General features: G+C 71.2%; 54 protein-coding genes and 1 tRNA gene (1 of these 55 cut by a window edge). 35 read left to right on the top strand and 20 right to left on the bottom strand.

What is annotated here, in order from left to right; translation table 11 throughout:
* The 3 genes in view from P3T41_RS18175 to P3T41_RS18165 are tightly spaced (each overlapping or abutting the next) and all read left to right on the top strand, a layout consistent with a single transcriptional unit that may run on beyond the window.
* Positions 1–261: the final stretch of a GntR family transcriptional regulator gene (locus P3T41_RS18175; RefSeq protein ID WP_280690929.1), read on the top strand. It extends 471 nt beyond the left edge of the window; only the last 261 of its 732 coding nucleotides appear in the window; the start codon falls outside the window, past its left edge; it ends in the stop codon at positions 259–261.
* Positions 258–677 (top strand): ATP-binding protein, encoded by a 420-nt coding sequence (locus tag P3T41_RS18170; RefSeq protein WP_280690928.1) that lies wholly within the window; start codon positions 258–260, stop codon positions 675–677. Before P3T41_RS18175 ends, P3T41_RS18170 begins: the two co-directional genes overlap by 4 nt.
* Positions 674–982: a hypothetical protein gene (locus P3T41_RS18165; RefSeq protein ID WP_280690927.1), complete on the top strand. Its 309-nt coding sequence runs from the start codon at positions 674–676 to the stop codon at positions 980–982. The genes P3T41_RS18170 and P3T41_RS18165 overlap by 4 nt, the downstream gene beginning before the upstream one ends.
* A 212-nt stretch (positions 983–1,194) precedes the next feature.
* Here the strand turns inward: P3T41_RS18165 and P3T41_RS18160 are convergent, their stop codons facing one another.
* On the bottom strand, positions 1,195–1,953 hold the full coding sequence (locus tag P3T41_RS18160; protein WP_280691120.1) for a glycosyltransferase family 2 protein: 759 nt from the start codon (positions 1,951–1,953) through the stop codon (positions 1,195–1,197).
* A gap of 5 nt (positions 1,954–1,958) precedes the next feature.
* Positions 1,959–2,747, bottom strand: a complete 789-nt coding sequence (locus tag P3T41_RS18155) for a GntR family transcriptional regulator (RefSeq protein WP_280690926.1) — start codon at positions 2,745–2,747, stop codon at positions 1,959–1,961.
* 187 nt (positions 2,748–2,934) lie between these two features.
* Here P3T41_RS18155 and P3T41_RS18150 point away from each other — a divergent pair, with 187 nt between their 5' ends.
* The 10 genes from P3T41_RS18150 to P3T41_RS18105 all read left to right on the top strand — a co-directional run bounded on the left by P3T41_RS18150 (position 2,935) and on the right by P3T41_RS18105 (position 12,736).
* Entirely contained in the window at positions 2,935–3,309 is a 375-nt protein-coding gene (locus tag P3T41_RS18150) for a hypothetical protein (protein ID WP_280690925.1), read from the top strand.
* A gap of 90 nt (positions 3,310–3,399) precedes the next feature.
* Positions 3,400–3,696 (top strand): hypothetical protein, encoded by a 297-nt coding sequence (locus tag P3T41_RS18145; RefSeq protein ID WP_280690924.1) that lies wholly within the window; start codon positions 3,400–3,402, stop codon positions 3,694–3,696.
* Entirely contained in the window at positions 3,693–4,988 is a 1,296-nt protein-coding gene (locus P3T41_RS18140) for a hypothetical protein (protein ID WP_280690923.1), read from the top strand. The genes P3T41_RS18145 and P3T41_RS18140 overlap by 4 nt, the downstream gene beginning before the upstream one ends.
* Before the next feature lie 33 nt (positions 4,989–5,021).
* Positions 5,022–5,324 carry a hypothetical protein gene (locus P3T41_RS18135; RefSeq protein WP_280690922.1) on the top strand — a complete coding sequence of 101 codons (303 nt, stop codon included), beginning with the start codon at positions 5,022–5,024 and terminating at the stop codon, positions 5,322–5,324.
* A gap of 90 nt (positions 5,325–5,414) precedes the next feature.
* Positions 5,415–7,625 (top strand): cell division protein FtsK, encoded by a 2,211-nt coding sequence (locus P3T41_RS18130; protein ID WP_280690921.1) that lies wholly within the window; start codon positions 5,415–5,417, stop codon positions 7,623–7,625.
* Between the two features lie 139 nt (positions 7,626–7,764).
* On the top strand, positions 7,765–8,013 hold the full coding sequence (locus P3T41_RS18125; protein ID WP_280690920.1) for a hypothetical protein: 249 nt from the start codon (positions 7,765–7,767) through the stop codon (positions 8,011–8,013).
* A gap of 27 nt (positions 8,014–8,040) precedes the next feature.
* Entirely contained in the window at positions 8,041–8,223 is a 183-nt protein-coding gene (locus P3T41_RS18120; RefSeq protein ID WP_280690919.1) for a hypothetical protein, read from the top strand.
* A gap of 349 nt (positions 8,224–8,572) precedes the next feature.
* A complete protein-coding gene (locus P3T41_RS18115) occupies positions 8,573–10,561 on the top strand; it encodes a DUF3987 domain-containing protein (RefSeq protein ID WP_280690918.1) in 1,989 nt (662 codons plus the stop codon).
* 238 nt (positions 10,562–10,799) lie between these two features.
* Complete coding sequence (locus tag P3T41_RS18110) at positions 10,800–11,171, top strand: helix-turn-helix domain-containing protein (RefSeq protein ID WP_280690917.1); 372 nt, start codon at positions 10,800–10,802, stop codon at positions 11,169–11,171.
* Between the two features lie 56 nt (positions 11,172–11,227).
* Positions 11,228–12,736 (top strand): LacI family DNA-binding transcriptional regulator, encoded by a 1,509-nt coding sequence (locus tag P3T41_RS18105; protein ID WP_280691119.1) that lies wholly within the window; start codon positions 11,228–11,230, stop codon positions 12,734–12,736.
* 117 nt (positions 12,737–12,853) lie between these two features.
* On the opposite strand, the gene P3T41_RS18100 is transcribed toward P3T41_RS18105, so the two are convergent.
* Both P3T41_RS18100 and P3T41_RS18095 read right to left on the bottom strand, forming a co-directional pair.
* Positions 12,854–12,927 (bottom strand) — tRNA-Pro (locus P3T41_RS18100).
* Positions 12,928–13,003: 76 nt separating this feature from the next.
* The gene (locus tag P3T41_RS18095) at positions 13,004–13,948 is read right to left on the bottom strand and encodes a metallophosphoesterase (protein WP_280690916.1); all 945 of its coding nucleotides are present in this window, start codon (positions 13,946–13,948) and stop codon (positions 13,004–13,006) included.
* 157 nt (positions 13,949–14,105) lie between these two features.
* On the opposite strand from P3T41_RS18095, the gene P3T41_RS18090 reads away from it, so the two are divergent.
* Positions 14,106–14,564: a GatB/YqeY domain-containing protein gene (locus P3T41_RS18090; RefSeq protein ID WP_280690915.1), complete on the top strand. Its 459-nt coding sequence runs from the start codon at positions 14,106–14,108 to the stop codon at positions 14,562–14,564.
* Positions 14,565–14,673: 109 nt separating this feature from the next.
* Here the strand turns inward: P3T41_RS18090 and P3T41_RS18085 are convergent, their stop codons facing one another.
* Positions 14,674–17,013 (bottom strand): transglycosylase domain-containing protein, encoded by a 2,340-nt coding sequence (locus P3T41_RS18085; RefSeq protein WP_280690914.1) that lies wholly within the window; start codon positions 17,011–17,013, stop codon positions 14,674–14,676.
* Between the two features lie 434 nt (positions 17,014–17,447).
* Here P3T41_RS18085 and P3T41_RS18080 point away from each other — a divergent pair, with 434 nt between their 5' ends.
* Entirely contained in the window at positions 17,448–17,771 is a 324-nt protein-coding gene (locus tag P3T41_RS18080) for a WhiB family transcriptional regulator (protein ID WP_145905440.1), read from the top strand.
* 37 nt (positions 17,772–17,808) lie between these two features.
* On the opposite strand, the gene P3T41_RS18075 is transcribed toward P3T41_RS18080, so the two are convergent.
* Together P3T41_RS18075 and P3T41_RS18070 are read right to left on the bottom strand one after the other, a co-directional pair.
* Positions 17,809–19,065 carry an ArsA family ATPase gene (locus P3T41_RS18075; RefSeq protein WP_280691118.1) on the bottom strand — a complete coding sequence of 419 codons (1,257 nt, stop codon included), beginning with the start codon at positions 19,063–19,065 and terminating at the stop codon, positions 17,809–17,811.
* Positions 19,066–19,136: 71 nt separating this feature from the next.
* Positions 19,137–20,153 carry an ArsA-related P-loop ATPase gene (locus P3T41_RS18070; RefSeq protein WP_280691117.1) on the bottom strand — a complete coding sequence of 339 codons (1,017 nt, stop codon included), beginning with the start codon at positions 20,151–20,153 and terminating at the stop codon, positions 19,137–19,139.
* Between the two features lie 243 nt (positions 20,154–20,396).
* Between P3T41_RS18070 and P3T41_RS18065 the strand changes: the two genes are divergently transcribed.
* From P3T41_RS18065 to P3T41_RS18045, 5 genes are all read left to right on the top strand, one after another.
* The gene (locus P3T41_RS18065) at positions 20,397–20,555 is read left to right on the top strand and encodes a DUF4177 domain-containing protein (RefSeq protein ID WP_100889483.1); all 159 of its coding nucleotides are present in this window, start codon (positions 20,397–20,399) and stop codon (positions 20,553–20,555) included.
* The gene (locus tag P3T41_RS18060) at positions 20,555–21,019 is read left to right on the top strand and encodes a RidA family protein (RefSeq protein WP_280690913.1); all 465 of its coding nucleotides are present in this window, start codon (positions 20,555–20,557) and stop codon (positions 21,017–21,019) included. The genes P3T41_RS18065 and P3T41_RS18060 overlap by 1 nt, the downstream gene beginning before the upstream one ends.
* A gap of 107 nt (positions 21,020–21,126) precedes the next feature.
* Positions 21,127–22,038, top strand: coding sequence for an NUDIX domain-containing protein (locus tag P3T41_RS18055; RefSeq protein ID WP_280690912.1), 912 nt, complete (start codon positions 21,127–21,129; stop codon positions 22,036–22,038).
* Positions 22,025–22,192 carry a hypothetical protein gene (locus P3T41_RS18050; protein ID WP_280690911.1) on the top strand — a complete coding sequence of 56 codons (168 nt, stop codon included), beginning with the start codon at positions 22,025–22,027 and terminating at the stop codon, positions 22,190–22,192. Before P3T41_RS18055 ends, P3T41_RS18050 begins: the two co-directional genes overlap by 14 nt.
* A gap of 10 nt (positions 22,193–22,202) precedes the next feature.
* Entirely contained in the window at positions 22,203–23,024 is an 822-nt protein-coding gene (locus P3T41_RS18045) for an MBL fold metallo-hydrolase (protein WP_280690910.1), read from the top strand.
* 41 nt (positions 23,025–23,065) lie between these two features.
* On the opposite strand, the gene P3T41_RS18040 is transcribed toward P3T41_RS18045, so the two are convergent.
* Positions 23,066–23,740, bottom strand: a complete 675-nt coding sequence (locus P3T41_RS18040) for a Crp/Fnr family transcriptional regulator (RefSeq protein ID WP_030060009.1) — start codon at positions 23,738–23,740, stop codon at positions 23,066–23,068.
* Positions 23,741–24,121: 381 nt separating this feature from the next.
* On the opposite strand from P3T41_RS18040, the gene nth reads away from it, so the two are divergent.
* From nth to P3T41_RS18020, 4 genes are all read left to right on the top strand, one after another.
* Positions 24,122–24,979, top strand: a complete 858-nt coding sequence (gene nth / locus P3T41_RS18035) for an endonuclease III (RefSeq protein ID WP_280690909.1) — start codon at positions 24,122–24,124, stop codon at positions 24,977–24,979.
* Positions 24,976–25,647: a CoA pyrophosphatase gene (locus tag P3T41_RS18030; RefSeq protein WP_280690908.1), complete on the top strand. Its 672-nt coding sequence runs from the start codon at positions 24,976–24,978 to the stop codon at positions 25,645–25,647. Before nth ends, P3T41_RS18030 begins: the two co-directional genes overlap by 4 nt.
* 85 nt (positions 25,648–25,732) lie before the next feature.
* Entirely contained in the window at positions 25,733–26,920 is a 1,188-nt protein-coding gene (locus tag P3T41_RS18025; RefSeq protein WP_280690907.1) for a MarP family serine protease, read from the top strand.
* 215 nt (positions 26,921–27,135) lie between these two features.
* Positions 27,136–27,837, top strand: coding sequence for a metal-dependent hydrolase (locus P3T41_RS18020; protein ID WP_280690906.1), 702 nt, complete (start codon positions 27,136–27,138; stop codon positions 27,835–27,837).
* Positions 27,838–27,948: 111 nt separating this feature from the next.
* Here the strand turns inward: P3T41_RS18020 and P3T41_RS18015 are convergent, their stop codons facing one another.
* The 7 genes from P3T41_RS18015 to acs form a co-directional block, all read right to left on the bottom strand.
* Entirely contained in the window at positions 27,949–28,152 is a 204-nt protein-coding gene (locus tag P3T41_RS18015; protein WP_280690905.1) for a hypothetical protein, read from the bottom strand.
* 183 nt (positions 28,153–28,335) lie between these two features.
* On the bottom strand, positions 28,336–29,253 hold the full coding sequence (locus P3T41_RS18010) for an alpha/beta hydrolase (RefSeq protein WP_280691116.1): 918 nt from the start codon (positions 29,251–29,253) through the stop codon (positions 28,336–28,338).
* A gap of 317 nt (positions 29,254–29,570) precedes the next feature.
* Positions 29,571–30,038 (bottom strand): phage holin family protein, encoded by a 468-nt coding sequence (locus tag P3T41_RS18005; RefSeq protein ID WP_280690904.1) that lies wholly within the window; start codon positions 30,036–30,038, stop codon positions 29,571–29,573.
* A gap of 134 nt (positions 30,039–30,172) precedes the next feature.
* Complete coding sequence (gene nhaA, locus P3T41_RS18000) at positions 30,173–31,462, bottom strand: Na+/H+ antiporter NhaA (RefSeq protein ID WP_280691115.1); 1,290 nt, start codon at positions 31,460–31,462, stop codon at positions 30,173–30,175.
* Between the two features lie 365 nt (positions 31,463–31,827).
* Positions 31,828–32,472 (bottom strand): response regulator transcription factor, encoded by a 645-nt coding sequence (locus tag P3T41_RS17995; protein WP_280690903.1) that lies wholly within the window; start codon positions 32,470–32,472, stop codon positions 31,828–31,830.
* 77 nt (positions 32,473–32,549) lie between these two features.
* Positions 32,550–33,830, bottom strand: a complete 1,281-nt coding sequence (locus P3T41_RS17990; protein ID WP_280690902.1) for a sensor histidine kinase — start codon at positions 33,828–33,830, stop codon at positions 32,550–32,552.
* Between the two features lie 211 nt (positions 33,831–34,041).
* Complete coding sequence (gene acs, locus P3T41_RS17985) at positions 34,042–35,997, bottom strand: acetate--CoA ligase (RefSeq protein WP_280690901.1); 1,956 nt, start codon at positions 35,995–35,997, stop codon at positions 34,042–34,044.
* Positions 35,998–36,535: 538 nt separating this feature from the next.
* On the opposite strand from acs, the gene P3T41_RS17980 reads away from it, so the two are divergent.
* A complete protein-coding gene (locus tag P3T41_RS17980; RefSeq protein WP_280690900.1) occupies positions 36,536–36,997 on the top strand; it encodes a hypothetical protein in 462 nt (153 codons plus the stop codon).
* A gap of 299 nt (positions 36,998–37,296) precedes the next feature.
* Positions 37,297–38,241 (top strand): chitinase, encoded by a 945-nt coding sequence (locus P3T41_RS17975; protein WP_280690899.1) that lies wholly within the window; start codon positions 37,297–37,299, stop codon positions 38,239–38,241.
* Here the strand turns inward: P3T41_RS17975 and P3T41_RS17970 are convergent.
* The 3 genes from P3T41_RS17970 to P3T41_RS17960 form a co-directional block, all read right to left on the bottom strand.
* The gene (locus tag P3T41_RS17970; RefSeq protein ID WP_280690898.1) at positions 38,231–38,356 is read right to left on the bottom strand and encodes a hypothetical protein; all 126 of its coding nucleotides are present in this window, start codon (positions 38,354–38,356) and stop codon (positions 38,231–38,233) included. The two genes, P3T41_RS17975 and P3T41_RS17970, sit on opposite strands and share 11 nt — an antisense overlap.
* Positions 38,357–38,386: 30 nt before the next feature.
* Positions 38,387–40,708 (bottom strand): SulP family inorganic anion transporter, encoded by a 2,322-nt coding sequence (locus P3T41_RS17965; RefSeq protein WP_280690897.1) that lies wholly within the window; start codon positions 40,706–40,708, stop codon positions 38,387–38,389.
* A 404-nt stretch (positions 40,709–41,112) separates the two neighbouring features.
* The gene (locus P3T41_RS17960; RefSeq protein WP_280690896.1) at positions 41,113–42,126 is read right to left on the bottom strand and encodes an ATP-binding protein; all 1,014 of its coding nucleotides are present in this window, start codon (positions 42,124–42,126) and stop codon (positions 41,113–41,115) included.
* A 196-nt stretch (positions 42,127–42,322) separates the two neighbouring features.
* Here P3T41_RS17960 and P3T41_RS17955 point away from each other — a divergent pair, with 196 nt between their 5' ends.
* Positions 42,323–43,240, top strand: a complete 918-nt coding sequence (locus tag P3T41_RS17955; RefSeq protein WP_280690895.1) for a Fic family protein — start codon at positions 42,323–42,325, stop codon at positions 43,238–43,240.
* Positions 43,241–43,746: 506 nt separating this feature from the next.
* On the opposite strand, the gene P3T41_RS17950 is transcribed toward P3T41_RS17955, so the two are convergent.
* Positions 43,747–44,733, bottom strand: a complete 987-nt coding sequence (locus P3T41_RS17950) for an HAD-IB family hydrolase (RefSeq protein WP_280690894.1) — start codon at positions 44,731–44,733, stop codon at positions 43,747–43,749.
* A 687-nt stretch (positions 44,734–45,420) separates the two neighbouring features.
* Between P3T41_RS17950 and ssd the strand changes: the two genes are divergently transcribed.
* The 6 genes from ssd to P3T41_RS17920 all read left to right on the top strand — a co-directional run bounded on the left by ssd (position 45,421) and on the right by P3T41_RS17920 (position 51,074).
* Entirely contained in the window at positions 45,421–46,533 is a 1,113-nt protein-coding gene (gene ssd / locus P3T41_RS17945; RefSeq protein ID WP_280690893.1) for a septum site-determining protein Ssd, read from the top strand.
* Positions 46,530–47,855, top strand: a complete 1,326-nt coding sequence (locus P3T41_RS17940; protein ID WP_280690892.1) for a TadA family conjugal transfer-associated ATPase — start codon at positions 46,530–46,532, stop codon at positions 47,853–47,855. Before ssd ends, P3T41_RS17940 begins: the two co-directional genes overlap by 4 nt.
* A complete protein-coding gene (locus P3T41_RS17935; protein ID WP_280690891.1) occupies positions 47,855–49,117 on the top strand; it encodes a type II secretion system F family protein in 1,263 nt (420 codons plus the stop codon). The genes P3T41_RS17940 and P3T41_RS17935 overlap by 1 nt, the downstream gene beginning before the upstream one ends.
* A complete protein-coding gene (locus P3T41_RS17930) occupies positions 49,117–50,073 on the top strand; it encodes a type II secretion system F family protein (RefSeq protein ID WP_280690890.1) in 957 nt (318 codons plus the stop codon). Before P3T41_RS17935 ends, P3T41_RS17930 begins: the two co-directional genes overlap by 1 nt.
* Positions 50,074–50,440: 367 nt before the next feature.
* On the top strand, positions 50,441–50,635 hold the full coding sequence (locus P3T41_RS17925; RefSeq protein WP_280691114.1) for a DUF4244 domain-containing protein: 195 nt from the start codon (positions 50,441–50,443) through the stop codon (positions 50,633–50,635).
* 100 nt (positions 50,636–50,735) lie between these two features.
* Positions 50,736–51,074: a TadE family type IV pilus minor pilin gene (locus tag P3T41_RS17920; protein WP_280690889.1), complete on the top strand. Its 339-nt coding sequence runs from the start codon at positions 50,736–50,738 to the stop codon at positions 51,072–51,074.
* 695 nt (positions 51,075–51,769) lie between these two features.
* On the opposite strand, the gene P3T41_RS17915 is transcribed toward P3T41_RS17920, so the two are convergent.
* Positions 51,770–54,094: a DEAD/DEAH box helicase gene (locus P3T41_RS17915; protein WP_280690888.1), complete on the bottom strand. Its 2,325-nt coding sequence runs from the start codon at positions 54,092–54,094 to the stop codon at positions 51,770–51,772.
* A gap of 271 nt (positions 54,095–54,365) precedes the next feature.
* Between P3T41_RS17915 and P3T41_RS17910 the strand changes: the two genes are divergently transcribed.
* Complete coding sequence (locus tag P3T41_RS17910) at positions 54,366–54,707, top strand: STAS domain-containing protein (protein ID WP_280690887.1); 342 nt, start codon at positions 54,366–54,368, stop codon at positions 54,705–54,707.
* A 241-nt stretch (positions 54,708–54,948) separates the two neighbouring features.
* Positions 54,949–55,359: an ATP-binding protein gene (locus tag P3T41_RS17905; protein WP_280690886.1), complete on the top strand. Its 411-nt coding sequence runs from the start codon at positions 54,949–54,951 to the stop codon at positions 55,357–55,359.
* Positions 55,360–55,666 lie beyond the last annotated feature (307 nt).

Genomic DNA, 55,666 nt, shown 5'->3' with positions numbered 1-55,666 from the left:
GGCGACGACGTTCTGGCGCAGCTATTCGCGCGCGGCGTTCGGCTTGCGGCCACCCGAGAGCGGACCGTCGCGCGGTTTCCGACCGCGGAGGAGGCAGAAGAGCTTCACGTCGTCACCCGGGCCCCGGTGTTGGTGATCGAGCGCACCTCGACCGATAGCGATGGGCGGGTGTTGGTGGGATCGCTCCTGCTCCTTCCCGGTGGCCGCGCGGAGGCGCTGTTCGCGACCGTTGACTGCAGGAACCTGGAGGAAGCCCGGTGACGACGATTCCGAGTGCGACCTTTGCCTGGCTGCCGCGCCGGCCGACGTCCGGGGGCGCCGCCCGCAGCCTGTTGCGGGAGTTTTTGGCGGGCGTGGATGGTGGCGAGCTGTTCGCGGAGGTCGGAATGACGGTGCTGACCGAGTTGGTCAACAACGCCGTGCAGCACGTTCGCGCGCCACGGGACTGCCGAATCTTCGTCCGGTTCGAGATGTCGGCAGGTCTGCTGCGCATTGAGGTCCACGACCCCAGCCGCAAACTCCCGGCTATGCGCAAGGCGAGTCGGGACGACGAGTCCGGTCGTGGACTGTTGCTGGTCGAGCAGCTTTCGCAGGAGTGGGGCGCGAATTTCCGCGAAGGGCCCGTGGGTAAAGTGGTGTGGGCTGCGCTCGCTTCGGCCGCCGGAGGTGCTGGGTGAGCGTCACGCCGGAGACCTTCGGCCCTGTCACGGCCTCTATCGAGGGCATCATGCCCGCGGTCGAGTTCGACCAGCTCCTGGACGCGCTCACGGCGCTGCTCAAGGAGGTTGGGCAGTTGAGGGTCTGGCCACTGCACCGGGACTTCATCGAGCTGGGCCTCGGCCGGCCGGAGGCGGCGGAGTGCATCGCAGGTCATTTGCAGCGCACCGGCTGGTGGGGGCAGGACCTTTACGTCGGTGACATCGGGGAGGCGGAGCGGCATCGGATTGAAATCGTTCCGACGCGTCCGGCAGCACCAGGGTGATCTGGCCCCGCCTGGACCGGCCCAACGCCCGCGTCTGAGGGATTCCGGTCAGGGTGGGGAAGTGCAGTTGATCCGGGCAGGACCCAGCCAGGAGACCAGCCGAGCCACCCCACGCTGAGAGTGCCGTGCACCGTTCGACTGATCGAGCCTGGACACCTCCTTGACGGAGGTGTCCAGGCTCTCTCGCTTCTTACGGCGGGACGTCAGGCCGCTCAAGCTCCGGCCGGGTAGCGCCACGCCAAGCCGGCAAGCGCCTCAGCTCGGCTCTCGATCACGGCCATCCGGGCCTCGCGCTCGATCGCGTCGGTGTGGGCGGCCTGATTGGTCATCTGACCGGGCCACTTCCGGTAGAGCAGGCCCACGTCCGGAGTGAACCACCCGCGACTGACTGCGCTGAGCGCGAGCAGAAGACCGGTGTCTTCCGAGGCCGGCAGCGCCATCCAGGCACCAAGGGCAAGCAGCAGGTCGCGCCGGATGCAGAGTGTTGCAGGGTGCACCTGGGCTCGGTAGCCGTGGGCCTTCCAATGCTCCAGCACGGCGCCGCGCTCGATCGGCCCGGCCGGCGGGTCCTGGTCGAAGCCGACGGTCGAGCCGTCGGGCAACAGGTCCAGGACCCGGGACGTCGTCCATCCGATGGTGGGGTCAGAGCTGAGCGCGGCCAGGTCGCGGGCGAGCGCGCCGGGGGCAAACATGTCGTCAGCGTCCAGCACCTTGACGTATTCGCCCTCTGCACGCGCGAGCGCGATGGTCCGGGCCATTCCCGCGCCCCCCGGTCGGCCCTGGCTGAAGCTCACCCGGGCGTCGTCAGGGACGTATGGCGCGACCTCGTCGCTCTTGCCGTCTTCCTGGATCAGCCAGAGCCAGTCCCAGCCTTCGGGAAGCACCTGCTCGCGCAGCGACTTGTACGCGTCCGGCAGGAACGGGGCGGCCGCCGGGTGGACCGGGGTGACGATGATGATGCGCCGCTGCACGGCCTTCACCACCTTTCCAGTTGAGTGGTGAAGGTCATTTCCGTGCGGTCGCCGGGCAGCGTGACGTCGGCGATGTCCACGACGCGCCCGGCGATGTCGTAAGACGTCTTTCGCAGGACCAGGACGGAGGTGCCGGGGGGCAGTTCCAGCTCTTCGGTCTCCTCGGCCGTTGGCGGCCGTGCCGTTATGCGCTCTACGACACGGTCGATCTCGATGCCGACGGTGTAGAGCTGATTCTGAGTGCCCCCGGGCCAGGGCTCGCGCGTGGCGTCGAGAAGGTCGGGGTTCCCCGCGATCATGTCGCGGACCAGGTACGAATGGGTGAGGTTGAAGGGGGCGGTCTCCGCGCGGTAGCGCGTCCGGAAGATGCGCTCCAGCAGGACTGTTCCTGCCGCGACTCTGAAGGCTTCGGCCCACTCTCCGAACGCCACGACTTCCCGGTACTCGGCCGTGAAGACCAGGTCATCCAGGACCAGGCCGGTGTCGTGCTCGGTCGCGCCGGTCTTCTGACGATCCTGCAGCGGACTCCGTGCGCGGTCCTTCTCCCACTGGTGCCGCTGGTTGGTGCGCTGGACAAGCTTGCGCGCCTGGCGCACGAAGTTGCCGAGGCCGTGCTTCTTCTCGATCAGCCCTTCCGCCTGCAAGAGCGCCAGCGCCTGGCGGGTGGTCGGAAGGCTCCTGCCGTACTGCTCCGCGAGGGCCGTCTCCGCCGGCAGCCGGTCGCCCGGCGCGAGTTCACCTGCACGGATGCGCTGGCGGAGGTCGTCCGCGATGCGCTCATACAGCTTCGCCATGGTCACCACCGTCCTGGTCGGTTAGCGACACCAGCATACGAGTCCTTAAGAGGACTTGACGAGTTGAGGTGACGCGCGCCATAGTTCTAGCAACTCCTTAAGAGGACCTGAGGACAGGATCTCTTTAGGAGTTGTGGCGGCCGGGCGGAACCGGACCCGCCTCCGAATCCCGAGGAGGGGGAGACTCATGCAGATCGCAATCGGTGACGTCGTTCGCGACCGGAGCGACATGGCGCTGGGAACGGTGACCGGTGTCGCCCGCCAGGCCGGCGGCAGTGTCGTGGTCATCCAGGTCTCCGGCGGGGAGCTGCGCCAGGTCAGGCACTACGACCTCGAAGTCGTCGCCCGTGGCCCCGAGCCCAAGACCGTCGCCCGGGGCGTGGTGGCATGCATCGTGCTGGCCGTGTCCTTCGTGGCGGGTGCCCTGGCTGGCGACGCGGAAATGGCTTCGGGCGGCAGCCTTCTGCTGGCCATCCTGGCGGCTTTCGGCTCCTCGACCGCCGTCATGACGGCGGTTCAGATCATTCAGCGGGTGGCCGACCCGCGCCGCATCAGCGTCTGAGTAGCACTCTCACAGCCGGTGGCGGCGGTCGACGGGTCAAGGAAGCTCGCCGCTCCGGCTCTCCATCCCATCCAGGACCAGGAGAGCAGTATGCGCACCTATGTCGGTGACCAAGAAGCTTTAACCGTGGCGGAGTTCGAGGAGCTGACCTCCGGATTCGCGGAAGACGAGCAACTCCCTGATTTCCTGCGGGAGATGCTGTTCGGCCGGTCCGGCGAATCGGGCCTGGAGCGTGCCGTCCGAGTGGACGCCGCTCGCGGAATTCTGGCCGACCTGAGCGCGGACGACCCCGAACTGGTGCTGTACGCCGCGACGTTGCTGGGTGTCATCCCGCTGACCACGCGCTGCGGTGCCCACCGGCCGCTGCGGACGGAGCCGGCCGCATGACCGATCAGACGGTTTACAGCCTGCGGGCTGCCAGGCAGTTGGACGCGGTCACGGTGGAACTCGCCAGGGCGAAGGCCGGGAGAGATCGGGCTGAGGCCGATGCCGCTGCTCAAGCAGTGCTCAGGCGATCCGAGCGGGAGCATCAGGAAGCACTGGCCGAGTTGCGCGCCGTTGCTGAGGCGGAACGTGAGCGGCGCGCAGCCCGGCGGCAGGCCGCACGAGCGCAGCAGTGGGCCCGCCGCCGGCGGGCTCTGGCCGGCCGTGCAGCGCTACTGGCCACGCTTGCCGTGATCATGCTGTTCGTGGTCGTCGCGCTGCCGGCGCAGGTCAGCTTCCTTGCCGAGCGCTGGCCGTTGCCAATGGCGTTGGCGGGCGGGACCGCGCTGGAGTCGCTCACTTGGGTGTTCGCCCTGCAGGGGCGGGCGCGGGACGCGCGAGGCCTGTCCGCCGCGGTCCACCACGCGGGAATCTGGACAGCCGCGATCGTCGCGGCGGCCGTCAACCTCACCCATGGCGCTCAGCTCTGGGGCCCGGCCTTCGCGGTCGTCGCTGCGTGCGGTTCGCTGGCGGCGCCGATCACCTGGCACATGTACCTGCTCTCGCAGCGGGAGGACGCGGCGGACCCGCGCCAGGCACGCCGAGACCGCCGCCGGCAGCGTCGCCACCGCAAGGTGGCCCGCACCGCCCGGTGGCTGGCCACTGCGCTCCCGTCGGAGCTGACGCCGGACGAGTTGTGGACGCTGGCCTGGCGGGCGGTGCACGGTGCCGAGCCGGGGATCACCGCCGACCTGCTCGACAGCTACGCCAAGGTCTCCACGCTGGTGGCGAAGCACTTGCGACCGGGTGACCGAGCCGGCCTGGAACTGCTCACTCGGCCCACGGCCGCAGCGGCCGTGCCGCAGAGGCTCGATGCGCGGGCCAGGGTGGAGGCCGGCTTCGCCGCCGCCCGCCCGGTTGCCGAACTGCTGCAGGCAGAAGTCCGCACGCGGATGTCGCCGCTGGCGGTCCGTACAGGGGCGTACACCCAGGTCACAGGCCGTACGGCTGCACGCTCGGCGCCACTTCGTTCGGACCGTACAACCCCTGTACAGGCCGCAGCAACGGGCGCCGCTGTGGAGGCCAAGCGTCGGGCCGCGCGCGCCGCGATCCGCCGCACTCTCGCCGCCGGCGGCTCTCCCTCCCCGACCGAGATCGGGCGGGTGCACGGCATGTCCCCGGAGTGGGGCGCCAAGCAGATCCGCGCCGTCCGGACGGAACGTCAGTCCAGCCCAGTCGCGCCAGCCGGCGCCTGACTGAGTCGACCTCAGCACTGGAGGTATAGCGCTATGAGCAGTACGACCTTCCTGCACGTGACCGCGCAGACCACGGTCATCAGCGCGCGGCAGAGCGACGGCGAGCCCTTTCTCCGGTTGGAGAGCAAGGGGCACCTCCTCACCCTCTTCGGCCCGAGCGTGACGTTCCAAGGCCCGGCCACCCTCGTTGCCTTTGCCGAGGCGCTGGCCGATGCGGCCAGCGAGTTCCTGGTGCTGGCCCGCGAGTGCGCTGCCGCGTCCTGCTCTCGTGAGGTGCCCACCGCCGCCACGGACAGCACGTCGTCCGCCGACGCCGGTGCAGTGCAGCTCCGCTGAGCCACCGCCAGACCACCCGGGACGCGACCGGCCTGCCAGCACAGAGCGCGTCCCGGGCTCCTTCACCCATCGATGTGAGGAAGGACCTCAGTGAACCACGACGAGGATGACGACTCGCGCGAGCTGTTCGCGCGCCTGGAAGCCGAGTTGAACGCTGACCGTGACGACAACGTGGTCGACATCGACCAGGCGCGGGCTCAACGAGCCCAGCAGAACGCCAGCTCCGTCGCTGGCGGCCAGTACAGCAACCCGGCCGGGGACTCGGTGTACGAGCCGGCGCCCGCCGCACCGGTCGACAAGCCGGCGCCCGCTGGACTGGGCTGGCTCCAGCGCCTCCAGACGGAGAAGCGTCGCCCGGTGATTCCGGCCTGGCTGCAGAGCAAGGCCGAGTTCCAGGAGGCGGCCCGCTGGACGGCCGGCCACTACGCCCACTCGGTGGCGTTCCACGCGGTCCGCCTGCCGGCGTATGCGGGCAAGCTCGTGGCGCGCTCACCCCGTGGTGCGTCCCGCGCCATGCGGGAGTTCCGCCGCTGGACGCGTGACCTCGAAGCGGAGCCGATCCGCGCGTACGCCGTCGCCACGGAGGATGCCGAGCTCTACCTGAAGCTCTCCCGCCAGCGCGACCGGCGAGTTGCCTCGCGAGGCTGGCTCACTGCCCTGTTCGTTCTGTCCGTCGCCGCGTTCGGCCCGTTGCTGGTGCTGACCGCCCCCGGCTGGGCGCTGCTGGTGCTCGTCGTGGCTGCGATGCTCGGCCTGGGTACGGCCGGCGCACCGGCAGATCAGCCGTTGATCTCCCGCGCAGTTGTCGCGGCGAAGGTGCAGCGGCTCACCTCTGAGATGGTCGAGCGGGCGCTGTCCGTGCTGGCCGTCAGCGGCATCACCCAGTACCTCTCCAAAGGCGGCCGGGTGGAGTTCACCGCCCCTATCACCCGCGACGGGCCTGGATGGCGGGCCGACGTCCAGTTGCCGCCTGGGGTCACGGTCGGCGAGGTGATGGACAAGCGGGACAAGCTCGCGTCGGGCCTGCGCCGCCCGCTGGGCTGCGTCTGGCCGGAGCCGATGGCCGGCGAGCACCCCGGCATGATGGCGCTCTGGGTCGGCGACCAGGACATGAACAAGACGAGGCAGCCAGTCTGGCCGCTGCTCAACGGTGGCAGCGTGGACCTGTTCAAGCCCGCGAGCTTCGCCACCGACCAGCGCGGGCGGTGGGTCGAGCTGACCCTGATGTACATCGCGGGCATCATCGGCGCGATCCCCAGGATGGGCAAGACCTTCCTCCTCCGGCTGCTCCTGCTGATCGCAGCCCTGGACCCGCGGGCCGAGCTGCACACCTACGACCTCAAGGGGACCGGTGACCTCGACCCGGTCGGCGAGACGGTCTCGCACCGCCACCGGGCCGGCGAGGACGACGAGGACATCAAGTACGCACTGGACGACATGCGCGAGATCCGTGCCGAGCTGCGCCGCCGAGCGAAGGTGATCCGCTCACTGCCGCGCGACATCTGCCCGGAGTCCAAGGTCACCAGCGAACTGGCCGATAAGAAGTCGCTGGGGCTGCACCCGATCGTCATCGGCGTGGACGAGTGCCAGAAGTGGTTCGAACACCCGAAGTACGGCGGTGAGTTGGAAGAGATCTGCACCGACCTGGTCAAGCGCGGCCCCGCGACCGGAATTGTCCTGCTGCTCGCCACCCAGCGCCCCGACGCCAAGTCGCTGCCTACCGGCATCAGCGCCAACGCCTCCGTCCGCCTCTGCCTCAAGGTCATGGGCCAGTTGGAGAACGACATGGTGCTGGGTACCAGCTCCTACCGGAACGGGATCCGGGCCACCACCTTCGCCTGGGCCGACAAGGGCATCGCGTACTTCGTCGGCGAGGGCGCGGACGCCCGGATCGTGCGGGCCGTGAACGTCGATGCGCCCACGGCCGAGGCCATTGGGACCCGTGCCCGAGCCGTGCGGGAGCGGGCCGGCCTGCTCACTGGCTACGCCGCGGGTAACGACAGCGCGCCGGTGGACGGACCGTCCTACAACCTGCTCGCCGACATCCTCGCCGTGGTACCGGCCTCCGAAGCGAAGGCGTGGTCGGAGACCGTTGTCGCGCGCCTCGCGGAGCTGCGGCCGGAGGTCTACGGCGGTTGGGCGCCCGACCAGTTGGCCGCCGCGCTGAAGCCGCACGGGATCAGCACGGGCCAGGTCTGGGGGACCGCCGAGGACGGCAAGGGCGCCAACCGGCGCGGCATCACCCGCGCACACATCTCCGCCGCAGCTGCGGAGCGTGATCAGAAGCGGGACGCGAGCTGAACTCCGCCGCTGCTAGGTCTAGCACCCGAGCCCGCTAGACCTAGCACCCCCGCTAGCACGCCAGATAAGCCCTGAACAGGGATCTATCGCCTAGCGCCTCCCGCTGGGGAGCGCCCAGAAGCACTCAGGAGGACCCGTGTTGAGCACCCTGCTTGCCGCTAGCCCCGTCCTGATCCTCATGACCGTGTGTTACGCGGCGCTCTGCGCCGCCAGCCCGTTCGGCGACTGCCGCAGGTGCCGAGGCTTCGGCTTCCAGCTCAAGTACGACCGCCGAGGACGTCCGTGCCGAGGCAAGCACTGCCGGCGCTGCGACGGCATCGGCAAGCGCATCCGCCTTGGCCGCCACCTCTACAACGTCGCCGTCCGTCTCCGGACCGGTGCCCGCTAACTCGTCCGTAAGAAGGGAATTCCAGCCGTGGCCGTCACCGTCTCCACCGCTCTGATCTTCTTCGCCAGCACCGTGGTCCTGGTCTGGGCCAAGCAAGTCAGCCTGTTCGGCGCCGTCGTGGTCTGGCTCTCGGGCTTCACCGCCGCCGCGACCGTGGTGGCCAGCCCCATCCACGCTCTGCTCACCACGCTCACCACGGCCGGCCACTGAGTCGCAGGCCAGCTCGGCGACAGCGAGCGTCTGACTCACCGGCTATGACGGCCGGTTGATGCAGCGCCAGCTCAACCCGGGGCAGCGGACGACGGGTCAGGAAGCCCGCTGCCCCGGCCTCCATCCCATCCAGGAATCAGGAGGTGCTCCAAGCATGCACCAAATCATCCCCTGCCCGCTGCTGCAGGCGGTAGTTGAGGCCATTGCACATCTGAAGAGCTGATCGCTTGAGGCCGGACCCGGCCCGATCTGCTCCCGCAGCCACACCTCATCCCGCCTAACCACCCACGGCGCGACGTCTGGGCGTACCATGGCCCGGCTCCGCGCTCCTCCCGAAGCGAGACGCACGGTGAGCACCAGCGAGCCCCAACAGGCCGACGTCATCCCCTCCGCACCCGAGTCTGTCGAGGTGCTGGCTGCCGAGCAGGCCGTCATCGGCGCGGCCCTGCTCGCGCCGACCACCATTCCCGCGCTGACGGAGGCGCTGGGCGGTGACCCGGCCGTGTTCTACCGTCCGGCACACGAAACCATCTGGCGCGCCATCACCTCGATGGCCGCCTCCGACCGACCCGTTGACCCGATCCTGCTGACGGACGCGCTCCGAGCGAGCGGCGACCTCAACCGCGTCGGCGGCCCCGGCTACCTTCACGCCTGCCTCACCGCCACGCCGACCGCCGCTTCAGGCGGGTACTACGCCGAATTGGTCCAGGCGGCCGCCCGCCGGCGCCGGATCGCAGCGGGCGCCGGACGGATCGCGCACCTCGCCAGCGAGGCAGCCGACATGGACAGCATCCGCACAGCCGCTCTGGATACGCTCCAGGCGCTCGCAGAGGCCGAGGAATGGCCGCCTCCGGTGCCGCTCGGCGCGCACGCCCCCTTGCCCACCTTCCCGGTCCATGCCCTGCCCACCTGGGTACGCAAGCAGGTCTCGGCGGTCGCGGAGTTCACTCAGACACCGCCCGACATGGCCGCGACCATGGCGCTTGCCGCCCTGGCCACGGCCGCAGGCGGGCGGGTGCACGTGCAGATCCGCCCCGGATGGAGCGAGCAGACGAACCTCTACCTTGTGTGCGCAATGCCGCCTGCCAGCCGCAAGTCCGACGTCTTTGCCGCGATGACCGCCCCGATCTACCGGGTCGAGGACGAGTTCCGCACGGAGTCCCGTGCTCGGATCATCGAGGCACAGGCCGCCAAGGACGCTGCCGAGGCCGAGGTTGAGGCGCTGATAGGGAAGGCCCGTAAGGCACCGGACAAGGTCAACCGGACCCAGCTGATCGCCGAAGTAGCCGGCGCCCGGATGCTCGCCGAGCAGATCCAGGTTCCGCCCACTCCGCGGCTGACCGTCTCCGGCGACATCACGCCGGAACCGCTCGCGCACCAACTCGCTATCCACCGCTGCCTGGCGGCCCTGTCACCCGAAGGGGACCTGTTCGACATCATCGCCGGCAGGTACACCGCCAAGCCGAACCTGGGCGTCTTCCTGCAGGCACACAAGGGCGAGCGCCTGCAGACCGACCGCATCAGCCGCGAACAGCCCACCGTCGACAAGCCGGCGCTGACTATCGGCGTCACGCCGCAGCCCGCCGTCCTGCAGGAGCTCGGTGCGACTCCCGGCGCCCGCGATCGGGGTCTGCTCGCCCGCTTCCTCTACTCCTTGCCGCCCTCGAACCTTGGCTACCGCAAGATCCGCACCGACCCCGTCCCCGATCCGGTCACCCGCACCTACGAGACGCGACTGACGAGCCTGATCCGCACGCTGGTCGACCTGCCGCAGCCCGTCACTGTCCCGCTCGACGCGGCTGCCGATCTCGCGGTGGAGAAGCTCCAGGGCCAGCTTGAGATCCAACTTCGCCCGGAGCAGCCTCTCTCCCACCTGCGTGACTGGGCTGGCAAGCTTGTCGGCCACACAGTGCGCATCGCCGGCCTGCTTCACCTCGCCGAGCACCTCACCAACGGCTGGGGAAAGCCCGTGGCTGCCTGTGTGGTCGAGCGCGCTGCCGAGATCGCCGCGTACTACACGGCGCACACTCTCGCGGTCTTCGACCTGATCGACGCGGATCCCGCCAGCGATGCGGCTCAGCTCATCCTTGATTGGCTCGGCCGCCCGAAGCTGGACGGCAGCCACCGGCACCACATCAAGGCGTACGACGCCGTCGCGTCCTCCCGCCGCTTCAAGAAGGTCGCCGACGTCGAAACAGCCCTGAACCTGCTCGAACAGCACGGCTACCTCCGCGCCGTCCGGGCCCCTGCCACCGGCCAGCGCGGCCGCCAAGCTGCCGTCACCTACCGTGTCCACCCGTCCCTCCACCGATCCGCGGACGGGCCCACCGGCCAGTAGTCAGGACTGTCAGGGCAAAACCCCGACCTGTGAGAACGATCCCTGTCCGATCGTCAGGAGACGTCAGGCCTGTCGGGAGAATCCCGCGAAATCCTGACACCCCTGACTGGCCCTGACAGCCCGCCAGGAGCGAATCGAACTGGTCAGTGCTTTCGCCTGACACCCCTGACGCTCTCGGGCACCCAGCGCCGTCAGCCCCCCACCGGCGAGCTGCTCCACCACCTACCGGAGGAACGATTTGAGCCGTCACAGTGTCACCGCCGTCACGGCCAACCCCAAGGTCGGCGACCGGGGCACGTTGCCCACTCTCTTCCTGCCGTCCGACGTTGCCGAGGCGCTCGGCATGTCGGAGTGGTGGGTGAAGGAGCAGGCCAGGAAAGGGCGAATCCCGTACACGAAGCCGGGCCGCGCCTACCGCTTCACCGCCGAGCAGGTCGCCGAGATCTTCCGCCTCTTCCAGAGCCGCCCGACCGGCGTAAGCGAAGAGGCCGCCCCGGCGCCGACGGCGCCGCGTCGCCAGGGGCCGTTGATCGCGGCGCCGGTCACCACCCTCAAGGCGCGGGTGCCGCGTAGGGCACAGCGCAACCAGCTCGGGGCCAGTGCGGCCTGATCTACGTGCCGCCCGGTCGTCCGGCCGGGGGCACGCCTGCTGAAAAGGAGAGCACGTTGGGTTATGCAGAGAATCTCGGCAGCTACTGGCGTGGCCGTTACAAGATCGCGCCCGGCAAGTACGCCACGGTCCGCGACGCTGACGGCGAGGCCATCCGCTTCCGCACCAAGCCCGCTGCGAAGAAGGCAGCGGACGCCGAAGAAGCGAAGCTGCTGGCCGGAAGCAAGAAGCCGCCAGCCGACCGGATCACCTTCGGGGAGTTCGCCAACAAGTGGTACGCGGACCAGGACCTCGCTGCCTCGACCATGCAGAACTACAAGCGCCACATCGAAGAGCACCTGCTCCCCGACTTCGAGTCGCTCCCCGTCGTGGAGATCACCCGGGCTCTGATCGAGGCATGGGCCAAGGCAGAGCGCGAGCGCGGCTATGCGGTGAGCAGCATCAAGACCTGGCGCAGCACCCTGCACCTGATCCTTGGCGACGCGGTCGACGACGGCCTGCGCGATTCGAATCCCGCCGCCCGGCGCAGGGGGCGGGGTCGACGCGCCGGCCGCGCGCGCAACCGCGGCCCCGAGAAGGTGGTGACCACCGCACTGGGACTGCTGCTCATCGCCGAGCGGGCTGCGCTGCTGTCCGGCCGGGATGACGAGTTCGTCGGCGTGACGGCCAAGGGCTACCAAGGGGTGCGGTGGGGCGAACTGGTCGGACTGGAGACGCGGTATGTCCGCCCCACGAACATCAGGGTGGAATGGCAGCTCTACGAGCTGGACACTGGGGAACTGCACCGCTGCCCACCCAAGGACGACTCCTACCGGACCATCGACTCTCCGCCGTTCATCACCAGCCTGGTCACCGGCCACATCGCCCGGACCCAGCCGCAGCCCTGCTCCTGCCACGGGCTGACCTACGTGTTCACCGGGCACGGCGCCGCCAACGGGGCGGCACAGCGGCCCGGGGCCAAGCTGGTCGACGTCGCGCGCCGGGCCGGTGTCTCGACCGGCACGGTGTCGAACGTGCTGAACCGGCCGGGCGCGGTGGCCGAGGACACCCGTGCCCGGGTCGAGAAGGCGATCGCTGACCTCGGGTACGTGCGCAATGCGGCGTCGGGGGAGCGGGCGGCGCACTGGCGGCGCTCCGGATTCGGCACCTGGCTGTTCCAGCCGGCGGTCACTGGGATGTACCCGAAGCGTGGTGCCAACGAGGCACACCCAGTGCCGCTGTTGGCCGAGCCGTTTCCGGGGGTGCCGGCCCGTGGGCGCGGTGCGGCGGCGCGGGCCGAGACGTGCTGGCTGCCGATCGCCAAGGGCATGACGGTGCACGGCGAGCGCCACTTTCAGAAGGTGCTGCTGGACGAGCTGAAGACGCCGAAGGTGCTCGCCGACGAGCGGATGGGCCACCTCGACGGGTCCGTCCAGGCGCGCTACTCCCACGTCACGCAAGAGATGCGCGAGGAGTTGTTGGACGGTCTGACGCGGGTCTGGGAGGCGGCGCTTGAAGCGCGTCGGCGGATGTCTCCCCGCTCGCCCGTGGCCGTCCTGGACGCTCTCTTGAAGGCGAGTCAGTAGGAGTCGCTCTGGAGAGCTTTTCCAAGATCTTCTCCAGGATTTCTCCAGAGCGTCCCTGAAAAGCAGTCAGGGCCGGTGTCCTGTGAAGGACACCGGCCCTGAGCTGGTGTTACTGGGTCGGGGTGGCGGGATTTGAACCCACGGCCTCTTCGTCCCGAACGAAGCGCGCTACCAAGCTGCGCCACACCCCGGTCCTGCTCTTGTTGCTTCCGTCTCCGGCGCAACGAGTAGAACTCTATCCCATGCAGGTCAGGAGACGAAATCCGGTTATCGGGAGCGCGGGGTCAGGGTCAGCAGGGTGGCTTCGGGGGGGCAGGCGAAGCGGACGGGGGTGTAGCGGTTGGTGCCGCAGCCGGCGGAGACGTGGAGGTGGGCCAGCTTGCCGCCGGCGCGGTGGGTGGAGAGGCCCTTGACCCGCTTGGCGTCGAGGTCGCAGTTGGTGACCAGGGCGCCGTAGAAGGGGACGCAGAGTTGGCCGCCGTGGGTGTGGCCGGCCAGGATCAGCGGGTAGCCGTCGGCGGTGAAGGCGTCCAGGCTGCGCAGGTACGGCGCGTGGACCACGCCGATCGAGAGGTCGGCGTCGGCGGACGGGCCGCCGGCCACCGCGGCGTAGCGGTCGCGGCGGATGTGCGGGTCGTCGATGCCGGTGAACTCGATGTCGAGCCCGGCCAGGCTGAGCCGGCCGCGCGCGTTGGTCAGGTCCAGCCAGCCGGCCGCGTCGAAGCCGTCGCGCAGCTTCTCCCAGGGGTTGTGGACCGCCCCGGTGATGCCGGCCCGGCCGGTGCCGTCGGCGTTGTTGAGGCCGTGGTTCCCGTTGGCCAGTGCCTTGAGGTAGCGGGTCGGGCTCTTGCGGGCCGGGCCGTAGTAGTCGTTCGAGCCGAAGACGTACGCCCCGGAGAACTCCATCAGCGGTCCGAGCGCGTCCAGCGTGGCGGGCACGCCGAGCGGGTCGGAGAGGTTGTCGCCGGTGTTCACCACCAGGTCGGGCCGCAGGCCGGCCAGGCTCCGCAGCCAGCGCTGCTTCTTCCGCTGCCCGGTCACCATGTGGATGTCCGACACGTGCAGTACCCGCAGCGGCTTGGCCCCCGCTGGCAGCACGGGGACCTCGACCCGGCGCAGCCGGAACGAGCGGACCTCGTAGCCGGCCGAGTAGGCGAGCCCGGCGGCTCCGGTGGCGAGGGCGGCGAGTGGGACGGAGTACAGCTTTCGCATCGTTCCATCGTCGCAGACCCGGCCTGCCGGGGAGAACCGGGCCTTCCTCGGTTGCTGACATTCCGTCGGCCGCACGGGTACTGCGTTCGCTCCCGCCGGCCGACGGTCCCGCGGTTATTCACGCGCACGGCGGCGGCTCAGGTGTGAGGATTGGCCCATGACAACGCTCAAGGAGCGGCTGCGGGAGGACCTGACGGCCGCGATCAAGGCTCGGGACGAGCTGCGCTCGTCCACGATTCGGCTGACGCTGACGGCCGTGAACCGCGCCGAGGTGGCCGGCAAGGAGAAGCGCGAGCTCTCCGACGCCGAGGTGGTCCAAGTGGTGCAGGGCGAGGCGAAGAAGCGCCGGGACGCGGCGACCGCCTTCGCGGACGCGGGGCGGCCCGAGGCGGCCGAGCGTGAGCGGGCCGAGGGCGCGCTGCTGGCCGAGTACCTTCCCCAGCAGCTCAGCGATGAGCAACTGGCCGCGGTCGTCGCCGAGGCGGTGGCCGAGAGCGGGGCGAGCGGGCCGCAGGCGATGGGCGCGGTGATGAAGATCGTTCGGCCGAAGGTGGCGGGCCTGGCCGAGGGCGGCCGGGTGGTCGAAGCGGTGAAGGCGGCGCTGGCGAACCGGTAGCCGGCCCGCCCGACCCGGAACGCCGCACAGCGGAGGGCCCGGGGCCCCTGGATCAGTCCAGGGGCCCCGGGCCCTTCACTGTGCTCGTGGTGCGGCTCGGGCGTCAGCGTCAGTGGTGCCCCGGCCGGCCCGGCTTTCCGGTGCCGCCACCGCCGATCATCCCCGGCGGCAGCGAGAAGCCGCCGCCGATGGTGCCGCCCTGGGGCGGCCCCGCGGTGATCGGCGGGACCGGGTTGGTGGTGTCCAGGCCGGCGGTGGTCGGCGGGTTGGCGGGCGGGTTGCCCGGGTTCGGCGGCTGGGCCGGGTTCTGCGCCGGGGTGTCGGTGGATGCCGTCGCGGAGGGCGCGTTCGGGATCAGGTTGAACTGGCTTACCGGAGTACCGGCCACCGCCTGGCTCATCGCCTGCTGCCACATCGGGCCGGGGCCGGTGGCGCCGTAGACGCCGTCGGGGAAGCGGTGGCCGCCGATGACGATGTTGCCGTCCATCGGGACGCTGCCCTCCGGGCCGCCGAGCCAGACCACGCCGACCAGGTCCGGGGTGTAGCCGTCGAACCAGGCCGCCTTCCGCTGGTCCGTGGTACCGGTCTTGCCGGCGATCGGGCGGTTGTCGTCCAGGTTCAGCTGGCCACCGGTGCCCGACTTCTCGGTCACGCCCTTGAGCAGGGTGTTGATGCTGTCGGCGGTGTTCTGCTGTATCACCTGCTGGCAGTTGGCCTGCGGGACCGCCAGTTGCTTGCCGTCGATGCCGGTGACCGACTTGATCGCGATCGGGTCGCAGTGGACGCCGCGCGAGGCGAAGGTGGCGTAGACGCCGGCCATGTCGAGCGGGCTCACCAGCTGGGTGCCCAGGGTCATGGACGGGACCTGCTGCAGCGCGGCGCCGCTGGCCTGGGCCTTTATCCCCAGCTTGTTGGCCATCTGGGTGACCGCGCAGAGGCCGATGCTCTGTTCCAGCGAGACGAAGTAGGTGTTGATGGAGCGGGCCATCGCCTCCGGCATCATGAACGGCCCGGCCTCGCTGGGGCTGTCGTTGCTGACGGTCGCGGGCTTGTTGGTGCTGTTCTTCCAGGTCTGGCCGCAGGTGGACATGTCCGGGTAGGGCATCTGCGGCGGTGACGGGAAGGCGGTGTTCAGCTGTGCGGAGCCGCTGTCGAGCGCCGCGGCCGCCACGATCGCCTTGAAGGTCGAGCCGGGCTGGAAGCCGCTGCCACCGCCCATCGCCGCGTCGACGTTGAGGTTGACCACGGTCTGGTGCTGGCTGGCGTCCAGGCCGAAGGGCCGGGTCTGGGCCATCGCGAGGATCTCACCGGTGCCCGGTTTGACCATGGTCATCGCTGCCGCGACCGAGTCGGTCACCTTGACCTGCGAGGTGACGGCGTTGTTCGCCGCGGCCTGCTTGCCCGCGTCGATGGTGGTGGTGATCTTCAGGCCGCCCTGGGTCCAGAGCTTCTGTCGCGCCGCCGAGGAGGCACCGAAGGCGGGATCGTTCTCCACCACGCGCTGGACGTAGTCGCAGAAGAAGGCCATGCCGTTGCTGGCCGTGATGCAGCCGTTCTGCGGCGCCTGGTAGTTCAGTTCGAGCCCGCTGGCCTTCGCGGCCTGGGCCTGCTGCGCCGTGATGTGCTTGTACTGCAGCATCTTGTCGATCACGGTGTCGCGCCGGGTCTGCGCGGCCTTCGGGTGGGCCAGCGGGTCGTACGCCGACGGGTTCTGCACCATCCCGGCCAGCAGCGCGGCCTGGGCGACGTCGAGGTCCTTGTCCGACTTGCCGAAGTAGCGCTGGGCGGCCGCCTCGATGCCGTACGCCTGGTGGTTGAAGAAGGTGATGTTGAGGTAGTTGGTGAGGATCTGGTCCTTGCTCAGGTCCTTCTCCAACTGGATGGCGTACTTCAGTTCCTTGATCTTGCGGCCCAGGCTCTTCTGGGTCGCCGCCTTGAAGGCGGCCTGGTCGTCGCCGGCCTCCTCGACGAAGACGTTCTTCACGTACTGCTGGGTCAGCGTCGAGGCGCCTTCGGCGGAGTCCCCGGAGGAGGCGTTCTTGCCGATGGCGCGCAGCACGCCCTTGGGGTCGATCGCGCCGTGCTGGAAGAACCGCGCGTCCTCGATGTCGACCTGCGCCTCGCGACTCAGCGGTGACATCTGATCCTGGGTCAGTATCGTCCGGTCCCGGGCGTAGACCTTGGCGATCTGGTTGCCCTGGGAGTCGTAGATGTACGAGGCCTGGGACAAGGTCGGCGTCTTGAAGTCGTCCGGGATGTTGTCGAAGCTCTGGACGCCGTCCTTGGCGCCGAGGCCGATCGCGCCTACGGCGGGCAGCGCAAGGCCCGCCAGCAGGACGCCGGAGAGGATGCTGACGCCCAGGAACTTGATCCCGTGTCCGGCCAACTCCAGGGGAGAGGTGCGCCGTCGGCGGGGGCGCTGGGCTGCTGAGGAGCGCTTCGGTGCCATAGGGAGGACTCTACGTTGCCAAAATTAGGGCACGAGGGCAGGTGTTCGCCTAGGCTTGTCACAAGCTTGCGACAGCTTCGCTCCGTAGGCTTCAAACACTCCTGTGAGTGTTGAGAGTTGCCCGATTTGACGGGTTATGAGGCGGATCGTTCGGCCGTTGGTCGGCCCTCGTGGCGCGACCCCCTGGGGGCGCCGTGGCGCTCCGTGACGAAAGTGGCGGCAAAGCGGACGTTCGGGGCGGGGGCAAGCCCCACGACCTGCGATCACTCCAACGAGTGATCTGACCGGCACCCATAGTCCGATCGGGTCATTCGAGATTGGACCCGAAGGGGCTGTTGCGCTCCGCCAATCTTCCGTAACGTCCTCAACTGGCAGCGGTGAATATGCCGTTACCGCCGTGGGGGAGCCTCGATTCGGGAGAGGACGGCGCCGGGATGGGCTGGGTAGATGACTGGAGCGCGCAGGCTGCCTGCCGCACGAGCGATCCGGACGAACTGTTCGTCCAAGGGGCGGCGCAGAATCGGGCCAAAGCGGTGTGCAGCGGGTGTCCGGTGCGCACCGAGTGCCTGGCGGACGCGCTGGACAACCGGGTGGAGTTCGGCGTCTGGGGCGGGATGACCGAGCGGGAGCGCAGGGCACTGCTGCGTCGCCGCCCGACGGTGATCTCCTGGCGCCGGCTGCTGGAGACCGCCCGCACGGAGTACGAGGAGTCGCTCGCCACCGGCGTGATCCTCTCGGACTACGCGCAGGCCGGCTGATCGGGCGACCCCTGTGGTACGGGGTCGCCCGCAGCGCTCACCGGTCCGACCCGCCGGCGAGTTGACGTCCGATCAGGCGTAGACCGTCCAGGTCGTGGACATCCCCGGCCAGCGCCGGTACCTCGACCAGGGGCACATCGGGATAGACCGAGACGAATCGGTCCCTGGTCCGCTGCTCCCGGCCCATCACCTCGACCCGCTCGGCGTGCAGTCGCAGCAGTCCGGCTGCCAGCGCCTCGGCCGCGCCCTGCCGGGCCTCCCGCTCCGCACCGCTACCGGCGCCCTCGGCGGTGCCGTGCTGTTCGCCGTTCCCCGCTCCGTTCCCCGCTCCGTGGTCCCCGCCGTTCTCCGCGCTGCTCTCCTCCAGCGCCTGAGCCGCCGCCTGCGCCCGCTCCGCCGTGAGCTGCGGCGCGCCGGTCCCGTGCACCCGGTTGAGCACCAGCCCGGCCAGCGGCATCTGATCGGCCGCCAGTCGGTCCACGAAGTACGCGGCCTCGCGCAGCGCGTCCCGCTCCGGCGCGGCGACCACCAGGAAGGCCGTGCCCTGGGCCTTGAGCAGCTGGTAGGTCCCCTCGGCGCGCTCCCGGAACCCGCCGAACATCGAGTCCATCGCGGCCACGAAGGTCTGCAGGTCGGTCAGCAGTTGGGCGCCGAAGATCTTCCCGAGAGTGCCGGTGAGCAGCCCCATTCCGACGTTGAGGAACTTCATCGCGCTGCGCCCACCGACCTTGGCAGGGGTCATCAGCACCCGGATGATCTTCCCGTCCAGGAAGGAGCCGAGCCGGCCGGGCGCGTCCAGGAAGTCCAGCGCCGAGCGCGAGGGCGGGGTGTCGACCACGATCAGGTCCCACTCCCCGGTGGCCTGCAGCTGGCCGAGCTTCTCCATCGCCATGTACTCCTGGGTGCCCGCGAACCCGGCCGAGAGCGACTGGTAGAAGGGGTTCTCCAGGATCGCCCGGGCCCGCTCGGGGTCGGCGTGCGCCAGCACGACCTCGTCGAAGGTCCGCTTCATGTCGAGCATCATGGCGTGCAACTCGCCGGGGCCGTCCGGACCGGCCGCGCCCTTCACCGGGCGGGGAGTGTTGTCCAGCTCGGTCAGGCCCATCGACTGGGCCAGCCGGCGTGCCGGGTCGATGGTCAGCACCACGGTCCGTCGGCCGCGTTCGGCGGCCCGCAGGCCGATCGCGGCGGCGGTGGTGGTCTTGCCGACGCCGCCGGAGCCGCAGCAGACGATGATCCGGGTGGCCGGGTCGTCGATCAGCCCGTCGATGTCGAGCCCGTTGCCGCCGTTCACGCCGCCGCTCCCGCCGCCCTCGCCGTTACTGCTGCCACGGTCCCTGTTGCCGCCCGCGCCGCCGCCGTTGCTCACGCCGCCCCCTGCCGCTTCAGCTCGCCGGCCAGCCGGTACAGCCCGCCGAGATCCACGCCCCCGCTGAGCAGCGGCAGCTCGTAGGTCGGCAGCAGCAGGGTGCCCAGGTCGGCCCGCTGCTCGTGCTCCAGTGTCACCCGCTCGGAGTGCTCACGGGCCTGCGCCAGCAGCGGGTCGAGCAGCGGCTCCACCGCCGCCCGCCGGGTGGCCGCGCTGCGCGAGCGTCCGCCGAGCCCGGCCTCCACCAGGGCCAGCGCCACCTCCTCGCGGTGGTCGCCGTGCGCTGCCGCCACGGCCGCCGCGTCCAGCACCGGCGGACGCACCATGTTCACCAGCACCCCGCCGACCGGCAGTCCGGCCTCGCGCAGCTCGGTGAAGCCGTCCACGGTCTCCTGCACCGGCATCTCCTCCAGCAGGGTGACCAGGTGCACGGCCGTCTGCGGTGACTTCAGCACCCGCATCACCGCCTGGGCCTGGCTGTGTATCGGACCGAATCTGGCCAGCCCCGCGACCTCGGAGTTGACGTTCAGGAACCGGATCAGCCGGCCCGTGGGCGGCGCGTCCATCACCACCGCGTCGTACACCAGACGCCCGTCCGGCGCCTTGCGCCGGGCCGCCTCGCAGGCCTTTCCGGTCAGCAGCACGTCGCGCACGCCGGGGGCGATGGTGGTGGCGAAGTCGACGAAGCCGACCTTCTGCAGCGCCTTCCCGGCCCGGCCCAGCTTGTAGAACATGTCCAGGTACTCGAGCAGCGCCTGCTCGGGATCGATCGCCAGCGCGAACACCTCGCCGGTGCCGCGCCCCGGCAGGCCGAGCTTGGTGGGGGAGACGGTGGCGATCTTCCGCTCCTCGTAGGGCAGCGCCGTGCTGCCGAACAGCTCGGCGATCCCCTGCCGGCCCTCGACCTCGATGAGCAGCGTGCGCCGCCCCTCGGCGGCCAGCGCCAGCGCGAGCGCCGCCGCCAGGGTGGTCTTGCCGGTGCCGCCCTTCCCGCTGACCACGTGCAGGCGCACGCCCTCCCAGTCGGAACCGCCGGATGCCGCGCCGGGTTCCGCGGCGCCCGTCGGCGCCGCGGCCGCGCCGGGCTGCTGGGTCCTTGGCACGCTCGGTCTCCCTCCACTGGGCCCTCCTCGCGAGCGTAACCAGCGCTCGCGCCCGATGCCGGGAGCATTCGGCTGCCGGGTGCCCTCACGGCCCGCATTGTGTCCCACCTCACATCGGACTCCGGCGCGCGCGGACGGTCTAGAGTCAGGCCCATGACCAAGTGGGAATACGTAACGGTGCCGCTGCTCGTGCACGCGACCAAGCAGATCCTGGACACCTGGGGCGAGGACGGCTGGGAGCTCGTCCAGGTGGTGCCCGGGCCGAACAACCCCGAGCAGCTGGTGGCCTACCTCAAGCGGGAGAAGAACTGATGGGCAAGGTCGAGAGCCGCCTGGCCGAGCTGGGCCTGACCCTCCCCGAGGTGGCGGCCCCGGTCGCCGCGTACGTCCCGGCGGTCCGTTCCGGTGATCACGTGCTGACCTCCGGCCAACTGCCGATGGTGCAGGGCAAGCTGCGGGACACCGGCAAGGTCGGCGCCGAGGTCACCGCCGAGCAGGCCAAGGAGCTCGCGCAGATCTGCGCGCTCAACGCGCTGGCCGCCGTGAAGTCGGTGATCGGCGACCTGGATCTGATCGAGCAGGTGGTCAAGGTGGTCGGTTTCGTCGCCTCGGCGCCCGACTTCACCGGTCAGCCCGGCGTGGTGAACGGTGCCAGCGAGCTGCTCGGCAAGGTGCTCGGCGAGGCGGGCGTGCACGCGCGCAGCGCGGTGGGCGTCGCGGTGCTTCCGCTGGACGCGCCGGTCGAGGTGGAGATCCAGGTCCGGGTCCGCGCCTGACCCACGGTCCGCTGATCAGCGCTCGACCGACCCACGGGCCGCCGATCGGTGGACCACTGATCAGTAGCCCCTTCTCAGCGCCATGTCCGGGTGCATAGCATCCGGACATGGCAGCGAACCTCCCCGGCCCGCCCCCGGCCGCTCTCCCCATGCCGCCCGGCTGGCCCGCCCGGATCCGGGCGCTGGCGACCGGCCGGCTGACCCCGGTGGCGCCCAAGCGGGCGGCGACCGTGGTGCTGCTGCGCGACGGCGCGGACGCCGCCGCCGGCCCGCAGGCCTACCTGCTGCGCCGCCGCGGCTCGATGTCCTTCGCGGCCGGCATGTACGCCTATCCGGGTGGCGGGGTCGACCCGCGCGACGCCGAGCAGGAGCTCGGCTGGGCCGGTCCCGGCCCCGAGGAGTGGGCCGCCCGGCTCGGGGTGGACCGGGCGACGGCGCAGGCGGTGGTCTGCGCAGCGGTCCGGGAGACCTTCGAGGAGGCCGGGGTTCTGCTGGCCGGCCCGGATGCGCACACGATGGCCCCCGAGCGTGACTGGAGCGCCGAGCGGGCCGAGCTGGAGGCGCATCAGCTCTCCTTCGCCGACTTCTGCCGTGAGCACGGGCTGGTGCTGCGCAGCGACCTGCTGGCCGGCTGGGCCCGGTGGATCACCCCGGCGTTCGAGGAGCGGCGCTACGACACCTGGTTCTTCGTCGCCGCGCTGCCGCCCGGTCAGCGGGCCGCGCGCGAGGTCGGCGAGGCGGACCGGGTGGCCTGGCTGACCCCGGCCGAGGCGGTCCGGGGGCATGCCGAGGGCCGGTACGGGATGCTGCCGCCGACCGTCTCGGTGCTCCGTGAGCTGCTGCCGGCCCGCACCGCGCACGAGGCGCTGGAGCTGGCCCGGCGGCGCACCCTGACGCCGGTGCTCGGTCAGGCCGAGCTGGCGGGCGATCGAATGACCGTTCGCTGGCCTGGGTATGAAGAGCTGACCATCGACGGTCACTATCCCGAGGAAGGACCCCCAGCCGATGACCCACAATGACGTGGCTCGCGTGCTCGCCCCCCGTGCCCTGGCGGCTCGTCCGCTGACCCGCCCGTTGGCCTGCGAGTGCCCGGACCGGTCAGCCGACCTGGCTGTCCGCCCGCTGGTCCGGGCCCCGCAGGCGCGCGAACTGACCCGGCCCTTCCGCTCCTGAGGATTCCCCTGTGACAGGTCTGCTGCCCGGCGACCCCGCCGCCACCGTCGGCGGGGTCGCCACCGAGCGCGCGTTCTGCGTGCTCGCCCCCAACCCGTCCCCGATGACCCTGGACGGCACCAACACCTGGCTGCTCGCCGAACCGGACTCCGAGCTCGCCGTGGTGGTGGACCCCGGGCCGTTGGACGAGGGGCACCTGCGCGCGGTGCTGGCCGCCGCCGAGCAGCGGGGCAAGCGGATCGCCCTCACCCTGCTCACCCACGGCCACCACGACCACGCCGAGGGGGCCGCCCGGTTCGCCGAGCTGACCGGCACTCAGGTCCGGGCCCTGGACCCGGCGCTGCGCCTGGGCGAGGAGGGCCTGCACGGCGGGCAGGTGATCGAGGTGGGCGGTCTGGAGCTGCGGGTGGTGGCCACCCCGGGTCACACGGCGGACTCGCTCACCTTCCACCTCCCGGCGGACGGCGCGATCCTCACCGGCGACACCGTGCTGGGGCGGGGCACCACGATGGTCGCCCACCCGGACGGGGTGCTCGGCGACTACCTGGACTCGCTGCGCCGGCTGCGCGCGCTGGCGGCGCAGCACGGCGTGGGCACCGTGCTGCCGGGGCACGGTCCGGTGCTGACCGATGCGCTCGGCACGGTCGAGTACTACCTGGCACACCGGGCGGCCCGGCTGGCCCAGGTGGAGACGGCGGTCGAGGCCGGCTACCGGACGGCCCAGCAGGTGGTGGCCCGGGTCTACGCCGACGTGGACCGGGCGCTCTGGCCGGCCGCCGAGCTCTCGGTCCTGGCCCAGCTGCGATACCTGGAGGACCACGGGCTCATCTGACGAGCCCGTGGTCCCAGGTCCTGATCTGTGCGATCGCCCGCTCAGCGGGAGCGGCGGGAGAGCCGCTCGACGTCCAGCAGCACCACCGCGCGGGCCTCCAGCTTGAGCCAGCCGCGCCCGGCGAAGTCGGCCAGCGCCTTGTTCACGGTCTCCCGGGAGGCGCCGACCAGCTGGGCCAGCTCCTCCTGGGTCAGGTCGTGGGCGACGTGGATGCCCTCGTCGGACTGCACGCCGAAGCGTCGCGAGAGGTCGAGCAGCGCCTTGGCGACCCGGCCGGGCACGTCCGAGAAGACCAGGTCGCTCATCACGTCGTTGGTCCGCCGCAGCCGGCGGGCGATCGCGCGCAGCAGGGCGATCGAGACCTCGGGGCGGGCGTGCAGCCAGGGCTGCAGGTCGCCGTGGCCCAGGCCGAGCAGCTTGACCTCGGTCAGCGCGCTGGCGGTGGCGGTACGCGGGCCCGGGTCGAAGAGCGAGAGTTCGCCGATCATCTCGCTGGGGCCGAGCACCGCGAGCATGTTCTCGCGGCCGTCCGGCGAGGCGCGGTGCAGCTTGACCTTGCCCTCGGCGACCACGTAGAGCCGGTCGCCCGGGTCGCCCTCGTGGAACAGCGACTCGCCACGGGCGAGGGTCACCTCGGTCATGGAAGCGCGCAGCTCGCCGGCCTGTTCGTCGTCGAGCGCCGCGAAGAGCGCGGCGCGCCGCAGAACGTCGTCCACGTGCTTCCTCCTGTTCGCCGCCCGAGGTGGTGCCCTGGGACGGCTCGCGTGCTGGTGTTTCCGCCATTCTTTCGGTGGTCTTCGGCGATCCTTCGATCGATCTCCGACGATCCCCAGTGATGGAGGAACAGTGCTCTTCATCACCAAGCATGGCGCATGTCGCTCCGATCATATGAGGAGGGGGTGCGCTCTGGAGCCCGGTACACGGCCATCCGTACGCATCGGTTACTGATCGGTCATCTGCTGGTGACACCTCAGCGGGCCGCGGGCCGAGCTCGGTGACGACCCGGCCGAGGGGGCTGCCGGCCGGCAGATGACGGTGTGCGCCGGTGGCCTGCCAAAGCGCCACGGGAGTTCAGCCGACCGGCGTAGCCTGCGTGCATGGCAGAGAGCAAGGTCCGGCAGGCGGCGCCCTCGGTGCGGGCGGTCGCGAAGCCGAAGAAGCCCGAGTCCCAGCTGGCGATGGTGCGCCGAGCCCGGAAGATCAACCGCGCGCTGGCGGAGCTGTACCCGTACGCGCATCCGGAGCTGGACTTCGAGTCGCCGTTCCAGCTGCTGGTGGCGACGGTGCTGTCGGCCCAGACGACCGACCTGCGGGTGAACCAGACGACGCCGGCGCTGTTCGCGAAGTACCCGACCCCGGCCGACCTGGCGGCGGCGGTGCCGGACGAGCTGGAGGAGATCATCCGGCCGACCGGCTTCTTCCGGAACAAGGCGAAGGCGCTGATCGGGCTGTCGATCGCGTTGCGGGACGACTTCGGCGGTGAGGTGCCCAGGACCCTGGCCGAGATGGTCACGCTGCCCGGCGTGGGCCGCAAGACCGGCAACGTGGTGCTGGGCAATGCCTACGGCGTGCCGGGGATCACCGTGGACACCCATTTCGGGCGGCTCGCCCGGCGCTTCGGGTGGACCACCGAGGAGGACCCGGTGGCGGTCGAGGCGGCCGTCGCGGCGATCTTCCCGAAGTCGGAGTGGACGATGCTCTCGCATCGGGTGGTCTTCCACGGCCGGCGGATCTGCCATGCGCGCAAGCCCGCCTGCGGCGCCTGCCCGATCGCGTCGCTCTGCCCCTCCTACGGGGTCGGCGAGGTGGACCCGGAGAAGGCGGCCGCGCTGCTGAAGTACGAGCTGGGAGGCCAGCCGGGCCAGCGCCTGCGCCCGCCGGCCGACTACCCGGGCGCGCCCGCGCGGCCCGCCGCGGGCGACGGCGGCCAGGACGTGGACGGAGCGGCCGAGTGACGAGCAGCAGCACGCCGACCGCGATCGTCCGCGACGGCCTGCCGGACTGGCTGCTGCCGGTCCGGGCGGCGGCCGAGACGGTCCGCCCCGAGCAGCTCAGCCGGTTCCTGCCGCCGGCCGAGGGCGGTCGGCACTCCGCGGTGCTGCTGCTCTTCGGCGAGGGACCGGGCGGCCCGGACCTGCTGCTGACCGAGCGCTCCAAGGCGCTGCGCTCGCACGCCGGCCAGATCTCCTTCCCCGGCGGGTCGCTGGACGAGGCGGACGGCGATCCGCAGGGCTCGGGCCCGGTGGCCGCCGCGCTGCGCGAGGCGGCGGAGGAGACCGGTGTCGACCCCGGCGGGGTGCAGGTCTTCGCCACCCTGCCCGCGCTCTACATCCCGGTCAGTGACTTCGTGGTGACCCCGGTGCTGGGGTGGTGGCGCGAGGAGAGCCCGGTGGCGCCGGTGGACCTGGGGGAGACCGGCGCGGTCTTCCGGGTCCCGCTCGCGGAACTCGTCGACCCGGCGAACCGCGGCCGCTATCGGCACCCCTCGGGGTTCACCGGACCGGCCTTCGCGGTCGCCGGGCACGTGGTGTGGGGCTTCACGGCCGGCGTGATCGACCGGGTGCTGCACCACAGCGGGCTCGAGCTGCCCTGGGACAGCTCCCGCCTGATCACCCTGCCGTGAGGCGGGCCACCGCGGAGCGTCGCGCCGAGAGCCCGGTGGCCGGGTCCGCTGCCATGCGGTCCGGCATCCATGGGAGGGTGGCCCGGTGAACGTGCTCGATCTGCTGCTGCTCGCCGCCGCGATCGGCTTTGCTGTGTCCGGGTACCGGCAGGGCTTCGTGGTGGGCATCCTTTCCGTACTGGGCTTCCTCGGGGGCGGCCTGATCGCGGTGCAACTGCTGCCGTTGCTGCTCAGCCACCTCAGCCCGGGGACCACCGCCTCGGTGGTGGCGGTGGTCGTGGTGATCGTCTTCGCGGCGGTCGGCCAGGCGGCCACCACCCAGCTGGGTTGGAAGCTCCGGGGGCGGATCGGCGAGCGCGGTCCCGCCAAGGTGCTGGACGCGCTCGGCGGCTCGGTGGTGAACGTGCTGTCGATGCTGCTGGTCGCCTGGCTGATCGGCTCGGCACTGGCCGGGACCTCGATGCCCACCGTCTCCAAGCAGGTCAGGACCTCCAGGGTGCTCGGCGGGGTCCAGCAGGCGCTGCCCGCCGACGCGCCGAACTGGTTCTCCGACTTCAGCAAGGTGCTCTCGCAGAACGGTTTCCCGCAGGTCTTCAATCCGTTCGAGCACGAGCCGATCACCGACGTCCAGCCACCGGACCCGGCGCTGGCGGGCAGTCCCGCGTTGGCCAAGGCCCGGCAGAGCCTGGTCAAGGTGGTGGGCACCGCCCCCTCCTGCGGCAAGACCTTGGAGGGCAGCGGCTTCGTCTTCGCCCCGCACCGGGTGATGACCAACGCCCACGTGGTCGGGGGTGTCGACGAGCCGACCGTGCAGATCGGCGGGACAGGACCGCTCTACGACGCCACGGTCGTCCGCTACGACTGGCAGCGGGACATCGCGATCCTCGAGGTGCCCAAGCTCAACGCCCCGCCGCTCGCCTTCGCGGGCGAGGCCAAGACCAACGACAGCGCGATCGTGGCCGGGTTCCCGGAGAACGGGCCGTTCGACGTGCAGCCTGCCCGGATCCGCGGCGACATCCAGGCCAACGGCCCGGACATCTACCACCGCAGCCAGGTGGTCCGGGACGTCTACTCGATCCGTTCACTGGTCCGCCAGGGCAACAGCGGCGGTCCGTTGCTCACCCCGGACGGCGAGGTGTACGGGGTGGTGTTCGCCAAGTCGCTGGACAGCGCCGACACGGGCTATGCGCTGACCGCCGCCGAGGTGAAACCCGACGCGGTCGCGGGCGCGACCGACAGCACCCAGGCGGACACCCAGGGCTGCGCGCTCTGACAGCTCCCGGGCCCCTGCTCCCCACCCTCTGCTCCTGACGCGGCGTCGGCTCCGGCTGACGCCGCGTCTGCTTGGCGCCGCTCACCGGGCGGTGGATCCGTCGACCCGTCAGTTCCTCCTGATAGCGTCGGCGGCGCTCACCCGTTCGGCGCAATCTGGCTGGTGCGGGCCCGGCCGGCAGGACAGCCGGCGCCAAGCAAGAAGGAGTATCGGCCATGATGGGTCACTCGCACGCGGTCAGCGGCGCGATGCTGTACGCGGGCTCCGCGCCCTTTCTGCCGCCACTGTTGCTGCACACCCACCTGAAGCCGGCCGACATCCTGCTCGGCACGGTGCTCTGCGCCGGTGCCGCACTGCTGCCCGACCTGGACCACCACGACGGGACGATCGCCAACTTCCTCGGCCCGGTCTCCAAGGTGCTCTGCCGCTTCGTGGCCTGGATCTCGGGCGGTCACCGGCACGCCACCCACTCGCTGCTCTTCGTCGCCCTGGTGGGTGGCGGCAGTTGGGCCGGTGTCACCTATCTGGGTCGGCCGTTCACCCTCGGCATGACCTTCTTCCTGCTCGCCCTCGCGGTGAAGGCGCTGCGGATCCATCTGCCGGGCGAGGGACACACCACCTGGCTGAGCGTGCTCGGGATCTCGGCGCTGGGCACCTTCGTCCTGGACCGGTGGATGCCCGCCGCGCCGGGCTGGCTGCCGTACGCGGTCGCCCTCGGCGCCCTGGCCCACCTGCTGGGCGACAGCCTCACCAAGATGGGCGCGCCGTGGCTCTGGCCGTTCAAGCAGCGCTACGAGATCGTGCTGATCAAGCACAGCGGCAACAACGTCGAGACCAAGGTCCTGGTCCCGATCATGACGGTTGCCACCTTCGCGCTGCTCTGGTTCACCGCGGTCGAGCCGGCGGTCATCACCTGACGGACCGCCTGTTGTCGGGGCTTCGCCCCTTGTCAGGCCCGCGTGGCGCCCATGGCCGCGCGGGCCTCGCCGTCTTCGCTGCCGGGTGTTCGCCGCCGCGCCGGGCGGAGCTCAGGCCTCGCGCCGCAGCCGGGCGCCGACCCAGCGGGCGCGGCGGCCGAGGATGCGTGGGATGCCCAGTGGATGCGGCTCGGTGCCCGGGTGCTCGGACTCGGTGGTCCAGTCGCTCTGGTGCGGTGCGGGGTTCGAGTACGAGGTGCTCTGCGAGCTGCGGCTGACACGTCGTCCGCGAGGTGCGGCGGTTCGATCGGGCATCCAGGTCATGCAGGATGGATGCCCCTGCGCCCGGGGAGGTAACCACCTTCCTTCGGGCGAACCGGACTATGCCCACGGCATGCGACATCTCGTCATATCAACAGAGTCGGCAGGTTGGTCACCTGAAGCCTCGCCGGCCTCGTTGAGCCTCACCGGCCCCGCCGACCAGTGCGCGCGAGCGCCCTACCGCTGGTGCTCGCGAACCCAGGCGACCAATTCGGCGCTGAATTCCTCCGGTACCTCCTCGTGCGGGAAGTGGCCCACTCCGGGGAGCAGCCGCCAGCGGTACGGCGCCGCCACGTACTCGCCGGCGCCGAGCGCGGTGTGGGCGAGCAGCACCGGGTCGGCCGCGCCCTGGATGTGCAGCGTCGGCGCGGTCACCGGCTTCTTCATCCGTCGCGCGAACTGGATGCCGTCCGGACGGCCCATCGAGCGCACCAGCCAGCGGTACGGCTCGATCGAGCAGTGCGCGGTGCTCGGGATCTGCATCGCCTTGCGGTAGTTCGTCACCGCCTCGGCGCCCAGCCGGCTCGGGCCGGTCCACGCGGCGAGGTAGTCCGCGACCTGCGCGGCATCCTCCGCGACCAGCCGTCGCTCCGGTATCCAGGGCCGCTGGAAGCCGAGCACATGGTCGTACGCGGCCATCTGCCGACGGTCGCGCAGCAGGGCCCGGCGCAGGTGGCGCGGATGGGCGGCCGAGACCACGGTCAGGCTCCGGATCACCGAGGGCCGCATCACCGCCGCCACCCAGGAGAGCGAACCGCCGCTGTCGTGCCCCACCAGGTGGGCGCTGTGCTCGCCGAGCGAGCGGATCACCCCGGTGATGTCGAGGGCCAGGTTGGTCGGGTCGTAGCCGCGCGGGGTGCGGTCGCTGCCGCCCATGCCGCGCAGGTCCAGGGCGACCGCACGGAATCCCGCCTCGGCCAGCGCGGTCATCTGGTGCCGCCAGGCCCACCAGTACTGCGGCCAGCCGTGCACCAGCAGGACCAGTGGCCCCTCCCCCTGCTCCGCGATGTGGAACCGGGCACCGTTGGCGGCCAGGTCCCGGTGCGTCCACGGGCCTGGCACCCGGACGTTCCAGCCGGCCGGCCGCCCGCCCATCGGCGAAGCGCCCGCGACCGCCGACGCGCTGCCGCCTGACCCGCCCTCACGCCGAGCGGTCGCCGGCCCGACGGGGCCGCCGGGCGCGCTGGGCCCCTCGGAGCTGCCCGGCTGTCGGGGCGCTCCGGTCTCCCCGGACTTCGAACTCGCGTGCGGTCCTGCGGTGGCGGGCGGAACAGGCGTCTGGTCGAGCGGCATACCGAGAGCGTTTCACATCCGGGCGCGGAACACGGCCCCGGCACTCGTACGGGCTACCGCCGACTACGACGGATACCGTACGTCGCGCCACCCGCGGGCCGTGCCCGGACGGCGCGTGCTCAGTGCTCCAGGGCCGCGCGCTCCTCGGGCGTGGCCGGCCGGGGGCGGGCGTTCTTCAGCACCTCCGCGGTCGCGTGGGCACCCTCGATGGTGCGGCGCGGCGGCTCGATCTTCTTGAAGGACCGCCAGGCCAGCAGGCCCAGGACCGCGGCCAGCAGGACGAACGCCCCGCCGACGACCGCGAACGAGGCGCTCAGCGGCAGGCCCCAGTACTTCAGCAGGTAGGCCGCCGCGAAGCTGAACATCGGGATCGACGCCAGCGCGATGACGCCGGCCACCACCAACGAGACGCTGCCCGCCACGCCGCGCTTGACGTCCTGTCGGATCTCGGCCTTCGCCAGCGCGATCTCGTCGTGCACCAGGGCCGACAGGTCAGCCGTGGCCGCGGCGAACAGCTGCCCGACCGAGCGCTCGCCCTCGTAGGGCGCCCGGGAGCTGCCGGACGGACCTGCGGTTCCTGCGGACATCTGGTCTTCTCCTCTGCTGAGATTCCGGACAGCTCAGAATCATGCCCCTACCGGCCAGTCAGGCACCACTTCGGGCCACTCGCGGCGGACGGTGTGTCACCCGCCCGCAGCCGCCCGGACCGAGACCCATCCCATCATGCATGCCGCTCGATCGGACCGTGCCCGGGCCGGGGGAGGGCGTCGCCCTGGTACACGTCCGGGATCCCGTCCCCGTCGCTGTCCAGTTCCTCCTCCTCCCACAACTGCCGGTAGTGCCGGTTGCGAAGCTTGAGCAGGACGGTCGCCACCACCGCGCAGAGCACCGAACCGATCAGCACCGCCGCCTTGGCCCGGTCGGCCAACTCGGGGTGGTCGGTGAACGCCAAGTCGCTGATCAGCAGGGAGACCGTGAAGCCGATGCCCGCCAGCGTGGAGAGGGCGAACAGGTCGGCCCACTTGAGCTGCGGATTCAGCTCGGCCCTGGTGAACCTGGCCGCCAGCCAGGTCCCGCCGAAGATGCCCACGGTCTTGCCCACCAGCAGGCCGAGCACGATGCCCAGCGGCATCGCCTGGGTGAAGACGTCCTTGATCGCCGAGGGCGAGATCGTCACGCCCGCCGCGAAGAGCGCGAACACCGGCACCGCCACCCCGGCCGAGAGCGGCCGGACCAGATGCTCGATGTGCTCACCGGGGGACTCCTTCTCGTCGCCCTCGCGGTGACAGCGCAACATCAGGCCCATCGCCACACCCGCCACCGTCGGGTGCACCCCGCTCTCGTGCATCAGCGCCCAGATGACCACGGCGAGGGGAACGAACAGGTACCAGCCGTGCACTCCCCGCCGGTGCAGGAACCAGAACAGCACCAGGCCCGCCAGCGACAGCCCGAGCGCCCAGAACTTGATGCCGGAGCTGTAGAAGACCGCGATGATCAGGATCGCGATCAGGTCGTCCACCACGGCCAGCGTCAGCAGGAACGCCCGCAGCGCGGACGGCAGATGACTGCTCACCACGGCGAGCACCCCGAGGGCGAAGGCGATGTCCGTGGCGGTCGGGATCGCCCAGCCGCCGGGATGTCCACCGGAGCCGCTGTTGGCCACGGCGTAGACGATCGCGGGCAGTGCCACCCCGCAGACGGCGGCGACCACCGGCAGCACCGCGGCACTGGGGGAGCGCAGCTCGCCGGCGACGAACTCGCGCTTGAGCTCGATGCCCGCGACGAAGAAGAAGATGGTGAGCAGCCCGTCGTTGGCCCAGGCCTCGAGCGTGAGGTTCAGGTGCAGCGGCACCGAGGGGCCGATGGTGTGGTGCAGGACGCTCTCGTAGGCGTGCGGCCAGACGTTGGCCCAGATGAGTGCCGCGATCGCGGCGAGCAGCAGCAGGATGCCGCCGACGGTCTCGGTGCGCAGGGCGGCTGCCAGGAAGCGGCGCTCGGGCAGCGGGAGCATGCCGAGGAACTGACGCCGCTGCGGGGCCGGGGAGGTCGGCGGCCGGTGCTGAGCCGAGGGGTCGGGCGAGTGGTCGGCGGAGTGGTCGGCGGAGTGGTCATGGGGCGGCGGGCTGGCCACGCGGGAGACCTCCAGGGCGCGGGAAGGGCATGCGGATGCACCGGTGGTGCGGTGCCGACCAGACTTCCCGGCGCGCCTCGAAGAGCTGTCGCCGATCTTGTTGCGACTTTGACAGTCTACGGGGTGTCGAGGGTCGATATCCGTTTTGTCGTACTTTATGTGCGCTTCTCGCTGTGCGTCGGCTGACCTGCCGATGCGCTCGTCCCGCCCCGCCGACCCGCGTGCTCAGCCCGGCTGAGCCACCGTCAGGCCCCCAGGTGACGCAGGACGGCCAGCACGCGCCGATGGTCGGCCGCCGAGACCGGGAGGTCGAGCTTCAGGAAGATGTTGGCGACGTGCTTCTCGACGGCGCGCTCCGTGACCACCAGTCCCGCCGCGATGGCCGCGTTCGACCGCCCCTGCGCCATCAGCGCGAGGACCTCCCGCTCCCGGGGGCTGAGCTCGCTGACCGTGCTGCGCGTCGGGCCGGCGCCCATCAGCTGGGTGACCACCTCGGGGTCGAGCGCGGTGCCGCCGGCCGCCACCCGCTCCAGCGCGTCGACGAAGTCCTGCGTGTCGAGCACCCGTTCCTTGAGCAGATAGCCGACGCCCGCCGAACCGCCCGCCAGCAGTCGGCCCGCGTACTGGGTTTCCACGTACTGGGAGAAGATCAGGACCGCCAGCGCGGGATTGGCCGCCCGCAGCTCGATCACGGCGCGCAGACCCTCGTCGGTATGGGTCGGCGGCATCCGGATGTCGGAGACCACCAGGTCCGGACCGTGTTCGAGCACCGCCGTCCGCAGCTGTTCGGCGTCCGGAACCGCCGCCACGACCTGGTACCCCTCCTCCTCCAGCAGTTGGACCAGTCCGGCCCGCAGGATCGCGGTGTCCTCGGCCACTACCACCCGCATCGTCGAGCGCTCCTCACGTTGTAGCTTCCTGAGCTTCCTGAGCTGAGATGTCGATCTTTCGGGGTGGTCAGGTCAGGTCAGGCCGGCGCCGGCAGCTCGATCGCGATCGTGGTCGGCCCGCCGATCGGGCTGGTCGCGGTCAGCACCCCGTCGGCCACCCGGACCCGTTCGGCCAGCCCGCGCAGCCCGCTGCCTGATCCGTCCAGCTGGACCCCGCCCTTCCCGTCGTCGCTCACCAGCAGGCTCAGCCGTCCCCGCGCCGCACGGACCGACACCGTCACGGACTCTGCCTCACTGTGCTTGCCGGCATTGGCCAGCAGCTCCGCCGCGGCGAAGTACAGCATGGTCTCGACGGCGGCCGACGGTCGCTCCGGCAGGTCCAGCTCGACCCGGGTCGCAATGGCCGAGCGGGCGGCGAGCGTGGTCAGCGCGGGGCCCAGTCCGGCGTCCAGCGCGGGTGGATGGATCCCGCTCACCAGCTCGCGCAGCTCGCCGATGATCTCCTTCGTCTCCTGCCGCGATTGGTGCAGCAAGGATCGGCACTGCTCGAGGTCTCCCTGGGTCAGCCGCCGCTCCGCCCGACCCAACCGCATGCCCAGGGCCACCAGCCGGGCCTGGGCGCCGTCGTGCAGATCGCGCTCGATCCGGCGCAGGGTGGCCGCCGCCTCGTTGATCGCGTGCGCCCTGGTCTCGGTGAGCTGGGCCAGCCGGAGCGAAGCGGCGCTCGGGCCGAGCAGGCGGGGCATCAGATAGTGGTCGGCGAGCAGCGGCAGGCGACCGGGCCAGGGCGAGGCCACCAGGACCAGGACGCCGACCGCCGCCACCAGCAGCGCGCGCGGCCAGGTGTCGAAGTAGAAGCCCGCGATCTCCAGCCCGAAGCTGTGGGCGACGCCGGCCTTGTCGATCTCGTGCGCCGGCTCCACCTTCCAGAGCACCGGGTAGCAGAGGAAGAGGAGGCCGTAGGCCCACCAGAGGAAGCCGAGGGTGAACTGGAGGACCCCCAGCGGGATGCGGATGAGGAGGTAGAGGCAGGCCCGCCAGGCGGCGGGATCGCCCAGGTGCTGGCCCATCAGGCCGGAGAGGCCGGGAGCGCGCGGTGGACGGGGTGGTGCCGCGATCTCCAGCCGCAGCAGACCGCGGGCCAGCGCCCGGTACAGGGAAGCCAGCGCCCGGTCGGCCCGAAGGCTCAGCGCCAGCATCGGGAGGAAGAGGAGGCCGGCGGAGAGCAGGCCGAGGATGGTCGTGACCAGCACCGCGGCCAGCCCCAGCGCTGCCAGCGGCAGGCTGAGCAGCGAGTAGAGCCGCTCACGCCAGGAACGTCCCGTCAGGTGTTCGCGCATGACGGTCCCCGGTGCCATGCGGTCAGTCTGGCTCATCGTGATCTCACGCGTCACACGTTTCGGCATCCGAGCTCTGACGAGAGGTCAGACTGCCCGGGAGACGCTGCGCGGCCTCACCACGGGCCAGTTGGGGCGCTGACCCCGCGTCGGCGCACGGCTGAGGGCCTCCTCCGCAGCACGCGGGGGAGGCCCTCGACCAGGTCGCTCCGGGACTCCGGGGCTCGGTGAATCAGTCCTCGCTGGGGGTGGCCGGCAGCTGGGACTGGATCAGGTTCATCACCGAGGAGTCGGCGAGCGTGGTGGTGTCACCGACCTCGCGGCCCTCGGCGATGTCGCGCAGCAGGCGGCGCATGATCTTGCCGGAACGGGTCTTCGGCAGCTCGCTGACCACCTTGATCTGCTTCGGCTTGGCGATCGGGCCCAGCGTCTTGCTCACGTGGTTGCGCAGCTCGACGATCAGCTCCTCGCTGTCGGTGGCGGTGCCGCGCAGGATGACGAACGCGACGATCGCCTGACCCGTGGTCGGGTCGCTGGCGCCGACCACCGCCGACTCGGCCACGGCCGGGTGGCCGACCAGCGCCGACTCCACCTCGGTGGTCGAGATGTTGTGGCCCGAGACGAGCATGACGTCATCCACGCGGCCGAGCAGCCAGATGTCGCCGTCGTCGTCCTTCTTGGCCCCGTCGCCGGCGAAGTAACGGCCCGGGAAGCGCGACCAGTAGGTGTCGATGTAGCGCTGGTCGTCGCCCCAGATGGTGCGCAGCATGGACGGCCACGGCTCGGTGAGCACCAGGTAGCCGCCGGAGCCGTTGGGGACCTCGTGGGCCTCGTCGTCGACCACGGTGGCCGAGATGCCCGGAAGGGCGCGCTGGGCGGAACCCGGCTTGGTCTCGGTGACGCCCGGCAGCGGGCTGATCATCATGGCGCCGGTCTCGGTCTGCCACCAGGTGTCGACGATCGGGGTCCGCCCGCCGCCGATGTGCTCGCGGTACCAGATCCAGGCCTCGGGGTTGATCGGCTCGCCGACGCTGCCCAGGATCCGCAGCGAGGACAGGTCGAACTTCGCCGGGATGTCGTCGCCCCACTTCATGAAGGTGCGGATCGCGGTGGGGGCGGTGTACAGGATGGTGACGTGGTACTTCTGGACGATCTCCCAGAAGCGGCCCTGGTGCGGGGTGTCCGGCGTGCCCTCGTAGATCACCTGGGTGGCGCCGTTGGAGAGCGGACCGTAGACGATGTACGAGTGGCCGGTGACCCAGCCGATGTCGGCCGTGCACCAGTAGACGTCGGTCTCCGGCTTCAGGTCGAAGACCGCGTGGTGGGTGTAGCTGGCCTGGGTGAGGTAGCCGCCGGAGGTGTGCAGGATGCCCTTGGGCTTCCCGGTGGTGCCGGAGGTGTAGAGGATGAAGAGCGGCTGCTCCGCATCGTGTGCCTCGGGGGCGTGCTCGGTGGACTGACGCTCCGTCACCTCGTGCCACCAGACGTCCCGGCCCTCGGCCCAGGAGACCTCCTGGCCGGTCCGACGGACCACCAGAACGTGCTCCACCTGCGGACACTTGGTCAGCGCCTCGTCGATGGCGGGCTTGAGCGCGGACGGCTTGCCGCGGCGGTAGCCGCCGTCGGCGGTGATCACCAGCTTGGCGTCGGCGTCCTGGATCCGGGAGGCGACGGCGTCGGCGGAGAAGCCGCCGAAGACGACGGAGTGCGCGGCGCCGACCCGGGCGCAGGCGAGCATCGCGACGACCGCCTCGGGGATCATCGGCAGGTAGATCGCCACCCGGTCGCCCTTGACGACGCCCAACTCCAGCAGCGCGTTGGCGGCCTGCGAGACCTCGTCCTTGAGCTGGGCGTAGCTGATCGAGCGGCTGTCGCCGGGCTCACCCTCGAAGTGGATGGCGATCCGGTCGCCGTGGCCGGCCTCGACGTGGCGGTCGACGCAGTTGTACGCCACGTTGAGCTTGCCGTCCGCGAACCACTTGGCGAACGGCGGGTTCGACCAGTCCAGGGTCTCGGTCGGTTCGACCGCCCAGCTCAGGCGGCGGGCCTGCTCGGCCCAGAAGCCGAGGCGGTCTTCGGAAGCCTGCGCGTACGCGGACGCGGTGACGTTGGCGGCCGCGGCGAGCTCGGCGGGCGGGGCGAAGCGCCGCTCCTCCTTGAGCAGGTTGGCCAGGCTCTCGTTGCTCAACGCACACTCCTCATCGAGTCTGTTTCATGGTGCTTACCCTCCACGGGCCTTATCCTCCACGGGCCCCGCGGGGGAGAAGAACCAGGGTCGCGGGATGTCCCTTGCTCAGGGATTGTCCCGTGTGTCCCAGTGGACAGCTCACCAGGCGAACAGGCCGGTTGACAAGGGGACCCGAGAAATTGGTGTAGACCTTTGATCAATCTGTCGTCGTCAGCGCTGGGATAGCACGCGTTTTCGGTCGGACGCGGAGGAATTTCCCAGCTTCTCGACCACGTCACGGGCGTGGCGTGTCGCACCACCGGGGCGGCGAATCCGTCTTCCTCTGCGGCAGACCTTGACGCTTCTGCGCACCGGTACTCCACTGGAGTCACCAGCTCACGAGCGACCGCACCGCCCGAGGTCACGACGGCCGCGCCGGCGGGTGGCGCCGGCTGGCGCGGCACTCTCGGGGAGTTGAGCCATGTCGGAATCTCCTGCCACTGCGTCCCCCGCCACTGCCACTCCGCTGCCGAGGCCCGGTGATTTCGCCGTGGTGCGCATGGGTGGTGATATCGGTCGGCTGATTCGCCTGGGCCAGTGGCTCAACGGCGACGGCTTCGCCGACTACGAACACGCCTTCGTCCTGGTCGGTGATGACGAGGTGATAGAAGCCGAACCCGGCGGAGCCCGCCAGGCGCCGCTCGCCGAGTACGACACGCATCTGATGCGCTGGTCGAGCGGGCACCTCCAGCTGACGAACGATCAGCGAGTGGAGATCGTCGCCGCGGCCCGGCGATACCTGCGAGTGCCGTACAGCTTCCTCGACTACGGCGCACTGGCCGCCCACCGGTTCCGGTTGCCCGGCAGCTCGCTGCTCAAGGGTTATGTCGCCGACACCCGACACCTGATCTGCTCTCAACTGGTCGACCAGTGCTATCAGGATGCCGGGATCCACCTCTTCGCGGACGGACGTTGGCCCGGCTACGTCACGCCTGCCGACCTGCACCGGCTGATCAGCTGACCTTGGTGAGTTGATCCGCGGCCCCGGTGCGCCGGTGGCGCGTCCTCCTGCTGGGGTCGCTCTCGTCTCAGCGTTGATCAATTCCCAGCTCGGGAGCCCAGCTTGGGAGCCTCAGGTCGGGGGCGGAACTGCGCTGCCCCTTGACAGGTCACCGGGGCGGCGCCACCATCCTGGTCAAGGTTAGGAATCTTTACTAACCGGCCAGGCCTTCCCCCACGTCCCGGCCCGCCGCGTCCTGTCCGACATGCCCCCAGCAAGCCTTGTCGCGAAGAGGGCAAGCGTGCGCCTGAGAGGTTGTCATGGACAAGAAGTTCCGGCTCGCCGCGCTCGTCGCCTCGGTCCTGCCGATCACGCTCGCCCTTGCCACCGCACCCGCCCAAGCGGCGACGGCACGAGCGGCGGCCGCCTTCCCGGCCCACTACGCCGCCCCCTACCTGCAGATCGCCGGCTCCGACGCGGGTGACCTCGCGGCCGATCACAAGGCCAGTGGCGGGCAGTTCTACACCCTGGCCTTCCTCACGCCGAAGTCCGGCTGCACCCCCATGTGGGAGGACGGCAACGACTCGCTCGGAGCCTTCACTTCGCAGGTCAACGCGCTCAAGTCGGCCGGCGGCAACGTGATCATCTCCTTCGGCGGCGAGGCCGGCGGTGAGCTCGCCCAGACCTGCACCTCGGTCTCCGCGCTGACCGCCGCCTACGCCAACGTCGTCAAGACCTACGGTGTCACCAGGCTCGACTTCGACATCGAGGGGAGCGTGCTGGACGACACGGCTGCCAACTCCCGCCGGGACCAGGCCCTGGCAGCGCTCCAGAAGGCCAACCCCTCGGTGCAGATCGACCTCACCGTCCCGGTGGACCCCACCGGTCTGGAGTCGAACGCCCTCGACCTGCTCAAGGACGCCAAGGGCAAGGGCGTCAAGGTCAACCTGGTCAACATCATGACCATGGACTTCGGTGACGGTCAGAACGCCTTGAAGGACGCCGAGTCGGCGGCCGACGCGACCCACGGGCAGCTGGCCGGGCTCTACGGCGGCTCGTCGGCGCAGGCCTGGGGGCGGATCGGGCTGACCCCGATCGCCGGCCGGAACGACGACAACGAGAACTTCACCCAGTCCAACGCCGCCACGCTGGAGAGCTTCGCCGCCGCCAAGGGCGTGCAGGAGCTGTCCTTCTGGGAGGTCGACGGCTACGACAAGGGCACGGGCTACGCCTACTCCAAGATCTTCCAGAAGATCACCGGCTGACGTCGCGGAAGTCGGGGTGGTGGCCCCGGTCGGCCACCACCCGCAGCCGTGCCGTCGAGCGGTACAGGCCGCTGATCAGGCGCCGCTGCCGTCGGGTACCGCTGCCGTCAGGCACTGCTGCCGTCAGGTTCGGGTATCGCTGCCGTCAGGCCGCGCTCGCGATCTCACGCGTCCCGACGACGGCGGTGAAGCTGCCCGTCGCCTGGTCGAGCACGTAGGTCTGCGCGCTGGCGAAGTCGAAGTACATGCCGATCAGGCGCAGGCTGCCGTCCAGCACCCGCCGTTCGACCGCCGGGTTGGCCAGCAACTGGTCGAGTTGCTGAACCACATTGGTGATGCACAACTGCTCCACCTGGTCGGCGACCGGACGATCCGTGAACTCTGCCGGGGCCCGAGCCAGCCGAGCCAGCGAGCCTCGCCCGTTGCGCAGCCAGCGGGCCAGTGCCGTCGGTCGCCCGGGCTGTTCGTGCACGCCGTCCAGCAGTGCCTTCATCGCGCCGCACTCGGAGTGTCCGCAGATCGCGATGCTGCCGACCTCCAGCACCTCGACCGCGTACTGCACGGCGGCGGCCACCGAATCGTCGGCCGCACCGGGCTCGTGCGGGGCCGGAGCCAGATTGCCGACATTGCGGACGGTGAAGAGGTCGCCCGGCCCGCTGCTGGTGATCATGCTGGTGACCAGCCGGGAGTCGGCGCAGGTCAGGAAGAGTTGCGAGGGCGTCTGGCCCTCCCGGGCGAGCCGGGCCAGTTCCGGTCTGACCAGCGCGGCGGTATGCGCCTGGAAGCCGCGCACGCCGTTGAGCAGCCGATCGTGCGGGTCGTCCTCCTGGTCGATGCAGTGGTGGCCCACCCAGGGGGTCCAAGCCCGGCAGCGGTGCGGTCCGGCGCCCTCGGCGGCACGCAGCGTGCCGTCCGGGTCCAGTACCTCTTCGTCATGACGGTCGGTCAGCATGACGACCTGATCGCCTCGTGCGACCCGCTCGCCCCGCCAGCTCCGCAAGGCCTCGTAGGCGGAGTGGTCCAGGAAAGCCCCGTCGTGGCGGATCGTGACCCGGGCGCCGAGCGGGATCGATGCGAGCGCCCCGCTCAGCCTGGGCACGGCCAGGAAGGTCAGCGGACCGTGCGTCCGCAGTTCGTAGGAGCCGTCCTGATGCTGGGTCATCTCGATATGGGCCCGGGTGAGCCGGTAGAGGGCGAGCAGTGCGGTCGCCGCCGCGCCGGTCGCGACCCCGAGGGGGACGCCGAGCAGTACCACGCCGATGACGGTGGTGAGGTAGACCGCGAACTCCCGGTGCCGGTGCACCTTGCGGATGTGCGCGGCGCTCACCATCTGGATGCCGACCACCATGACCAGCGCGGCCAGTGCGGCGAGTGGGATCCGGCGCAGCCCGCCGGTCAGTGCGAACGCTGCCAGCAGCACCCAGCAGCCCTGCAGGGCGGCGGCCCGGCGACTGCGCGCACCCGCCTGGACGTTGGCGGAGCTGCGGATCGCGCCGCCGGCCACCGGCAGGCCGCCGAACATCCCGCTGAGCAGATTCGCGATGCCCTGGCCCCGCAACTCGCGGTTGAGGTCGCCCGGATGGCCGCTCTGCCGGTCTACCGTGACGGCGCAGAGCAGCGACTCCACGCTGGCCACGGCCGTGACGGTCAGTACCGCACCGAGGATCGCGAGCGGCGAGCCGTGCGGGAGGGCGGCTAGGTCGTGCTTGCCCCAGTCGGCGAGCTCGACTCGGGCGAGCCGAAAGTCGAAGGCCATGGCCAGCGCCGTGCCCGCGGCCACCGCGACCAGGGCTGCCGGTACCCGCTCGAGCCGGCCGCCGATCCGCCCAGCTGCTCCGGGGAGCCGGTGCAGCCTCGGCCACCCGCAGAGGAGCGCGATCGCCAGCAGGCCCACGGCCAGCGCCGGTGGATGCGGCCCGGACAGCTGGGCCGGCAGTGCGGTGAGATTGGCCAGGGTGGAACCTTGTGGCGAGCCGCCCAGGACCACGTGGAACTGGGCGATCGCGATGGTGATGCCGACACCGGCCAGCATGCCGTGCACCACGGCAGGGGATACCGCCAGCGCCGACCTGGCCATCCGCGCTGTCCCCAGCAGAAGCTGCAGCAGGCCGGCCGCGAGCGTGATCGCGCAGGTGGCCTGCCAGCCGAATCGAGTGATCAGCCCTGCGGTGATGACGGTCAAGGCAGCTGACGGACCGCTCACCTGCAGCGGCGTGCCGCCGAGCAGCCCGGCCGTGATGCCGCCCACGGCGGCCGCGACCAGACCCGCCGTCAGCGGGGCACCGCTGGCCAGCGCGATGCCGAGCGAGAACGGAAGCGCGAAGACGAACACCACCAGGGAGGCCGTCAGATCCTGGGCGCCCGGCGTGCGGAAGCGGGGCCTGCCGCTCGCCGGGACCAGGGGCGGAGCATGGCTCTCGATGGTGACATCGGTGCGAGGCGGCGGTGGGGGAGAGTCGAGGGCCATGGCTTCCTGTCCTTCCAGGAGAACGGACACCGTCGAGTCCGTTGCTACGGCCAAGTCCGCGGCTGGTGCGGGTGATCGGAACGGCTGGCCGCGAGGCGCGGCAGCGGGCTGGGACGGCCACGAGCACGGCGCCGGCAGGCAGGGCGCTCACTGGCCATCGATCTCGCACACCAAGACTTGGTAAACTGTGAGTAATGAAAGCTTTGCATGGCGTAAGTGTGTGCGGGAGCCCTGGCGCCGAGATTCACTCCTGTGGGTGGCACGCGGATTCGTCGTAGCGCCCCACTGCTCGTCCTGCCGCTCGCCCCCACCGCCGCTGGCGAGCGCTCTGCGGCTGGGTGAACGCCGAGGGGCCGGGTCCGCACCCCCGTGGGTGCGGACCCGGCCCCTCGGTCGACTCGGCGTCAGACGCGCGCGCCGGCCGTGTCGGTGTGGGCGGTCGCCAGGTCCAGCGCCGTCTGGTCGAGCACGAAGGACGGGTCGACCTGTGTGGCGAGGTCGACGCCGGCCTTGGCATTGCCCCAACTCTCGGCGTTGCGCAGGTGGAAGTCCACGGCCTGCGCGGTGTACCGCTGTGGGTCCCGGAGTTGGAAGGCGAGGTCCAACTCCTCACGCAGGAGCTCCAGAACGGCACGGTTCTCCGGCTCCAGCGAGTCGAGTGCCGGTCCGGCGCCCTGCTCCAGTCTGCGCACCCAGTCCGACTGGCCGAAGGCGGCCAGCAGGTCGTCGCCCACTTCCCGCCGCAGGTAGGCGAGGTCGTCCTCGCTCTGCACCTTGTTGCCGACCACGCGCAGGGCGACGCCGAAATCCCGGGCGTACTCCTTGTACTGGCGGTAGACCGAGACGCCCTTGCGCGTCGGCTCGGCCACCAGGAAGGTGAGGTCGAACCGGGTGAACAGGCCCGAGGCGAAGGAGTCGGAGCCTGCGGTCATGTCCGTCACCACGTACTCGTCCTGGCCGTCGACCAGGTGGTTGAGCAGCAACTCCACCGCGCCGACCTTGGAGTGGTAGCAGGCGACGCCGAGGTCCTCGTCGGTGAACGCGCCGGTGACCAGCAGGCGCACCGAACCCTCGTCCAGCGCCACCGGGCGGGCGCAGGCGGCGTACACCGGGTTCTCCTCGACGATCCGCAGCAGGCGTGAACCGCGGCCGGGTGGTGTGGTCTTGATCATCTCCGCCGCGGACGCGATGCGCGGATTGCCGCCCCGCAGGTACTCCTTGATCTCGGGCAGGTGGGCCCCGAGCGAGGGCAGCTCGGCAGCCTGATCATCCGTCAGGCCGAGGGCCGGGCCGAGGTGCTGATTGATATCGGCGTCCACCGCGATCACCGGTCGCCCGGCGGCGGCCAGATGGCGGATGAACAGTGCCGACAGCGTGGTCTTGCCGCTGCCGCCCTTGCCGACGAAGGCGATCTTCATCTGGACTCCCGGCTCTCGCTCCGTCGATCGCCGCGCGGGCTTCGGCGGACCTTTTGACAATCGTTATCGTGTCCGATAATGAACATCGTAGTGGGGGTTTGGGTCACTGCGCCGAAGGGAAGCGCGGATTGCCTCGAACGGGTGAAGCCGGGGTTGCTGTGCGGTCCTGGACAGAGGGGTCGTTACTCTCGGGTAGGTGAGCACTGGAACTGATCCGCTTGCCCCGCTGGCCGCGCTTGCCGGGGTGCCCGAGTCCGTCACCGAGGTCCGCAAGGCCGTCGACCGACTCTACGGCCACCGCGTGATGCGGCGCCGGGCGGCCGAGGTCACCTCGGAGTCCGCGTTGCGCGGGGCCAGGGCCTCGGCCGCGCTGGCCGGTGCCGACTGGCCGCTCGAAGAGGTGCGTCGGCGCAGTGACTTCAGCACCGGCGCCGACGAACGCATCGTCGGCGGTGCGCTGCGGATCTCGGCGGAGGCGGGCCAGTTGCTGAGCGTCTGGCGGACCTCGCCGCTGCAGGTGCTGGCGCGACTGCATCTGCTGGCCGCCGGCGACGCGAGCCCTGCGGCCGGCCGGCCGCGGCAGGACGGCGAATCGGCCGAGGAGCTCTTCCCGCTGGAACTGGTACCCGCGGACGGCGTGGCGGCGCCCGTCGACTCGCCGGCGCCCGCGTCGCCGGCGGGTGGGCCGACGGCGTCCGTGCTGCCACCAGCGCCCCCCGCAGCCGAGGTGGCGGCCCGTCTGGACCAGCTCGCGCAACTGCTGGCGGCCCGGACCGCGGGTGCCCAGGGCGGCGCGCCCGCACTGGTGACCGCTGCCGTGGTGCACGGCGAACTGCTCGCACTGCGCCCGTTCGACAGCCACAACGGCCTGGTGGCCCGGGCCGCGCAGCGCATCGTGCTGATCGCGGAGGGTCTTGATCCGCAGGCGATCTGCCCGGCCGAGGTGGGCCTGGTCGAGCTCGGCACGGTGGCCTACCGGGAAGCGCTGGCGGCCTACCTCACCGGCACGCCCGAGGGGTTGGGGCGCTGGATCGCGCACTGCGGCCTGGCGTTGCGGCTCGGCGTTCGGGAGAGTACGGCGGTGTGCGAGGCGATGCAGCGCGGGATGGCCTGATCGGCGAGCCGGCCTGATCGGCGTGACGCGGGGCCGCGCGCGGTGTGGACTGCGGCGTGGCCCACGGCTCAACGGGGCCGGGAGGTGGTGGGCCTGGCCGTGGCGGAGCTCTCGGCGGGCCTGCGAACAGAGTTGCGGCGACACCCTGACCGCTGATGTCGCCGCTGGTACAACGGTCCGGGTGACCATGCGTGCACCGGAAGTGCCCATCAGGCGGGGATCCAGCCCGTTCGCCTGGTGCGGCGGCCCGAATCGCGGGTCGGCTGCACGTGGGTGCTCGGAGGTTGTACGCGGTCCGTGGGCCTGAACTGCGGTGTCGGTCTGACCTCTTCGGGTCCTTCCGGGTCTCGCGGGCCGTGGTTCCTTTGTATCTCGGATCCAGGGCAAACGGAACTCGGATGGCGAATTCTTTACTTTTGCCTGTTTTGGCATGGACTGACTGCTCGGGCGTCGGTCGACTGCTCGGCAGGACTGCCAGGCGGTGATCGCCGCGGCAGGCCGACCGGTCAGCCTGCCTGCCGCCGTCGCTTGGCCAACTGCCAGACCAGTGCGGCGCTCAGGCAGGCGGCGCCGACCGCCGCAGTCGCCAGCACGGTGCGGCTCGGCGTCCTGAACTCGGGTAGCCGACGGTTGAGTTCGATCGGACGGTCGAAGACCAGGACCGGCCAGTCACGCGCGACGGCTTCCTTGCGCAGGCTCCGGTCCGGATTGACGGCGGACGGGTGCCCGACCGCCGAGAGCAGCGGCAGGTCGGTGATCGAGTCGCTGTACGCGTAACTGTCGGCCAGGTTGTAGCCCTCGCGCTCGGCCAACTCGCGGATCGCGGCGGCCTTGTTCTCGGCGTACGCGTAGTACTCGATCTCGCCGGTGTAGCAGCCGTCCTCGATCGCCAGCCTGGTGGCGATCACGTGGTCGGCGCCGAGCAGGGCGCCGATGGGCTCGACGACCTCCGCGCCGGAACTGCTGACGATCACCACATCGCGCCCGGCGGCGTGGTGTTGCTCGATCAGCGCGGCGGCCTCCGCGTAGATGATCGGGTCGATCAGCCCGTGCAGCGTCTCGGCGACGATCTCGCGGACCTGCTGAACGTTCCAGCCCCGGGTCAGTGCGGAGAGGTACTGCCGCATCTTCTCCATCTGGTCGTGGTCCGCCCCGCCGACCAGGAAGACGAACTGGGCGTAAGCGCTCTTCAGGACGGCCCGACGGTTGATCAGGCCGCCCTGGTAGAAGGGGCGGCTGAAGGCGAGGGCGCTCGACTTCGCGATGATCGTCTTGTCGAGGTCGAAGAAGGCCGCCGTGCTGGTGAGGTCGGCGGCTGCCCCCTCGACGGATGGGTGAGGTGCGGCGACCGGCGTGCCGTCCGCCGCAGTCGGGGCGGACCGTTCGGTCGTGTGCGGGACAATCGTGCTGCCGCGCGGCGCGGCATTCGGTGCGGTCTCCGGTCGGGAGTTCTCGGCACCGCCTACGATGTCGGCGTTCTCGGTGGTGTCCACAGGAACCGAGGATAGATGGCGCTCTCGCGGGCGCCGCCATTCGGTGGACCTGGGGGCGTGCGGGTTTGTGTTTCCGGCCTCTCGGGTACACCATGGAAGTCACGGATCGTTCGCGACCGTGCTAACCCGGTCCGGCTCCTCCCCCCCGAGTCGGGCTGTGGATAGACGACCCCCGCTCTCCCCCCCGGCGGGGGTCGTCGCATGTCCGGGCCCGTTTTCGGGCTGCTGCGACGTGTCAGGGGAGGTGCTGGAGGGGCGTGGGGGAGGCGTTCGAACCGGGGGTGCCAGGGCAGTCGCCTGCTTCTTTTCGTCACTGTGGGTAGTCAATCGGGCTATGCTCGGAGACCGTCCGGAACTGCGTCAATTTCACCGACCGGAACTCCTCTGACGGGTGAAGAGAGACCAGTCGGGTGAGTTCTGATTTCCACATCCCCGGGGTTATCCACAGCGAATCGACGCGTGGCCGACGCATTAGCGGCTGGACGGCACGCTGGGGTCCAAGCCGAAGCCATGGCTCGGACCGGCGGGGCACAGGCCACCGACCGGGACGGCACCTCATGACCGCGGCCGCCACCGTCATCGCCCGCTCAGCCGGGCCGGTCTCCCCGCGGCACCCGCCTCGTCCGGCGGCGCGCCGTGCTCGACCGGCGCAGGCGGCAGCGAGCATCCCGCTCCGGGGAGGCAGCCATGCCCGCACCCACCATCGACCAGTACGGACCGATCTCCCACGATCCCGACTCCACCGGGCCCTTGATCCTCACCGAGGACGAGGGGTTGGCGGAGCACCTGCTCAAGCTCTGCGCGGCGGCCGGCGCCGAACCCCGGCTGCTGGCCGGCGCGCCGCCCCGCCGGCTCTGGGAGACCGCGCCGATCGTGCTGCTCGGCGATGACCAGTACGAGTGTTGCGCGGAGCTCTCCCGCAGGCCCGGTGTGTACCTGCTGGGCCTCGATCTCGACGACTGCGAGGTGTGGGTCCGCGGTGTCCAACTCGGAGCTGAGCAGGTGCTGTTCCTCCCTGAGGCGCAGGCCTGGCTGCTGGACCGCATCGCCGATGCGGTGGAGGGTGTCGGCAACCCTGCGCTGACCGTCGCGGTGCTCGGTGGTCGCGGCGGCGCCGGGGCCTCCACGCTCGCCTGTGCGCTCGCCGTGACAGCCGCCAGAGCCGGCCACCGCACCATGCTGATCGACGGCGACCCGCTGGGTGGCGGATTGGACGTCCTGCTCGGCGGCGAAGGCGTCGACGGGCTGCGCTGGCCCGAGCTGGCCGGTGCGCGAGGCCGGGTCAGCAGCTCCGAACTCGTTCAGGCGCTCCCCCGGCTGCACCGAATCAGCGCGCTCTCCTGGGACCGGGGCAACGCACTGCTGATCCCGCCGACCGCGATGCGCAGCGTGCTCGCGGCAGCCCGGCGTCGCGGCGGGCTGGTCGTCCTCGATCTGCCGCGACATCTGGACCCGGCGGCGGCCCAGGCCCTGGAGCAGGCCGACACCGGCCTGCTGGTGGTCCCCGCCGAGCTGCGCGCGCTGGCGGCGGCCGGGCGGGTGGCGGCCGCCGCCGGGATGCGGCTGGCGGACCTGCGGGCGGTGATCCGGCTGCCCGGGCCAGTGGGCTTGCGCAGCGCGGAGATTGCCCGCGGCCTCGGTCTGCCGCTCGCCGGTGAGATCACGCACGAGGCCGGTCTGACGCTCGATGCGGAGCGTGGCAAGCCTCCCGGCCTGCGCGGTGCCGGACCGCTCGCCAGGTTCTGCGCCGCCTATCTCGACGAAGTCATGCCCAGTACCGAAGGAGAGCCGTCATCATGAACACGCGTACGCCGTCCACCGGCCACCTTGCCGAGCGGCTGTTGCCGTGGAGCCCGCCGGCGGCCCGGGCGAAGCCTCGCCCCGCCCTCGCCGCGCTCAGGCGTCGTTCCGGAGCCGCGGAGCCGGCCCCGGTCGTCCCCGAGCGCGCCACCGCCTTGCTCGACGCCGTCCGGCTGCGGCTGGCCGAGGCCGGTGCGGTGCCGACGACCGCCGAGGTCGCGGCGGCCCTGCGCGCCGCGCGGCCCCCGTTGGGCGGTGACGACCTGCTGGACACCGTCAGCACCCTGCGGGCCGAACTCGTCGGTGCCGGACCACTGGAGGCCCTGCTCGGCGCGCCAGATGTGACCGACGTGCTGGTCAATGCCCCGGACGAGGTCTGGGTCGACCGGGGCAGCGGGCTGTGTCGCGAGCCGTCCGTCCGGTTCCCCGACGCCGAGGCGGTGCGCCACCTCGCGCACCGGCTGGCGACCGCGGCCGGACGCCGGCTCGACGATGCCCGGCCGTGGGTCGATGCCCGGCTCCCGGACGGCACCAGGCTGCACGCGGTGCTGCCGCCGATCGCGGCCGGCTGCACGCACATCTCGCTTCGGATCAGCCGTCAGAAACCGTTCGAGATGGCCGAGCTGGAGGCGGCCGGAGCCCTCGGTCCGACTGCCGCCGAGTTGCTGGGCGCCGTCGTGCGGGCCCGGCTCTCGCTGTTGATCAGCGGCGGGACAGGCAGTGGCAAGACCACCTTGTTGGCCGCGTTGCTGGGGCTGGTCGGCCGAGCCGAACGGATCGTCATCGCCGAGGACTCGGCGGAGCTGCGGCCGTCGCACCCTCACGTGGTCCGCCTGCAGAGCCGACCGCCCAACCAGGAGGGGCTCGGTGAGCTGACCCTGCGGGACCTGGTCCGGCAGGCACTGCGGATGCGGCCCGACCGGCTTGTGGTGGGGGAGGTGCGCGGCAGCGAGGTGCTCGACCTGCTGGCCGCCCTCAACACCGGCCATGAAGGCGGCTGCGGCACGGTACACGCGAATACCGCGGCCGATGTGCCGGTCCGGCTCGAAGCACTCGGCTCGATGGCCGGGTTGGAGCGACGGGCGGTGCACAGCCAACTGCGCGCCGCGCTGGACGTGGTGATCCACCTGGTGCGTGACCAGCGGACCGGTCGGCGGCGAGTGGCAGAGCTGCACACGCTGGCCGGTGATGCCACCGGCCTCGCCGTCACGGTTCCGGCCGTGCTCTTCGGCGCGGACGGTTCGGTGGCCCGAGGGCCCGGTTGGGAGCGGTTGGCGCAGCTGTGCACGGCGCGCGGCGTCGTGCTGGATGGGAGGCAGTGATGACTGGACTTCAGCTTCGACTCGCGCTGGCTGTGCTGCTCTGCGCGATGGCGGCCATGGCGTGGGCGCGGTTGGACCGGCGGACGTTCCTGAGGCGGCGGTCCAGGGCCGTGCTGGAGCACTCGGGCGGCTCGGGGGTGCTGGTTCGGATCGGTGTGCGGCGATTGCGCCGGCTCCTCGCTCCGGGTGCGCCTCGACCGCGCTGGCTGGTCCCGGAACTCCTGCTGCTGCCCTGCGGATCGGTTGCCGGGTACGGCCTGCACTCGCCGGTGCCGCCCGTGGTCGCGGTGTTGCTGGTCTTCCCCAGCTGTCGCTGGCGTGAGCGGCGCCGAGCGGTCCGGCTGGAGCGCGGCCGGGCTACCGCCGTCATCGAACTGTGCGCCGCGCTGGTGGGGGAGCTGCGCAGCGGCGCGACGCCCGAACAGGCGCTGGACAGCGTCACCGGTCCGGGGCGCGCGACGGCCGGTCTGCTGGAGCGGTTGGGCGAGGAGGCGGTGGCCCGGTTGGTGGCCGGCCGCTACGGGGCCGATGTCCCCGCCGCCCTGCGCTGGTTGGCAACGTTGCCCGGCGGTGGTGGTGGCTCCGCCATCGCGGCCTGTTGGCAGGTCACGGCGGACAGCGGTACCGGTCTGGCGCTGGCGCTCGAGCAGGTGGCCGAGGCCCTGCGGGCTGATCGTGCTCTGCGGGAGGAGGTCCGGAGCGAGCTGGCCGGGCCGCGGACCACCGCCGTCCTGTTGGCGGCCCTCCCGGTCTTCGGGCTGCTGCTCGGTGCCGCTCTTGGGGCGCAGCCGTTGGGGATCCTGCTGCACACTCCGTTGGGTTGGGGTTGCCTGGCGGTCGGTGCGGCTCTGGAGGTCGCGGGGCTGTGCTGGAGCGGACGGATCGTGCGTGGCGCGCTGGCCGACCTGGGCGTCGACGCTGGAGCGGTGGTGCGACCGGGTGGGCGCAGGCTGGGTCCGGACGGGGCGCGGGGCGCTCGGCGGCAACCGGCCGGGGCCGGCCGCCTGGGCGGGCCGAGCTCGACGGGTGGCAGGGCGGCTGGTCGGCGGGTGAGTTGCCGGTCCGGTGCCGGTGGTCGTGGTGGCAGAACGTCCCTGGCGGGCCGAAGGCGGCGGTCGTACCGGCGGACGCCGTTGGCCGGGAGCAGCTCCGGGTCCGCGTGGTGGCGCCGCGAGTGTCTGCGGCAGCTGGGGTGCGCCTCCGGTCAGCCGGGACACAGCGGTCGGCACGGGGTGCTCGGCAGCGCGCTGGGGACGTCGTGATGGGCGCGGGCCCGGGCACGTACGTGCCGTCGACCCCTCCGGGTCTGTTGCCGCTGATGGTCCTGGTCGGGGCCTTCACGCCGCTGGTGCTGCTGGCCACGCTCGGCGGACGCTGGCTGCGTCGGCGGGCTCGACGGCGGCGGGCGGTTCGGCTGGAGACAGCCGGTCGGCGCTGGAGCGGACAACTCCTCGGCGGTGCGGGTGAGCGCGGGTGGTCCGATGAAGCGTCGACCCGGGTGGGCCGACGGACGGCGGGAGCGCTCGCGACGACTCGGTCGGACCTGATGGCTCGGGCGGGCCGGGCGGGCGGCATGCACCGCGCGGCCGGGGACGGCAGACGGCCATGGCTGAGCGTCGAGTCCGCGGCGCCGGTGCTGGCGGGGCTGGGGGCGGCGGCGTTGCTGCCGAGCGCTTTCGGGGTCATGGCGGGAGTGGCGGCGGCGTTGTTGCTCCGGCGTCTGCTTCCGGTGATCCGCTCGGCTGACCGGCGGGCGGCGCGTGAGCAGGACCTGCTGCTGGCCCAGTTGCCGCTGACCGCGGAGCTGCTGGCTGCCTGCCTGGGATCGTCCGCCGCCCCGGCCCAGGCCGCGGAAGCTGTCGCGCGGACGATCGGCGACCCGATGCGGACACGCCTCAACGCGGTCTCGGCGGAACTGGCGCTGGGAGCGCCGCCGGCTGCCTGCTGGGAGCGGTTGGGGGACGAGTGTCCGGCCCTGGAGCCGCTCGCCCGTTGTTTGGTGCGGACCACGGTGAGCGGCGCGCCGCCTGCCGCCCCGCTCACGGGGCTGGCCCTCGCGCAGCGAGCGGCGGCCGGCCGTGCCGCCCACGCCCGGGTGCGTCGTGCCGGGGTGCTGGCGACCGCGCCGCTCGGGCTCTGCTTCCTGCCTGCGTTCGTCCTGATCGGCGTCGTTCCAGTGGTGGTGGGTCTGGCAGCGGCGTTCAGCCAGCGGTTGTGAGGTCGGGACGGGCTGCGGTGCAGGTGAATTGACGGGCTGTCGGATCTGTCGGATATGTCGGATCTGTCGGGGCTGCGGGATCAGCGAGATCAGAAAACTCAGACGAGGTCGACCAGGTTGGCGATCTCCGAAGCGGAAGGAAATGCGAGCGATGAACGAGATGAACGGCGTCAACGCTGTCACCGACCGGAACGTGCCGGTCGTGACCTTCGTCGCCCTTCCCGGGCACGCGCGAGCGGCGCAGCTGCGGGCGCTGGTCGGCGGGCGGTGCGGGCCGCCGGCGGGCAGGCGCCCGTGGTTGCTCGGCAGTGCCGCTCCGCCGGTGCACCGCCGGCCGCGGCGGCGGTTGTGGGAAGGCGTGCGGAGTGTGTTTGGCCGGCTCGTTGCCTGGCACCGCCGGAGGTTTGCGGGAGCCTCGGACGTCGGCATGTCGACGGCCGAGTACGCGGTTGGCACGGTGGCGGCGTGCGGGTTCGCAGCGCTTCTCTACAAAGTGGTGACGAGCGGTGCGGTGAGTGGCGCGCTGGCGGACCTGCTGGATCGGGCGCTCCATGCGGTCTGACGTCGGCACGTTCGCGGGTGGGCCTGGTCCCCGGCGCAGGGTTCGCTTCAGGTGTCGCGGGTGGCTTCGCCGGGCTCGGGAAAGGCGGGAGGCCGGGTATGTGACGGCCGAGACGGCCGTGCTGCTGCCGACTCTCGTCGTGCTGACCAGCGTGCTCGTCTGGGGTGTGTTGACCGCGGCGGCGCAGCTGCGCTGCATCGATGCCGCTCAGGTTGGGGCGCGGACGGCGGCCCGAGGTGGGCGGGACGCCGTCGCCCGGGCGCAAGCCGCGGCACCGCGTGGGGCCACGGTCGAGGTCGCCGAGATCGGCGACACGGTTCAGGTGCTGGTGGAGGCGCAGTGCTTGGGGCCCGGGCGGTTGGCGTCCGCACTGTCGATGACGGTTTCGGCACGGGCCGAGGCCGTTCGGGAGGACCGGATCGGAAGGGAGCCGGGGTGATGGCGGTGATGGCGGTGAAGGCGGTGACGACGATCGTGGGGAAGGTGCTGCGGCTGGAGGGGAGAGCGGACGCCTCCACCTCGCCACCGCACTGGTGGAGGCCCACCGGAGGACAGACAGCGGCTGGGGAGACAGTGCTTGGGGAGGCCGACGCGGCCTCGGTGGATCGCGAGCAGGGATCGGCGACGGTCTGGTTGACGGCGCTCGCGTTCCTCGGGTGCGCGGTCTTCGGGGTGTCGCTGGCGCTTGGTGCGGTCCTGGTGGCTCGGCACCGCGCCGAGTCCGCGGCCGACCTCTCGGCCCTGGCGGCGGCCGACCATCTGCTGCTCGACGCCGACGGCGGCTGCGCCCGGGCGGCGGCGCTGGCGGTCGCGCAACGGGCCACGCTGGTCTCCTGCACGGTCGACCTCGGGACGGACAGCGTCCAGGTCCAGGTCGAGGTGCCGGTGCGCGGCGTGCGGTTGCCGATCGGCCCGGCGACCGCACGAGCGCGGGCCGGACCGATATGGGCCTTTGGTGGTCCGGAGGAGTCTGACGCCCCGTCCGCGTCCGGCGCCGGCCCGGTGGTGATGCGGCCCGCGGCAGTGCCTGCCGGTGCCGGGCGCGAACGCAGCAGCGCCGGCCGGCTCCAACCCGGCCGGGTTGGAGCCGGTGGGGCCGGGGTTGCCGCGGGTGGCCGCGCTCCGTTGCACGCCCTAGGACTCCTTCGGTGCGCCGGCCAGCAGGGCGCTCAGCAGCCGGACCGCGCCGGCCTTGTCCAGCGGGTCGTTGCCGTTGCCGCACTTGGGCGACTGCACGCAGGACGGGCAGCCGCGCTCGCATTCACAGGCGGCGATGGCGTCCCGGGTGGCGGTGAGCCACTGCACCGCCCGGCGGAAGCCGTGTTCGGCGAAGCCGGCCCCGCCCGGGTGGCCGTCGTAGACGAAGACGGTCGGCAACTGGGTGTCGGGGTGCAGCGGGACCGAGACGCCGCCGATGTCCCAGCGGTCGCAGGTCGCGAAGAGCGGCAGCAGGCCGATCGAGGCGTGCTCGGCGGCGTGCGCGGCGCCGGGCAGCTGGTCGAAGGGGATCAGCGCGTCCAGCAGTTGCTGCTCGGTGACGGTCCACCAGACCGCTCTGGTCCGCAGCGTCCTGGGCGGCAGGTCGAGCTTGGACTCGCCGAGGATCTCGCCGGTGGAGATCCGTTTGCGCAGGAAGCCGACCACCTGGTTGACGACCTCGACCGAGCCGAAGTTGAGCCGGCCCTCGCCCCAGGCCGCGGTGCGGTCGGTGGTCAGGACGGAGATGGTCGTGGTGTCGCGAGCTGCGGTGGTGTAGCTGGGGTTGGCCGGTTCGACCAGGGCGACCGAGGTCTCCAGGTCGAGCTCCCGGACCAGATAGGTCCGGCCTTGGTGGAGATGGACGGCTCCGGTGTGCACGGTGGTGTGCGCCGCGGCGGCGTCGACGGTGCCCAGCAGTCGACCGGTGGAGGCCTCGACGATCTGGACGGGGTTCCCGCCGCTGCCGCGCAGGTCGACGGCATCGACGGCGCGTTCACGGCGGGTCCAGTACCAGGAGCCGTCGGTGCGGCGGCGCAACAGCCCGCGCTGTTCCAGGACCGGCAGCAGCTGAGCGGTCGAGGGGCCGAACAGCTCCAGGTCGTCAGGTCCGAGCGGGAGCTCGGCGGCAGCGGCGCACAGGTGCGGGGCCAGCACATGCGGGTTGTCGGGGTCGAGCACCGTGGCCTCGACGGGGCGGGCGAACAGGGCCTCGGGGTGGTGCACCAGGTAGGTGTCCAGCGGGTCGTCGCGGGCGATCAGTACGGCAAGGGCTCCCTGGGACTCCCGTCCGGCCCGTCCGGCCTGCTGCCAGAGGGAGGCTCGGGTGCCGGGATAACCGGCCAGCAGTACCGCGTCCAGGCCGGAGACGTCGACCCCCAGTTCCAGGGCGGAGGTCGAGGCGAGACCGAGCAGTCGCCCGGAGTGCAGGTCGCGTTCCAGCGCGCGGCGCTCCTCGGGCAGGTAGCCACCGCGGTAGGCGGCGATCCGGTTGGCGAGCGGGGCGTCGAGGTTGTCCTGGGCCTGCAGCGCGACCAGTTCGGCGGCGCGTCGGGAGCGTACGAAGGCCACGGTGCGGGTGCCGGCCGCCACCAGGTCGGTCAGCAGGTAGGCGGCCTCGGTGGTGGCGGTCCGCCGCACGGGGGCGCCGTGCTCCCCGACGTGTTCGGTGAGTGGCGGCTCCCACAGGGCGAAGACCAGTGGGCCGTGCGGGGAGGCGTCGTCGGTCACCGCGACGGCGGGCAGGCCGGTGAGTCGCTCGGCGGCCGCGGCCGGGTCGGCCACGGTCGCGGAGGCGAGCAGAAAGGCGGGATCGGATCCGTAGCGGCGGCAGAGTCGGCGCAGTCGGCGCAGGACCTGGGCGACATGGGAGCCGAAGACGCCGCGGTAGCTGTGGCACTCGTCCACCACCACGTAGCGCAACGCCTTCAGGAAGGAGGACCAGCGGGCGTGGGCCGGCAGGATGCTCCGGTGCAGCATGTCCGGGTTGGTGAGCACGTAACTCGCGTACTGACGGACCCACTCGCGTTCCTGCGGTGGGGTGTCGCCGTCGTAGAGCGCGGCGCGCACCCGGTCCGGGGCGAGTTCGGCGGCCCGGCGGCGCTGGTCGGCGGCCAGTGCCTTGGTCGGTGCCAGGTAGAGGGCGGTGGCGCCGCGCCCGTTCGGGGCTTCGGTGCCGTCCAGCAGGTCGCTCAGCACGGGCGCCAGGTAGCCGAGCGACTTGCCCGAGGCGGTTCCTGTGGCGATCACCACAGTTTGGCCCGCTTTGGCCAGTTTCATTGCCTCGGCCTGGTGGGCCCAGGGCCGGTCCACGCCGGTTTCCGCGGCTGCGGCGCGGATCTCGGGGCGGATCGAGTCGGGCCAAGGGGCATGGCGCGCCTGGCGCGCGGGGAGATGCTCCGTATGGGTGAGTCGGTCCGAGCGGCCCCGGCTGGCGACCAGGGTGTCGAGCAGGGTCTCGGGCGGGCGATGGCTGGGCGGCATGAAGACCCAGTGTGTCACTGGAGTGACGGACAATCGCGGCAAGCCATCGTGCGGGCATGCTGCCAGGTGGTTGAATGAGGCGGTGGCGGCCAGTTGGCCGGACCGGCGGCACTTGGGCCGGTCACTCGGCCATGCGGTGGAGCCGGGCAGGCGTCCCAAACGCCTGCGCGGTGGCGGCCGTCTGGTCGGGATCGGCAACCGAGAACGGCCGATGCCGCCCGACTCGCCGTAGAACGCAATTGACGTAGCAAGGCAAGGTGCTGGAGGTTCCGTGGACCTGTCCCTGTCGACCGAAACAGTCGGCGATCGCACAGTCGTCAAGGTTGGCGGCGAGATCGATGTGTACACCGCTCCTAAGCTTCGCGAGCAGCTGGTCGAGCTCGTCAACGACGGCAGCTACCACCTGGTCGTCGACATGGAGGGCGTCGACTTCCTGGACTCGACCGGTCTGGGCGTCCTCGTGGGCGGCCTGAAGCGGGTGCGTGCGCACGAGGGCTCGCTGCGCCTGGTCTGCACCCAGGAGCGCATTCTCAAGATCTTCCGCATCACCGGGCTGACCAAGGTGTTCCCGATCCACTCCTCGGTGGCGGACGCCGTCAGCGCGACCGACTGACTCGGCGGACCCTGAGCAGCCCCGCCGGGGCGGCTCAGGGTCACCGTCGTGGTCCGCCGTGCCCGTACGGTCGGGTGCCTGCCGACAGACCGTCAGCAGGCGGCTTCCCCATGTTCGGTGGTGTCTTGCCGGGCATAGCTCAGGACGCCTGGTTCAAGCGTGGCCCCTGGGTGGCGGCACCGAAGAGGTGGCACCACAACAGCCGAGGCGGTAGCACCGGAGACAACTCCGAGAGGGAGAGATGGCAACCGTCGAACTGCGATTCAGTCCCCTTCCCGAGCACGTGCGCACGGCACGGCTGGTGGCGGCAGCGGTGGCCAGACGCGCGGGTGTGGACGAGTCGGTGCTCGACGAGCTCCGGCTCGCGGTCGGCGAGGCATGCTCCCGCGCGGTCGGCCTGCACCAGCACGGTGGCCTGGGCGGCGCGGTCCGGGTGGCGTTGACCGACCAGGAGAAGCGTTTCGTCATCGAGGTCGGTGACGGAGCCGGGACGCTCAGCGAGTTGGCCGCGTCGAGCGAGGACGAATCCGCCGACGGTTCCGACGACACCCTGGGCCTCGCGGTGATCACCGGGCTGGTCGAGGACGTCGAGGTCGGCCGGGACGAGGCCGGTGGCCTGATCCGGATGAGTTGGCCGGTGCAGCCGGCCTGACGGTGTCTGATCGGCCAGGCCCGCGCTTGGCCGGACGCCTGCCGGACGCACACCCGTGCAGCCTGGCGGTTGCCGCTCGTGCGGCCCGGTGGCCGGGGTCGGTGAGGCCGCCGGGGCCGGCGTAAAGGGCGGGGTTCCTGGCGCGTGAAGTGACGCGAATAAACGAACGGGCCATCAGAAGAATCATGGGCGGTGGCGCAAAACCCCCGGGTTTTGGGGCCCCCCCAGATTAATTTGGTTGTATTTCGCACCCGGGCGATATAAAAACCGAGAAGATTAATAAAAAAACATAGTGATTTAACGTGGG

This window comes from Kitasatospora sp. GAS204B (assembly GCF_029892155.1).
Taxonomy (GTDB): Bacteria; Actinomycetota; Actinomycetes; order Streptomycetales; family Streptomycetaceae; genus Kitasatospora.
The sequence above is the reverse complement of the archived record's forward strand: the minus strand, read 5'-3'. Positions and strand labels throughout refer to the sequence as shown.

Excerpts from the sequence above, each read along its gene's own strand:
- P3T41_RS18155 (WP_280690926.1), bottom strand. The coding sequence starts at position 2,747 with ATGGCGAAGCTGTATGAGCGCATCGCGGACGACCTCCGCCAGCGCATC.
- P3T41_RS18150 (WP_280690925.1), top strand. The coding sequence starts at position 2,935 with ATGCAGATCGCAATCGGTGACGTCGTTCGCGACCGGAGCGACATGGCG.
- P3T41_RS18145 (WP_280690924.1), top strand. The coding sequence starts at position 3,400 with ATGCGCACCTATGTCGGTGACCAAGAAGCTTTAACCGTGGCGGAGTTC.
- P3T41_RS18140 (WP_280690923.1), top strand. The coding sequence starts at position 3,693 with ATGACCGATCAGACGGTTTACAGCCTGCGGGCTGCCAGGCAGTTGGAC.
- P3T41_RS18135 (WP_280690922.1), top strand. The coding sequence starts at position 5,022 with ATGAGCAGTACGACCTTCCTGCACGTGACCGCGCAGACCACGGTCATC.
- P3T41_RS18095 (WP_280690916.1), bottom strand. The coding sequence starts at position 13,948 with ATGCGAAAGCTGTACTCCGTCCCACTCGCCGCCCTCGCCACCGGAGCC.
- P3T41_RS18090 (WP_280690915.1), top strand. The coding sequence starts at position 14,106 with ATGACAACGCTCAAGGAGCGGCTGCGGGAGGACCTGACGGCCGCGATC.
- P3T41_RS18085 (WP_280690914.1), bottom strand. The coding sequence starts at position 17,013 with ATGGCACCGAAGCGCTCCTCAGCAGCCCAGCGCCCCCGCCGACGGCGC.
- P3T41_RS18080 (WP_145905440.1), top strand. The coding sequence starts at position 17,448 with ATGGGCTGGGTAGATGACTGGAGCGCGCAGGCTGCCTGCCGCACGAGC.
- P3T41_RS18065 (WP_100889483.1), top strand. The coding sequence starts at position 20,397 with ATGACCAAGTGGGAATACGTAACGGTGCCGCTGCTCGTGCACGCGACC.
- P3T41_RS18060 (WP_280690913.1), top strand. The coding sequence starts at position 20,555 with ATGGGCAAGGTCGAGAGCCGCCTGGCCGAGCTGGGCCTGACCCTCCCC.
- P3T41_RS18055 (WP_280690912.1), top strand. The coding sequence starts at position 21,127 with ATGGCAGCGAACCTCCCCGGCCCGCCCCCGGCCGCTCTCCCCATGCCG.
- P3T41_RS18050 (WP_280690911.1), top strand. The coding sequence starts at position 22,025 with ATGACCCACAATGACGTGGCTCGCGTGCTCGCCCCCCGTGCCCTGGCG.
- nth (WP_280690909.1), top strand. The coding sequence starts at position 24,122 with ATGGCAGAGAGCAAGGTCCGGCAGGCGGCGCCCTCGGTGCGGGCGGTC.
- P3T41_RS18020 (WP_280690906.1), top strand. The coding sequence starts at position 27,136 with ATGATGGGTCACTCGCACGCGGTCAGCGGCGCGATGCTGTACGCGGGC.
- P3T41_RS18015 (WP_280690905.1), bottom strand. The coding sequence starts at position 28,152 with ATGCCCGATCGAACCGCCGCACCTCGCGGACGACGTGTCAGCCGCAGC.
- P3T41_RS18010 (WP_280691116.1), bottom strand. The coding sequence starts at position 29,253 with ATGGGCGGGCGGCCGGCCGGCTGGAACGTCCGGGTGCCAGGCCCGTGG.
- P3T41_RS18005 (WP_280690904.1), bottom strand. The coding sequence starts at position 30,038 with ATGTCCGCAGGAACCGCAGGTCCGTCCGGCAGCTCCCGGGCGCCCTAC.
- nhaA (WP_280691115.1), bottom strand. The coding sequence starts at position 31,462 with ATGCTCCCGCTGCCCGAGCGCCGCTTCCTGGCAGCCGCCCTGCGCACC.
- P3T41_RS17995 (WP_280690903.1), bottom strand. The coding sequence starts at position 32,472 with ATGCGGGTGGTAGTGGCCGAGGACACCGCGATCCTGCGGGCCGGACTG.
- P3T41_RS17990 (WP_280690902.1), bottom strand. The coding sequence starts at position 33,830 with ATGGCACCGGGGACCGTCATGCGCGAACACCTGACGGGACGTTCCTGG.
- P3T41_RS17980 (WP_280690900.1), top strand. The coding sequence starts at position 36,536 with ATGGGTGGTGATATCGGTCGGCTGATTCGCCTGGGCCAGTGGCTCAAC.
- P3T41_RS17975 (WP_280690899.1), top strand. The coding sequence starts at position 37,297 with ATGGACAAGAAGTTCCGGCTCGCCGCGCTCGTCGCCTCGGTCCTGCCG.
- P3T41_RS17965 (WP_280690897.1), bottom strand. The coding sequence starts at position 40,708 with ATGGCCCTCGACTCTCCCCCACCGCCGCCTCGCACCGATGTCACCATC.
- P3T41_RS17960 (WP_280690896.1), bottom strand. The coding sequence starts at position 42,126 with ATGAAGATCGCCTTCGTCGGCAAGGGCGGCAGCGGCAAGACCACGCTG.
- ssd (WP_280690893.1), top strand. The coding sequence starts at position 45,421 with ATGCCCGCACCCACCATCGACCAGTACGGACCGATCTCCCACGATCCC.
- P3T41_RS17940 (WP_280690892.1), top strand. The coding sequence starts at position 46,530 with ATGAACACGCGTACGCCGTCCACCGGCCACCTTGCCGAGCGGCTGTTG.
- P3T41_RS17935 (WP_280690891.1), top strand. The coding sequence starts at position 47,855 with ATGACTGGACTTCAGCTTCGACTCGCGCTGGCTGTGCTGCTCTGCGCG.
- P3T41_RS17930 (WP_280690890.1), top strand. The coding sequence starts at position 49,117 with ATGGGCGCGGGCCCGGGCACGTACGTGCCGTCGACCCCTCCGGGTCTG.
- P3T41_RS17915 (WP_280690888.1), bottom strand. The coding sequence starts at position 54,094 with ATGCCGCCCAGCCATCGCCCGCCCGAGACCCTGCTCGACACCCTGGTC.
- P3T41_RS17905 (WP_280690886.1), top strand. The coding sequence starts at position 54,949 with ATGGCAACCGTCGAACTGCGATTCAGTCCCCTTCCCGAGCACGTGCGC.